At 73.4% G+C, this 56,365-nt stretch carries 51 protein-coding genes and 3 pseudogenes (1 of these 54 cut by a window edge); 25 read left to right on the top strand and 29 right to left on the bottom strand.

From position 1 onward, the window contains the following. The 5 genes in view from ACFYTT_RS26890 to ACFYTT_RS26870 are tightly spaced (at most 31 nt apart) and all read left to right on the top strand, a layout consistent with a single transcriptional unit that may run on beyond the window. Nucleotides 1–319, top strand: partial view of an ABC transporter substrate-binding protein gene (locus ACFYTT_RS26890; RefSeq protein WP_387263248.1) — the final stretch only. The gene continues 1,025 nt to the left of window position 1, outside the view; 319 of the gene's 1,344 nt are visible here — the last part of the coding sequence; the start codon falls outside the window, past its left edge; it ends in the stop codon at nt 317–319. Between the two features lie 31 nt (nt 320–350). Continuing rightward, nucleotides 351–1,334: a carbohydrate ABC transporter permease gene (locus ACFYTT_RS26885; RefSeq protein WP_131056866.1), complete on the top strand. Its 984-nt coding sequence runs from the start codon at nt 351–353 to the stop codon at nt 1,332–1,334. Continuing rightward, a complete protein-coding gene (locus ACFYTT_RS26880) occupies nt 1,334–2,218 on the top strand; it encodes a carbohydrate ABC transporter permease (protein ID WP_176094442.1) in 885 nt (294 codons plus the stop codon). The genes ACFYTT_RS26885 and ACFYTT_RS26880 overlap by 1 nt, the downstream gene beginning before the upstream one ends. Next, nucleotides 2,202–2,834, top strand: coding sequence for a hypothetical protein (locus tag ACFYTT_RS26875; protein ID WP_387263243.1), 633 nt, complete (start codon nt 2,202–2,204; stop codon nt 2,832–2,834). The genes ACFYTT_RS26880 and ACFYTT_RS26875 overlap by 17 nt, the downstream gene beginning before the upstream one ends. After that, nucleotides 2,831–3,742: a PmoA family protein gene (locus tag ACFYTT_RS26870; RefSeq protein ID WP_387263240.1), complete on the top strand. Its 912-nt coding sequence runs from the start codon at nt 2,831–2,833 to the stop codon at nt 3,740–3,742. Before ACFYTT_RS26875 ends, ACFYTT_RS26870 begins: the two co-directional genes overlap by 4 nt. Before the next feature lie 10 nt (nt 3,743–3,752). Here ACFYTT_RS26870 and ACFYTT_RS26865 read toward each other — a convergent pair whose 3' ends face one another. Continuing rightward, a complete protein-coding gene (locus ACFYTT_RS26865) occupies nt 3,753–6,374 on the bottom strand; it encodes a CHAT domain-containing protein (RefSeq protein WP_387263237.1) in 2,622 nt (873 codons plus the stop codon). 167 nt (nt 6,375–6,541) lie between these two features. Here ACFYTT_RS26865 and ACFYTT_RS26860 point away from each other — a divergent pair, with 167 nt between their 5' ends. From ACFYTT_RS26860 to ACFYTT_RS26850, 3 genes are read left to right on the top strand one after another with little or no spacing between them, the layout of a single operon-like run. After that, entirely contained in the window at nt 6,542–7,864 is a 1,323-nt protein-coding gene (locus ACFYTT_RS26860; protein ID WP_387263235.1) for a S8 family serine peptidase, read from the top strand. Nucleotides 7,865–7,880: 16 nt separating this feature from the next. Then, nucleotides 7,881–8,513 carry an RNA polymerase sigma factor gene (locus tag ACFYTT_RS26855; RefSeq protein WP_131056670.1) on the top strand — a complete coding sequence of 211 codons (633 nt, stop codon included), beginning with the start codon at nt 7,881–7,883 and terminating at the stop codon, nt 8,511–8,513. After that, the gene (locus ACFYTT_RS26850) at nt 8,488–8,952 is read left to right on the top strand and encodes a hypothetical protein (protein WP_387263231.1); all 465 of its coding nucleotides are present in this window, start codon (nt 8,488–8,490) and stop codon (nt 8,950–8,952) included. The genes ACFYTT_RS26855 and ACFYTT_RS26850 overlap by 26 nt, the downstream gene beginning before the upstream one ends. Nucleotides 8,953–9,005: 53 nt before the next feature. Here ACFYTT_RS26850 and ACFYTT_RS26845 read toward each other — a convergent pair whose 3' ends face one another. Together ACFYTT_RS26845 and ACFYTT_RS26840 are read right to left on the bottom strand one after the other, a co-directional pair. After that, nucleotides 9,006–10,031, bottom strand: coding sequence for a hypothetical protein (locus ACFYTT_RS26845; RefSeq protein ID WP_387263228.1), 1,026 nt, complete (start codon nt 10,029–10,031; stop codon nt 9,006–9,008). A gap of 150 nt (nt 10,032–10,181) precedes the next feature. Next, nucleotides 10,182–11,165 carry a LacI family DNA-binding transcriptional regulator gene (locus ACFYTT_RS26840; RefSeq protein WP_176095890.1) on the bottom strand — a complete coding sequence of 328 codons (984 nt, stop codon included), beginning with the start codon at nt 11,163–11,165 and terminating at the stop codon, nt 10,182–10,184. Nucleotides 11,166–11,328: 163 nt separating this feature from the next. Here ACFYTT_RS26840 and ACFYTT_RS26835 point away from each other — a divergent pair, with 163 nt between their 5' ends. The 4 genes from ACFYTT_RS26835 to ACFYTT_RS26820 are packed head-to-tail and all read left to right on the top strand — an operon-like array spanning nt 11,329 to nt 16,890. Next, a complete protein-coding gene (locus ACFYTT_RS26835; protein ID WP_387263225.1) occupies nt 11,329–12,636 on the top strand; it encodes an extracellular solute-binding protein in 1,308 nt (435 codons plus the stop codon). Continuing rightward, nucleotides 12,633–13,637 carry a carbohydrate ABC transporter permease gene (locus ACFYTT_RS26830; RefSeq protein WP_131054784.1) on the top strand — a complete coding sequence of 335 codons (1,005 nt, stop codon included), beginning with the start codon at nt 12,633–12,635 and terminating at the stop codon, nt 13,635–13,637. The genes ACFYTT_RS26835 and ACFYTT_RS26830 overlap by 4 nt, the downstream gene beginning before the upstream one ends. Nucleotide 13,638: 1 nt before the next feature. Further along, on the top strand, nt 13,639–14,499 hold the full coding sequence (locus ACFYTT_RS26825; protein ID WP_131054785.1) for a carbohydrate ABC transporter permease: 861 nt from the start codon (nt 13,639–13,641) through the stop codon (nt 14,497–14,499). A gap of 60 nt (nt 14,500–14,559) precedes the next feature. Further along, on the top strand, nt 14,560–16,890 hold the full coding sequence (locus ACFYTT_RS26820; protein WP_176094433.1) for a beta-glucosidase: 2,331 nt from the start codon (nt 14,560–14,562) through the stop codon (nt 16,888–16,890). Nucleotides 16,891–16,951: 61 nt separating this feature from the next. On the opposite strand, the gene yidC is transcribed toward ACFYTT_RS26820, so the two are convergent. From yidC to ACFYTT_RS26725, 19 genes are all read right to left on the bottom strand, one after another. Continuing rightward, on the bottom strand, nt 16,952–17,869 hold the full coding sequence (gene yidC, locus ACFYTT_RS26815) for a membrane protein insertase YidC (protein ID WP_387263398.1): 918 nt from the start codon (nt 17,867–17,869) through the stop codon (nt 16,952–16,954). Nucleotides 17,870–18,038: 169 nt separating this feature from the next. Further along, nucleotides 18,039–18,320, bottom strand: coding sequence for a DUF6412 domain-containing protein (locus ACFYTT_RS26810; protein ID WP_387263222.1), 282 nt, complete (start codon nt 18,318–18,320; stop codon nt 18,039–18,041). A 71-nt stretch (nt 18,321–18,391) separates the two neighbouring features. Beyond that, the gene (locus ACFYTT_RS26805; protein WP_387263221.1) at nt 18,392–19,162 is read right to left on the bottom strand and encodes a hypothetical protein; all 771 of its coding nucleotides are present in this window, start codon (nt 19,160–19,162) and stop codon (nt 18,392–18,394) included. Nucleotides 19,163–19,176: 14 nt separating this feature from the next. Continuing rightward, nucleotides 19,177–19,629, bottom strand: coding sequence for a hypothetical protein (locus tag ACFYTT_RS26800; RefSeq protein WP_387263218.1), 453 nt, complete (start codon nt 19,627–19,629; stop codon nt 19,177–19,179). 120 nt (nt 19,630–19,749) lie between these two features. After that, a complete protein-coding gene (locus tag ACFYTT_RS26795) occupies nt 19,750–20,667 on the bottom strand; it encodes a hypothetical protein (RefSeq protein ID WP_176094429.1) in 918 nt (305 codons plus the stop codon). After that, nucleotides 20,664–21,254: a phage tail protein gene (locus ACFYTT_RS26790; protein ID WP_131055574.1), complete on the bottom strand. Its 591-nt coding sequence runs from the start codon at nt 21,252–21,254 to the stop codon at nt 20,664–20,666. The genes ACFYTT_RS26795 and ACFYTT_RS26790 overlap by 4 nt, the downstream gene beginning before the upstream one ends. After that, on the bottom strand, nt 21,235–23,823 hold the full coding sequence (locus tag ACFYTT_RS26785) for a putative baseplate assembly protein (protein WP_387263215.1): 2,589 nt from the start codon (nt 23,821–23,823) through the stop codon (nt 21,235–21,237). Before ACFYTT_RS26785 ends, ACFYTT_RS26790 begins: the two co-directional genes overlap by 20 nt. Further along, entirely contained in the window at nt 23,820–24,278 is a 459-nt protein-coding gene (locus tag ACFYTT_RS26780) for a GPW/gp25 family protein (protein WP_176094426.1), read from the bottom strand. Before ACFYTT_RS26780 ends, ACFYTT_RS26785 begins: the two co-directional genes overlap by 4 nt. Next, the gene (locus ACFYTT_RS26775) at nt 24,275–24,613 is read right to left on the bottom strand and encodes a hypothetical protein (protein ID WP_131055568.1); all 339 of its coding nucleotides are present in this window, start codon (nt 24,611–24,613) and stop codon (nt 24,275–24,277) included. The genes ACFYTT_RS26780 and ACFYTT_RS26775 overlap by 4 nt, the downstream gene beginning before the upstream one ends. Further along, a complete protein-coding gene (locus ACFYTT_RS26770) occupies nt 24,613–26,208 on the bottom strand; it encodes a phage baseplate assembly protein V (protein ID WP_387263212.1) in 1,596 nt (531 codons plus the stop codon). Before ACFYTT_RS26770 ends, ACFYTT_RS26775 begins: the two co-directional genes overlap by 1 nt. Beyond that, nucleotides 26,205–26,948 carry a hypothetical protein gene (locus ACFYTT_RS26765; protein WP_176094424.1) on the bottom strand — a complete coding sequence of 248 codons (744 nt, stop codon included), beginning with the start codon at nt 26,946–26,948 and terminating at the stop codon, nt 26,205–26,207. The genes ACFYTT_RS26770 and ACFYTT_RS26765 overlap by 4 nt, the downstream gene beginning before the upstream one ends. Further along, nucleotides 26,948–27,751, bottom strand: coding sequence for a hypothetical protein (locus ACFYTT_RS26760; protein ID WP_387263210.1), 804 nt, complete (start codon nt 27,749–27,751; stop codon nt 26,948–26,950). The genes ACFYTT_RS26765 and ACFYTT_RS26760 overlap by 1 nt, the downstream gene beginning before the upstream one ends. A 901-nt stretch (nt 27,752–28,652) precedes the next feature. Further along, nucleotides 28,653–29,132, bottom strand: a complete 480-nt coding sequence (locus tag ACFYTT_RS26755; RefSeq protein WP_131054719.1) for a phage tail protein — start codon at nt 29,130–29,132, stop codon at nt 28,653–28,655. A gap of 1 nt (nt 29,133) precedes the next feature. Further along, entirely contained in the window at nt 29,134–30,405 is a 1,272-nt protein-coding gene (locus tag ACFYTT_RS26750) for a phage tail sheath family protein (protein ID WP_387263206.1), read from the bottom strand. A gap of 22 nt (nt 30,406–30,427) precedes the next feature. Continuing rightward, nucleotides 30,428–31,117: a carboxypeptidase-like regulatory domain-containing protein gene (locus ACFYTT_RS26745; protein ID WP_387263203.1), complete on the bottom strand. Its 690-nt coding sequence runs from the start codon at nt 31,115–31,117 to the stop codon at nt 30,428–30,430. Continuing rightward, the gene (locus ACFYTT_RS26740; RefSeq protein ID WP_131054722.1) at nt 31,114–31,725 is read right to left on the bottom strand and encodes a glycine zipper family protein; all 612 of its coding nucleotides are present in this window, start codon (nt 31,723–31,725) and stop codon (nt 31,114–31,116) included. The genes ACFYTT_RS26745 and ACFYTT_RS26740 overlap by 4 nt, the downstream gene beginning before the upstream one ends. 12 nt (nt 31,726–31,737) lie before the next feature. After that, nucleotides 31,738–32,073 (bottom strand): hypothetical protein, encoded by a 336-nt coding sequence (locus ACFYTT_RS26735; RefSeq protein ID WP_131054723.1) that lies wholly within the window; start codon nt 32,071–32,073, stop codon nt 31,738–31,740. A gap of 84 nt (nt 32,074–32,157) precedes the next feature. Continuing rightward, on the bottom strand, nt 32,158–32,910 hold the full coding sequence (locus tag ACFYTT_RS26730) for an LppM family (lipo)protein (RefSeq protein WP_387263199.1): 753 nt from the start codon (nt 32,908–32,910) through the stop codon (nt 32,158–32,160). Between the two features lie 213 nt (nt 32,911–33,123). Then, a complete protein-coding gene (locus ACFYTT_RS26725; protein WP_176094419.1) occupies nt 33,124–34,110 on the bottom strand; it encodes a LacI family DNA-binding transcriptional regulator in 987 nt (328 codons plus the stop codon). Between the two features lie 180 nt (nt 34,111–34,290). Between ACFYTT_RS26725 and ACFYTT_RS26720 the strand changes: the two genes are divergently transcribed. Then, entirely contained in the window at nt 34,291–35,568 is a 1,278-nt protein-coding gene (locus ACFYTT_RS26720; protein WP_387263395.1) for an MFS transporter, read from the top strand. Between the two features lie 86 nt (nt 35,569–35,654). Continuing rightward, entirely contained in the window at nt 35,655–35,990 is a 336-nt protein-coding gene (locus ACFYTT_RS26715) for a hypothetical protein (RefSeq protein WP_387263196.1), read from the top strand. Between the two features lie 31 nt (nt 35,991–36,021). Here the strand turns inward: ACFYTT_RS26715 and ACFYTT_RS26710 are convergent, their stop codons facing one another. Next, nucleotides 36,022–36,783: a class I SAM-dependent methyltransferase gene (locus ACFYTT_RS26710; protein WP_387263193.1), complete on the bottom strand. Its 762-nt coding sequence runs from the start codon at nt 36,781–36,783 to the stop codon at nt 36,022–36,024. Nucleotides 36,784–36,954: 171 nt separating this feature from the next. Between ACFYTT_RS26710 and paaI the strand changes: the two are divergent. Both paaI and ACFYTT_RS26700 read left to right on the top strand, forming a co-directional pair. Next, nucleotides 36,955–37,395 (top strand): annotated as a pseudogene (paaI, locus tag ACFYTT_RS26705) (hydroxyphenylacetyl-CoA thioesterase PaaI); the annotation flags it as partial. A gap of 166 nt (nt 37,396–37,561) precedes the next feature. Beyond that, entirely contained in the window at nt 37,562–38,128 is a 567-nt protein-coding gene (locus tag ACFYTT_RS26700; RefSeq protein ID WP_176095887.1) for a dienelactone hydrolase family protein, read from the top strand. A 636-nt stretch (nt 38,129–38,764) separates the two neighbouring features. Here ACFYTT_RS26700 and ACFYTT_RS26695 read toward each other — a convergent pair. Next, nucleotides 38,765–39,943: pseudogene (locus ACFYTT_RS26695) on the bottom strand (adenylate/guanylate cyclase domain-containing protein); the annotation flags it as partial. Between the two features lie 200 nt (nt 39,944–40,143). Here ACFYTT_RS26695 and ACFYTT_RS26690 point away from each other — a divergent pair. The 5 genes from ACFYTT_RS26690 (at nt 40,144) to ACFYTT_RS26670 (ending at nt 48,379) form a co-directional block, all read left to right on the top strand. Continuing rightward, nucleotides 40,144–43,029 carry a helix-turn-helix transcriptional regulator gene (locus ACFYTT_RS26690; protein ID WP_131056253.1) on the top strand — a complete coding sequence of 962 codons (2,886 nt, stop codon included), beginning with the start codon at nt 40,144–40,146 and terminating at the stop codon, nt 43,027–43,029. 84 nt (nt 43,030–43,113) lie between these two features. Further along, nucleotides 43,114–43,884, top strand: a complete 771-nt coding sequence (locus ACFYTT_RS26685) for a DUF5995 family protein (RefSeq protein ID WP_131056251.1) — start codon at nt 43,114–43,116, stop codon at nt 43,882–43,884. Between the two features lie 257 nt (nt 43,885–44,141). Next, nucleotides 44,142–44,537, top strand: a complete 396-nt coding sequence (locus tag ACFYTT_RS26680) for a hypothetical protein (protein WP_387263189.1) — start codon at nt 44,142–44,144, stop codon at nt 44,535–44,537. 5 nt (nt 44,538–44,542) lie between these two features. Then, nucleotides 44,543–46,633: an amino acid transporter gene (locus ACFYTT_RS26675; protein ID WP_387263186.1), complete on the top strand. Its 2,091-nt coding sequence runs from the start codon at nt 44,543–44,545 to the stop codon at nt 46,631–46,633. Nucleotides 46,634–46,807: 174 nt separating this feature from the next. Beyond that, nucleotides 46,808–48,379, top strand: a complete 1,572-nt coding sequence (locus tag ACFYTT_RS26670; RefSeq protein ID WP_176094414.1) for a right-handed parallel beta-helix repeat-containing protein — start codon at nt 46,808–46,810, stop codon at nt 48,377–48,379. A 260-nt stretch (nt 48,380–48,639) separates the two neighbouring features. On the opposite strand, the gene ACFYTT_RS26665 is transcribed toward ACFYTT_RS26670, so the two are convergent. The 5 genes from ACFYTT_RS26665 to ACFYTT_RS26645 form a co-directional block, all read right to left on the bottom strand. Then, the gene (locus ACFYTT_RS26665) at nt 48,640–48,846 is read right to left on the bottom strand and encodes a hypothetical protein (RefSeq protein ID WP_117228195.1); all 207 of its coding nucleotides are present in this window, start codon (nt 48,844–48,846) and stop codon (nt 48,640–48,642) included. Nucleotides 48,847–49,070: 224 nt separating this feature from the next. Then, nucleotides 49,071–50,168 (bottom strand): hypothetical protein, encoded by a 1,098-nt coding sequence (locus tag ACFYTT_RS26660; protein WP_387263183.1) that lies wholly within the window; start codon nt 50,166–50,168, stop codon nt 49,071–49,073. A gap of 221 nt (nt 50,169–50,389) precedes the next feature. Next, nucleotides 50,390–51,739: an NAD(P)/FAD-dependent oxidoreductase gene (locus ACFYTT_RS26655; protein WP_131056048.1), complete on the bottom strand. Its 1,350-nt coding sequence runs from the start codon at nt 51,737–51,739 to the stop codon at nt 50,390–50,392. Nucleotides 51,740–51,753: 14 nt separating this feature from the next. Then, the gene (locus ACFYTT_RS26650) at nt 51,754–52,101 is read right to left on the bottom strand and encodes a TcmI family type II polyketide cyclase (protein WP_131056046.1); all 348 of its coding nucleotides are present in this window, start codon (nt 52,099–52,101) and stop codon (nt 51,754–51,756) included. Nucleotides 52,102–52,245: 144 nt separating this feature from the next. Then, nucleotides 52,246–53,052 carry a BTAD domain-containing putative transcriptional regulator gene (locus ACFYTT_RS26645; RefSeq protein WP_176094411.1) on the bottom strand — a complete coding sequence of 269 codons (807 nt, stop codon included), beginning with the start codon at nt 53,050–53,052 and terminating at the stop codon, nt 52,246–52,248. Nucleotides 53,053–53,361: 309 nt separating this feature from the next. Here ACFYTT_RS26645 and ACFYTT_RS26640 point away from each other — a divergent pair, with 309 nt between their 5' ends. From ACFYTT_RS26640 to ACFYTT_RS26625, 4 genes and pseudogenes are all read left to right on the top strand, one after another. Further along, nucleotides 53,362–53,688, top strand: coding sequence for a TcmI family type II polyketide cyclase (locus tag ACFYTT_RS26640; protein ID WP_131056042.1), 327 nt, complete (start codon nt 53,362–53,364; stop codon nt 53,686–53,688). Then, a complete protein-coding gene (locus ACFYTT_RS26635) occupies nt 53,685–55,373 on the top strand; it encodes an acetyl-CoA carboxylase carboxyltransferase subunit alpha (RefSeq protein WP_387263180.1) in 1,689 nt (562 codons plus the stop codon). Before ACFYTT_RS26640 ends, ACFYTT_RS26635 begins: the two co-directional genes overlap by 4 nt. Beyond that, entirely contained in the window at nt 55,370–56,110 is a 741-nt protein-coding gene (accB, locus tag ACFYTT_RS26630) for an acetyl-CoA carboxylase biotin carboxyl carrier protein (RefSeq protein ID WP_387263177.1), read from the top strand. The genes ACFYTT_RS26635 and accB overlap by 4 nt, the downstream gene beginning before the upstream one ends. A gap of 11 nt (nt 56,111–56,121) precedes the next feature. Next, a pseudogene (locus tag ACFYTT_RS26625) lies at nt 56,122–56,247 on the top strand (biotin carboxylase N-terminal domain-containing protein); the annotation flags it as partial. Between the last annotated feature and the right edge of the window lie 118 nt (nt 56,248–56,365).

Genomic DNA, 56,365 nt, shown 5'->3' with positions numbered 1-56,365 from the left:
GGTGGATGTGATCAACTTCCTGGCCAACGACCCGGAGGCGGTCAAGCTGCTCGGCACCGACCGGGGTCTGCCCTCCAACATGGACCTGCGCCGCGTGGTCAGCGACGACACCACCGACCCGGCGATGAAGCAGTCCATCGAGGTCGAGAACACGCTGGCCGAGACGTTCGGCGAGGCGCCGCAGGTGCCGATCAAGGGCCACAGCAAGGTCCGCGCCGAACTGATCAAGGCCGCCGAGAACGCCCAGTACGGGCGGGCCACCCCCGCCGAGGCCGCGGCGCAGTTCGTCGAGGCCAGCAAGGCAGCGATCGCCTCCTGACGCCGCCGCGAAACCCGGAGAGGAGCAGTTCGTGGCCCTGACCACGGCGCCCGACCCGACCCGCCGCGGCACCGGATCCGTCCGGCCCGACGCCACCCGGCGCGGGACCGGACGGATCCGGCACGGGGAAGGTCTGGCCGGTTACGTCTTCCTGTCGCCCTGGCTCATCGGTCTGATGGCCATCACCGCGATGCCCATGCTGTTGTCGCTCTACCTCAGCTTCACCAACTACGACATCCTCACCCCCTGGTCCGAGGTGGAGTGGGTCGGGCTGGCCAACTACGAACGGATGTTCACCAGCGATCCGTCGTGGTGGCACTCGGTCCGGGTCACGCTCAGCTTCGCGCTCATCGCCGTACCGCTGAAACTGGCCGCCGCCCTCGGCGTGGCGCTGCTGCTCAACCGGGCCTGGCGCGGGGTCGGGCTGTTCCGGGGCCTGTTCTATCTGCCGTCGCTGCTCGGCGGCAGCGTGGCGCTGGCCATCGTCTGGGTGAACATGTTCAACCGGGAGGGCGCGTTCAACTCCTTCCTGGCGCTGTTCGGCATCGAGGGCAAGCCCTGGGTCAACGACCCGGACTGGGCCCTGGAGACCCTGATGGTGCTGGCCATCTGGCAGTTCGGCGCACCGATGGTGATCTTCCTGGCCGGGCTCAAGCAGGTGCCGACCGAGCTGTACGAGGCCGCGTCGGTGGACGGTGCCGGCGCGTTCCGGAAGTTCGTCAACGTGACGCTGCCGATGCTCTCCCCGGTGATCTTCTTCAACCTGGTGCTGGAGACCATCAACGGGTTCCAGGGCTTCACCGCCGCGTTCGTGCTCAGCAACGGCACCGGCGGCCCGGTCGACTCGACCCTGATGTACACGCTGAACCTCTACATCACCGGCTTCACCGACCTGGAGATGGGCTACGCCTCCGCGATGGCCTGGGTGTTCCTGATCGCCATCGCCCTCATCACGGTCGTCTTCTTCAGCACCGGCCGGTTCTGGGTGCACTACTCCGACGGGGAGGACCGCTGATGGTGGCGAGCACCGTGGCGCCACCCGTGGCGACCCGCCCGCAACGCCCGCGCAGCCGCTCCTGGCTGCGGCTGATCGTGCTGCTGGCCATCGTCGCGGTGGTGCTCTACCCGCTGATCTGGATGATCGGCACGTCGTTCAAGTCGCAGCAGGAGATCGTCAACAACATCGGGCTGCTGCCGGAGACGTTCACCCCCGGCAACTACACCAACGGGTGGACCAACTTCGACGTCGGCTTCGGCCGGTTCTTCTTCAACAGCGCCATGGTCAGCCTGCTGACCGTGGTCGGCAACGGGGTGAGCTGCCTGCTCGCCGCGTACGCCTTCGCCCGGCTGAAGTTCCGGCTGCGCGGGATGTGGTTCGCCGTCATGATCGGCACCCTGCTGCTACCGGGTCACGTGCTGATCGTGCCGCAGTACATCCTGTTCCGCAGCCTCGGCCTGGTCGGCGGCGACTGGCCGTACCTCCCACTGCTGATCCCGCAGTTCCTGGCCACCGAGGCGTTCTTCGTCTTCCTGATGGTGCAGTTCATGCGGAGCATCCCGCGTGAGCTGGACGAGGCCGCCCGGATCGACGGCGCCAACGCGTTCGGCATCTTCCGGCACGTCATCCTGCCGCTGAGCCGGCCCGCGCTGGTCACCACCGCGATCTTCTCGTTCATCTGGACCTGGAACGACTTCTTCCGGCAACTGGTCTTCCTGTCCAGCCTGAGCGACTACACGGTGCCGGTGGCGCTGACCCTGTTCATCGACTCCACCAGCCAGAGCGCGGTGGGACCGATGTTCGCCATGTCGGTGCTGTCCCTGCTGCCGGTCTTCGTGTTCTTCGTGGCCTTCCAACGGATGCTCGTCGAGGGGATCAACACCAGTGGACTCAAGGGCTGACGACGACCACCACCGGCGCCCGCCGCGCCGCGACTGGCGGGACACCGTCCGCGACGCCGCCGACCTGGCGCTGGTCGGCATCCTGACGGTGCTCGCCGCGCTCCCGGTGGTGACCGCCGGTGCCGCGGTCGGCACCGCCAGCGCGGCCGTGCACGACTGGCTGGCCACCGGCAGTTGGCCGACGGCCCGGCAGACGTTCTCCCGGTTCGGCCGGGGACTGCTGCCGGGACTGCCGGTGGCGCTGCTCGGGCTCGTCGCCGTGGGCCTGCTCGCCGCCGACCTGGTGGCGCTGGGCACCGGCCGGGTGCCCGGCGGGGCGCTGGCGTTGAGCGTCACCACCGTCGTCGCGGCGGGCCTGCTCGGGTACGCCGCCGCGGTCGTGGTCGAGGTGGGCCGCACCGGCGGCACCGGCTGGCGGTCGGCCGCCAGCCGGGCCGCCCGGATCTGCCTCGATCACCCCGCGCACGGGGCCGCGCTGGCCGGCACCAGCGTGGTCGCCGCGCTGCTCGGCGTGCTGGTCACCCCGGTCGCGGTGCCGATCCTCGCCGGGTACGCGCTGGCCGCCGTGCACGCCGTGGCCCGCCGCCGGTCGGTCGTCGAGGCGGAGCTGTCGTGACCACCGCCGACCCGGTCGCCGGTACGCCCACCGCCGACGACAATCCGCACCTGGTCGTCGCTGGCACGCCGGTCGCCCGGTACGTGCTCGCGCCCGACCTCGACGCCACGCACGGGCCCCGGCCCTACCTGCACCCGGTACGCACCCTGGCCGGCGTGCCGGTCACCGACGCGCTCCCGGCCGACCACGTCTGGCACCTCGGCGCCTCGCTGGCCGTGCAGGACGTCGACGGCACCAACCTCTGGGGTGGACGCACCTACGTCCGCGACGTCGGCTACACCTGGCGGGGCGACCACGGCCGGATCGTGCACGCCGGCTGGGCACACCGGGCGGCCGACCGCCTCGACCATCGGCTGCACTGGTGTGACCCGTCCGGTGCGGTGCTGCTCACCGAGCGGCGTACCCTCACCTCCTCGGCGCTGCCCGCCCCGGCGGACGGGATGTCCGACGCGGACCCCGAGGGTGCCTGGCGGCTGGAGGTGACCAGCACCCTCACCGCCCCCGCCGACCGGGACGTGACACTGGGCAGCCCGGCGACCAACGGCCGCCCCGGCGGGGCCGGCTACGGCGGCTTCTTCTGGCGTGCCGTGGCGGAGGGGGAGCCCGAGGTCTTCAGCGACTCGTCGACCGGCGAGGAACAGGTCAACGGCGGCGACGAACCGTGGGTGGCGATGCGGGCTCGGGCGCCGGGCGGGGCGGCGTACACCCTGGTCTTCAGCGGCCTCGGGCCCGGCGACCGGTGGTTCGTGCGGACCTCGATGTACCCGGGGGTTTGCGTGGCGTTCGCGTTCGAGGAGACCGTGACGATCCCGGCCGGCTCCAGCCGGCACGGCCGCTATCGGGTCGTCGTCGCCGACGGTGCGTTGGATCGCGCCACCGCTGCCGCGCTGATCGGCGGCGCGTCCTAGGGACGCCCGGTCATCCGGCGCCCAGGCAGACGAACGCGGCTGCGGTGGCGCGGGCGGCGCTGTCGCCGGAGGCGACGAACGCCTGCTGGGCGTCGGCGAGAGCCGACGCCGGGCGGGCGCCCGCCCACATCCGCCGGTGCAGGTCCACCATCAGCGCGGTGGTGGGTTCGGCGGGCACCGGCAGGACGGTGGCGACCAGGCATCGGGTGCCCAGCGCCAGCAGCACCGCGGCGAAACCCATGATCTCGTCGCCGGGACGCACGTCGGTCAGCCCCGACTCGCAGGCGGAGAGCACCACGCAGCCGGGTGGCCGGGCGACGCGCTCCCACTCGTAGGCGAACAGCGGCCCGTCGGCCAGCTCCAGCGTGGAGAACTGGGGATTGTCGGCGCGGAAGGTGCCGTGCGCCGCGATGTGCACCATGCCGGCACCGTCCAGCGCGGCGGTCAGCGCACCGGCGGTGGCGTCCGGCCCGACGAGCGACCGGGCTCCCGGCAGCACCTCGGCGAGCCGTCGCACCTCGGCCCGCCCGGCGGCCAGGCGCGGACCGCTGGCCAGCACGGGCGGACCCGCCCAGGTGGTACGCCGGTCCGCCTCGAGCCAGACCGTCGCCGAGGGGGCGACCGTGACGGCCCGGCCGGCGCAGGTGGGCAACCCGGCCCATCCCACCGAGTGCAGGACCCCGACCGGGACGATCACCAGGGGCCGGTCGGCGAGGTGTCGCCGCAACGGGTCGAAGAGTTGGCTGTCGAGTGCCGCCGCCGCGTGTGCGGCGCCGGCCCGTGCGGCGGAGGGATCGCCGCCGACGATCAGTCGCCGCAGCCCGAACCGGTGCCATCGGGCCAGTCTCGCCGCCTCGGCGAGCGAGCCGAGGTCGTGCAGGCTCGCCCGGCCGTCGCGGACCAGCACCGCCCCGAGCCGGTCGCCGTGCGCCACGAGTTCGACGAGTACCCGGGTGCCGAGCCGGTCGGCCAGCCGACGGACACCGGGCGGGGCGGTCACCCCGACTCCGCCGGGTACCCGCCGGGCGAGGTCCCGGATCCGCTGTTCGAGTCGGGTCTGCCGGCCGCGCAGGGCGCGTACCGGACGTCCGGCCAGGACCGCGTCCTCCAGGAGGCCGCTGACGAGCCGGAGTTCGGCGAGCGCCGCGACCAGGTCGGGATCGTCGGGTGGCAGCGCCGGCCGCATCCGCAGCGCGTTGGCCCGCCACCGTTCGGCCCAGGCGAGGACCTGCGCCGGCGCCCCGGCCCGGATCGCGATGTCCAGACCCTCGGCCGCCAGTTCCTGCCCGTACGCCCCGCTGCTGGCCCGCAGTTCGGTGGCGCCGAGCGACGTCCGGTGCCGGTCGAGCACACCCAGCCCGCGACGGAGCGCGCGGGCCGCACCCGCCTCGTCACCGCCCAGTCGGCGGGACAGGGCGAGGGCGTACCAGCCCTGGGCACGTCGCGGGGCGGTGCCCCGGACCCGCGCGCGGGCGGCGACGGTGAACAGGGCCCGGGCGCGGTCGGGGCGACCCGTCGCGGTGGCCAGCAGGCCGGCGTCGATGCGGGTACTCAGCGCGGGATCGGACCAGCCCGTGCCGTCGAGCTGGTCGGCGGTCCGCGTCATCGCCGTGAGCAGGGCCGTGGTCCGGGTCCCCCGGCGGGCCTCGGCACGCAGTTCGACGTGCCGGGCGAACGCGGCCCAGGTGCGGCGGCCCTGCCGTCGGAACCGGGTCCGGGCGGCGGCGGCGGCCTCGGTGGCGGTGGCCAGGTCACCGGCGAGCAGGGCGGCCCGCGCCTGCGCCAGCAGCGCCTCGGCCAGGTCGGAGGCCATGCCACGGCGGCGCAACTCCCGGATCGCGACGGCGGCGATCTCCACCGCCTCGTCCACCAGGGGCACCGACAGCAGCAACTCGAAGCGGTCCAGCAGCAGCGCGGGCCGGGGGACGCCGAGACGCCGGTACTCCTCGCCGACGGCGGCGAAACAGCGCAGCGCCGCCGCGATGTCGCCCCGTCGACCGGCCGCGATCCCGCTGTTCCACCGGGCGTCGGCCGCCGCGAGGTCCAGGCCGAGCCGGTCGAAGGCGGCTGCCGCCCGGGACAGGTCGTCGGCGCCGCCGGTGGTGCCCCGGTGGGCGTTGAGCAGGCCCCGGTTGTTGCGGGCCCGGGCCTCCAGCAGGAGGTCGCCCTCGCGCTGGGCGATGTCGATGGCGAGGCCGTAGTCCCGCACCGCCTCGTCGTACCGGCCGCGGTAGTGCAGCACCACGCCCCGCTGCATCCGGCCCCGACCGGCGTCGGCCCCGGTCAGTTCCGGCAGCGCGGCGGTCACCGCCCGCAGCGCCGCCGCGGTGTGCCCCGAACTGGCCAGGACGTACCCGAGGCTCATCCGGGCCAGCGCCCGGGTCCGGGCCGTGCCGGCGGTCCGCACGGCCCGACGGAGGTGGCGCCGGGCGCCGGAGAGGTCGTTGAGTTCGCGCAGTGCCAGACCGATGGCGCGGTCGGCGGTCGAGCGCTCGTCGGCGTCGGACCGGGCGGCGAGCACCCGCTCGGCGATGGTGATCGCCTGGCTGGGGGAGCGCTGGACGGTGTCGAGTGCCGCCTGGGCGGTCCCGGCGCCGTCAGCGGTGCGGTCCGGCACGGGCAGAGAGGTCACCACCCGCTGAGTATCGTCGATATCTCCCCGAGTGGTCGACGTGTGACGGTGAGTATGTCTTTGGCATTGACATGCGCCGATCGCTTGGAAGAATTGACCGGAGACCGGGAACCCGCCGCACCGGACCACCAGTGACGTGCCGCCTCCCGAGTCGCCTGGGAGGACCCGTGCTGCCCGACCGTCCCACCGTGCCACCCGTCACCACCCGGCTCTCCCGACGGCGCCTCCTGGCGGTGTCCGCACTGGCCACGGTGGCGGTGCCACTGGCGTCCACCGTACGGCCGGCGCCGGCCCTCGGCGACGACACCGTCGCCGACGACAAGGCCTACCAGCTCGCGTTCACCGCGATGCTCGACGCCGACCGCACCGTGCGGCGCCACGCCGCACCCGGCCGGGAGGTGCTGTACCGACCCCGGCAGGTGCTCACCGCCCCGGCCGACGCCCAGCGCGTCGCCGCCTGGCTCAGAGCCAGCGGCAACCCGGTGACGTTCGGCGTCGGCTTCGGCGGTGTCGCCCGGCTGGTCTTCGCCGCGGAGGCCGACATCCCCGCGCTCGTGACGAAGCTGCGCGACCCCCGACAGTGGCCCGGAGCGCCGGTGCCGCTGGTCCAACCGCACCACGTGCTGCTCGGCCTCGGCAACATCATGGGTAATCCGGGCGGGCCGCCCCGCGCTCTCGCCGCACTGCCACCGCCGGATCCGGGCCGGCAGTCCGAGGGGGCGGGGGTGACGGTCGGCATCTGCGACACCGGCATCTGCCGGCAGGCCGGCAACCGGCACCCGCAGTGGCTGGGCGGCGCGTACCTCCCGGAGGTCGACGACGAGGACCCGCTCTACGTGCACACCGACGTGCTCGCCCCGCAGGGCGGGCACGGCACGTTCGTCGCCGGGGTGGTGCGGCAGGCCGCGCCGGGCGTACGCCTCGATCCCGAGGCGGCGCTGGCGCCCACCGGAGTCGGGGACGAGTCGATGCTGGTGGCCGCCCTGAGCCGGCTCTCGGGCGAGGTGTCGGTGGTGAACCTCTCGCTGGGCGGCTTCACCCTCGACGACCAACCCTCGCTGCCGCTGGCCAACGCGGTGGCCGCGATGCCCCCGACGACGGCGGTGGTGGCGGCGGCGGGCAACGCCGGTGTCGACCGTCCGGTGTGGCCGGCCGCGCTGGACCGGGTCCTGGCGGTCGGGGCCGTCGAGACGGACACCGCGGGTGTGGTCGTCCCGGCGGACTACAGCGGCCGGGGGGCGTGGGTCGACGCCTGCGCCCTCGGCCGGCGGGACAGCACGTACGTCGAGGGGCGGCTGCCGCTGCCCGGACGACCGACCCGGCTGTTCCACAGGTACGCCACCTGGGCCGGTACGTCGTTCGCCACGGCACATGTCTCGGGTCGACTCGCCGCCCTGATGACCGGGGCGGGACTGAGCGCCGACGCGGCCCGGCTGGCCCTGCTCGCGGCGCCGCGTTGGCACCCCGACTACGGCGTGCTCGTCGGATGAGCGGCAGGGCGGCGTGGTGACCGATCGGAGCGTGCGGGCCCTGGTGTCCGCCGCGGCAGACGGGGACGAGTCGGCCTGGACCGAGCTGGTGCGCCGGTACACCCCGCTGGTGTACTCGGTGATCCGGTCGCACGACCTGAGCGGCGCCGACGCGGCCGATGTCAACCAGACCGTGTGGCTGCGCCTGGTGGAGCACCTGGAGCAGGTACGCGAGCCGCAGGCGCTGGCGGCCTGGTTGGCCGTCACGACCCGACGGGAGTGCTACCGGATGTCGCGTCTCGTCCGGCGGACCCAACCCGTCGACCCCTCCGACGGTTCGCTCGACGCCTACCACGGGACGTGGGCCGACGTCGCGCCGCCGGAGGAGGACCTGTTACGGGCGGAACGGCGGCAGGCGCTGCGGGAGGGTTTCGCCCAACTGCCCTCCCGGTGCCAGGAACTGCTCTCGCTGCTGATGGCCGAGCCGCCGCCGAGCTACCGGCAGGTCTCCGAGCGGTTGGGCGTACCGGTCGGCAGCATCGGACCGACCCAGGCCCGCTGCCTGCGGCGACTGCGCGACTGCGCGGTGCTGGCCCCGTACCTGGGACTGCGGCCGGACACCGGACGGCAGGGGGGTGACCGCGATGGAGCCGTGGCCGCCGGTCGATGACGGCAGGTTGGCGGCGGAACTGGTCGCCGCGCTCTGGGACTCCGAGGGAGTGCCCGAGGAGCATCTGACGGCGGCGCGGGCGGCGTTCGCCCGGCGGCGGACGGACGCCGAGGTGACCCTGGCCGAGCTGACCTTCGACTCGGTGCTCGAACCGGAGTCGGCCGGGCTCACCCGCTCCTCCGGTTCGGCGCGGAGCCTGTGCTTCCGGGGCGACGGGATCGTGCTGGAGATCGAGGTCAGCGACGCCGGCATCGTCGGTCAGGTCTCGCCGGCCGGTCGTGGTCGGGTCAGCGCCCGGACCGTGGGCGGAGTCTACGACGAGGCGACGGTCGACGCGGTGGGTCTCTTCTCGCTCGGGGTGCCGCCGACCGGGCCGGTGCAGCTGCGTGCGTACACCGGCGAACACGTGGTGGCGACCGACTGGGTCTGCCTGCGCTGACGCCACGAGGGTCGTGAGCCCCCTCCGACCCACGACCCTCGCTGCGGTGCGAGCTACCGCTTGACAGTGCTGATCAGATACTGCACACCACCGAGGTCGGTCGACCGGGCGCCGCTGCTGTCCGGGCCGAACTGGGTGACGGTGAAGGAGATCTCCCGCTGGCTGTCGGCCGTGGCCGAGAAGAGCAGCGAGAACTCCGCGCGCTCACCGGGGTTCAGCGCCAGGTTGCCCAGGCTGGCCCTGGTGGGCTCGACGATCTCCACCTGCGTCCGGCCGACGGCGCGGACACCCGTGCCGACCGCGCCCCCGGCCCGCCAGCGCTCGAAGAGTTCCGGGCCGAGATCGACGACGACCCGACCGCCGATCGCCTGGAGCGGCTCGGCCGCCGCGAAGACGACCTCGTTCCTGGACGGTACGGTCAGCGAGTTGCCGATGGCGAACGGCCGGACGGCCGGCGATCCGCCCACGGCGAGCTGGACCGAGTCGACGTTGCGCCACGCGATGTTGTTGTTGTGCCGGGTGTTCGTGCTGATGTCCGGGCCCTCGAAGGTCATCGGGTCGGTCGCGGACACCCAGCGGGCGAGCAGGCAGAAGTGCCCCGGCCCGGGGACTCCGGTCCAGGGGATGGTGACCGTGGTGACCCCGGCGAAGGAGACCACGTTGGCCGCGCCGATCTGGGTCCAGTGGGTCGGCCAGACCGCGCCGCCGCCCGGCGTGGTCCGATAGACGCGAAGCACGCCGTTGCTGGCGCCCGAGCCGTACGGGCCGGGGTTGCGCAGCTTGATGAAGAGGTAGTTGGTGACGCCGACGATCGGGTTCTGGCTGACGGCGCACTCGATCGCGGTGGGGCAGACCTTGATGTCGGGGCTGGCCCAGAGCGGGTTCAGCGCGTGCGGCTCGACTCCGACGTCGGCGGTGGTGTCCTTGATGTAGACGTCGGTCCGGGCGGCTGCGGCGGCGGCCGGGACCGCCTCGACCGGCACCGCGGCGGCGGCGGTGACGGCCAGCAGGCCGGTCAGCATCGCGGCGGTGAGCCCGACCACCGTGGCGCGGCGGACCCGTCTTCCTGCACTGCTCATGACAGGTTCTCCTATCGAAGGAGCGTGCGCCGGTCACGGTGGGTGTCCGTACCGTTTCGGCGCGATGACGTTCTTCAGGAGCCGGTAACCGAGCCGGTGATACCTGTCGTCAGATGGTGCGAGGACGGGCGAATGCCCCGCCGGGCGGCGTCAGGCGGGGAACGGGCGGCAGGAGGCGCGGACCACGAGTTCGGTGGGGAGTCGGATGTGGGAGTCGCGCTCCACACCGGCGATCAGGTCGACGAGCAGCCGCAGCGCCTCGGCGCCCATCCGCTGGATCGGTTGCATGATGGTGGTCAGGGGCGGGTTGGTCAGCGCCGACTCCGGGACGTTGTCGAAGCCGATCACGGAGACGTCGTCGGGTACCGACAGGCCCATGCTCTGCGCCACGTCGATGGTCGAGATGGCGGAGAGGTCGTTGCCGGCGAAGACCGCGGTCGGCCGGTCGGGGAGGGCGAGCAGTTCGGCGGCGGTGCCGGCGGCGCTCTCGATCCGGAACCCGCCGACGCGGACGAGCCGTTCGTCCACGGTCACGCCCGCGTCGGCCATGGCCTGCCGGAAGCCCGCCTCGCGCAGGCGGGACGACTCCAGGTCGGCGCGGCCGGAGATGTGCCCGATGCGGCGGTGGCCGAGCGAGAGCAGGTAGTTGGTGGCGAGCACGGCACCGGCGAAGTTGTCGGAGTCGACGGTGGGCAGGCCGGACGGCCCGGTGTGCGGGTCGACGGCCACCACGTGGAAGCCCTGCTTGGTCTCCACCACCGTGGGGGTGACGATCACGGCGCCGTCGATGAGCGTCCCGGAGAGCCGGGCCAGGGAGCGTCGTTCCCAGCCGACGGCGGCACCGGCCACGTCACCGCTGGAGTACGCCAGCAACTGGTAACCGGTGCCGGTGACCTCCGACGAGGCGCCCTTGAGCAACTCGGTGGAGAACGGTTCGAACTCGGCCACCAGAATCCCCAGCACGTTCGTACGGTGGCTGCGCAGGCTCTGCGCGCCGAGGCTGGCCTCGTAGCCGAGTTGGTGGATGACCTGCTGAACCCGCTCCACGGTCGCCTGCGCCACGCCGTACCGGCCATTCACCACCTTGGATACAGTCGCGACCGAGACGCCGGCCGCTCGGGCCACGTCCGACATGTTGACACGCTGCGGGAACGCCACGCCGACGATGATAGAGGGCTCGACGAGCGCTGCCGACGGCGAGTCGAAAACGTTATCGACACCGATTGACACTGAGTTACACGGCTGTAAAACTCGCCGGCAGGCCGAGCACCGCGACTGATACGTCGAGGAGATACCGATGGCTTTGAAGCGCCGCGTAACCACCGCCATAGCGCTGTCCATCACCACCGCACTGCTTGCCGCCGGATGTGGCGGCGGGGGTGAGTCCGAAGCTCCGGAGAGTGAGCTGTTCAAGAACCCGGTGACCCTGACCTGGTGGCACAACGCCTCCCAGGACGGGCCCGGCAAGACCTACTGGGAGAAGGTCGCCGCCGACTTCACCGCGCTCCACCCCACGGTCACGATCGAGATCGAGGGGATCGAGACCAACCAGCTCCAACGCACCCGGCTGCCCGCCGCGCTGCTGAGCAACGACCCGCCGGACATCTTCCAGGCGTGGGGCGGCGGCGAGATCCGCGAGCAGGTCGAGGCCGACTACCTCAAGGACATCACCGAGCAGGCGAAGTCCGAGGTCGACAACATCGGTAGCGCCGCCGAGATCTGGCAGGTGGACGGCAAGCAGTACGGTCTGCCGTACCGGATGGGCATCGAGGGCGTCTGGTACAACAAGGACATGTTCGAGCGGGCCGGCATCGCCGCCCCGCCGACCACGTTCGAGGAGCTCAACGACGCGGTCACCAAGCTCAAGGCGATCAACGTGATCCCGATCGCGCTGGGCGCCGGTGACAAGTGGCCCGCCGCGCACTGGTGGTACAACTTCGCCCTGCGCGCCTGCTCGGTGGACACGCTGAAGAAGGCCAGCGCCGAGACGGTCTTCGACGACCCGTGCTTCGTGAAGGCCGGCCAGGACCTCAAGGCCTTCATCGACACCACGCCGTTCCAGGACAACTTCATCGCCACCCCGGGTCAGAACGACCCGACCAGCGCCAACGGTCTGCTCGCCAACGGCAAGGCCGCCATGGAGCTGATGGGCGACTGGAACAAGGGCTCGCTGGAGACGGTGACCAACGACAAGGAGGCGCTCGACAAGTTCATCGGTTGGTTCCCGGTGCCGGCGATCTCCGGCTCCGCCGGTGACCCGAAGGCGGCGCTCGGCGGTGGCGACGGTTTCGCCTGCGCCAAGAACGCCCCGGGCGAGTGCGTCGAGTTCCTCAAGTACATCGTCAGCCCCGAGGTGCAGAAGGGCTACGCGCAGACCGGCACCGGCCTGCCCGTCGCCAAGGGTGCCGAGGACGGCGTCCAGGACCCGGCCCTGCGCTCCATCCTGGAGGCGACCACCGGTGCGACCTACGTGCAGCTCTGGCTGGACACCGCGTTCGGCAGCACCGTCGGTAACGCGATGAACGACGCGATCGTCGCCATCTTCGCCGGCAACGGGACTCCCGAGCAGGTCGTCGAGGCGATGAAGGCGGCCGCGCGCAAGTGACCGCCACCAACCCCACCACACTGGACCCTGCCGGCGGTGCCTCCGCGCCGCCGGCGGGGCTCCGGCCCGTCCGGCGCCCCTCGAAGGACCGGGCCGCCGAGACCCGACGCAAGTGGTACGAGATCATCGGTCTCACCACCCCGGCGATCGTCGTCTACGTGACGTTCGTCCTCGTACCGATGGGCTTCGCGCTCTACTACAGCCTCTTCCGCTGGCGTGGAGTCGGACCGCCCACCGAGTACATCGGGTTCGACAACTACGTCATGGCGTTCCAGGACCCGATCTTCCTCGACGCGTTGCGCAACAACGCCATCATCGTCTTCGGCTCGCTGCTGTTGCAGGGCCCGGTCGCCCTCGGCGTGGCCCTGCTGCTCAACCGGCACTTCCGGGGCCGCACCCTGTTCCGCCTGCTGGCCTTCGTGCCGTACGTGCTGGCCGAGGTCACGGTCGGCATCATGTGGAAGCTGATCCTGACCCCGAACGGCAGCCTGGACGCGCTGCTCCAGTCGATCGGGCTGGGCGGCCTGGTGCAGGCCTGGCTGGCCGACCTGGACATCGTCATCTGGACGCTGCTGTTCGTGCTCACCTGGAAGTACGTCGGCTTCGCCATCATCCTGCTGCTCGCCGGCCTGTCCAACGTGCCGCAGGAGTTGAACGAGGCCGCCGCCATCGACGGCGCGAGCTGGTGGCAGATCCAACGGCACGTCACCCTGCCGCTGCTCGGCCCCACCATCCGGATCTGGATGTTCCTGTCGATGATCGGCTCGTTGCAGGTCTTCGACGTGATCTGGGTGACCTCGGTGCCCGCCGTCCGCTCGCTCGGGGCCTCCGCCACCATGGCCACCTACATGGTGGACAACGGGTTCTTCGCCCGGCTGTGGGGGTACGGCAACGCGGTGGCGGTGATCCTCTTCGTCATCTCGTTCGTCGCGGCACTGCTGTTCCAGCGGTTCCTGCTGCGCCGTGACATCCAGGGTGCCACGACCGGAAGGGCGAACTGACGTGACCGCCAACGCCACCCTGTCCCCGTCCCGCCGGCGTCGCCCGGTGTCGTGGGGCAATCCCCTCACCTACGGGCTGGCCCTCGCGGTCGCGGCGGTGTCGATCGTCCCGGTGCTGTACGTCATCATCGGAGGCTTCCGCACCACCCCGCAGATCGTCGCGAACCCGGCCGGTCTGCCCGACCCGTGGGTCTTCGACAACTACGCCCGGGTGCTGACCCAGAGCGGCTTCTGGACGCAGGCGTTCAACAGCGCCGTGATCGCGCTGGGCACCACGCTCGGCGTCGTCCTGCTCGGGGTCTGCGCCGCGTTCGTGCTGGCCCGCTACACCTTCCGTGGCCGTGAGGTGCTCTACACCTTCTTCACGCTCGGCCTGCTCTTCCCGGCCGGCGCGGCGATCCTGCCGCTCTACCTCATGCTGCGGGACATGAACCTGATCAACTCCTACTTCGCGGTGATGCTGCCGCAGATCGCCTTCGCGCTACCGTTGACGATCGTGATCCTGCGGCCCTTCCTCTCCGCGATCCCGCGCGAACTGGAGGACGCCGCCGCGATCGACGGCACCGGCCGGCTCGGGTTCCTCTGGCGCATCATGCTCCCGCTGTCGCGGCCCGCCCTCGTCACCGTCGGGATCCTCGCGTTCGTGGCGAGCTGGAACGCCTTCCTCCTGCCGCTGCTCGTCCTCGGTGACGCCAGCCTGCACACCCTGCCGTTGGGCGTGCAGAACTTCTCCAGTCAGTACACCTCGGACACGGCCGGAATCCTCGCCTTCACCTCGCTGGCAATGCTGCCGGCACTACTTTTCTTCACGTTCGCCGAAAAGCAGATCGTCGGTGGCCTGCAGGGCGCGGTCAAGGGCTGAGCGGCGCGGCCGGACGAGAGCCGACGCGACGCCAGCACAACACAAAGGGGAAAGCACAGCATGACTGAGGTCCACGGCGTGGTCGGCGCACCGGTCCCGGCACAACCGGGTCCGGGCCACGACCGGCACGACCGGTCCGACCGGCCGGACGGCGAGGCACGGGTCCGTGAGCTGCTCGGGCGGATGACCATCGAGGAGAAGGTCGCCCAGCTCGTCGGCTTCTGGGAGAAGGAGGACGGCGAGACGGTCGCGCCCTTGCAGGGCGAGTTCGCCGACGTCGGCAAGCTGGAGACCTTCTCCCGGCACGGGCTCGGGCACCTCACCCGGGCGTACGGCACCCGGCCGGTCGACGCCGAGGCCCGCGCGTCCTGGTTGTGGAAGTTCCAGTCCGACCTGGTGACCGGCACCCGGCTCGGCATCCCGGCGATCGTCCACGAGGAGTGCCTCACCGGGCTCTCCGCGTGGAAGGCGGCGACCTACCCCACCCCGCTGGCGTGGGGTGCCGCCTGCGATCCGGAACTCGTCACCGAGATGGCCGAGGCGATCGGGGCGTCCATGCGGGCGCTCGGCATCCACCAGGGGCTCTCCCCGGTGCTCGACGTGATCCGTGACCCCCGCTGGGGGCGCGTCGACGAGTGCATCGCCGAGGACCCCTACCTCGTCGGCACGCTCGGCACGTCGTACGTGCGGGGACTCCAGGCACAGGGGGTGCTGGCCACGCTCAAGCACTTCGCCGGCTACTCGGCCTCCCGCGCCGGGCGCAACTTCGCCCCGGTGCACGCCGGTCCCCGGGAACTCGCCGACGTGCTGCTGCCGCCGTTCGAGATGGCGATCCTGGACGGCGACGCGCGGTCGGTCATGCACTCGTACGCGGAGATCGACGGCGTACCGGTGGCGGCCGACCCGACCATGCTGACCGGGATCCTGCGGGACCGGTGGGGCTTCGACGGGACGGTGGTCGCCGACTACTTCGGCGTGGCCTTCCTGAACCTGCTGCACCACGTCGCGGCCGACAACGCCGACGCGGCGGTGCAGGCGCTGACCGCCGGCGTCGACATCGAACTGCCGACCGGCGACGCCTACCTGACGGTGGCCGAGTCGGTGCGGTCGGGCCGGCTCGACGAGGCGGTCGTGGACCGGGCGGTGCTGCGGGTCCTGCGCCAGAAGGAGGCGCTCGGGCTGCTCGACGCCACCTTCGACGACGAGCCGCAGCCGGTCGACCTCGACTCGCCGGAGCACCGGTCCATCGCCCGCCGGCTCGCCGAGAAGTCCGTCGTCCTCGTCGCCAACCAGGGCGTACTCCCGCTGCCTGCCGGGCGGCGGGTGGCGGTGGTCGGGCCGAACGCGGACCGGGAGGGTGCGCTGTTCGGCTGCTATTCCTTCCTCAACCACGTGCTGGTCCAGCACCCCGACGTGGAGACCGGCATCGAGGTGCCGACGGTCCTCGCGGCGGCCCGGGCCGAGTTCGGCACCGACCTGGTGAGCTGGGCGCGGGGCTGCGACGTGGACTCCGAGGACCGGTCCGGCTTCGACGAGGCGGTGGCCACCGCCGCCGCGGCGGACGTGGCGGTCCTGGTGGTCGGCGACCACGCGGGACTGTTCGGGCGCGGCACCGTCGGCGAGGGGTGCGACCGGGAGGACCTGGAGCTGCCGGGTGTCCAGCGGGAGCTGGCCGAGGCGGTGCTGGCGACCGGTACGCCGGTGGTGCTGGTGCTGCTCACCGGTCGGCCGTACGTGCTCGGCTGGGCGATGGACCGCTGCGCGGCCGTGGTGCAGGCGTTCTTCCCCGGTGAGGAGGGGGCGGGCGCGATCGTCGGGGTGCTCTCCGGCCGGGTCAACCCGTCGGGGCGGCTGCCGGTCAGCCTGCCCGGATCGGCCGGGGCGCAGCCGTTCTCGTACCTGCACCCCACCCTCGGCGAGGGCAGCGAGGTGACCAACCTGCCGGCGACCCCGGTGGCCTCGTTCGGTCACGGCCTGTCCTACACCACCTTCGAGTACGCCGACCTGACCGTCCCCGCCACCGTGCCGACCGACGGGGCGCTGCCGGTGACCGTCCGGCTCACCAACACCGGTGCGGTGGCCGGCGACGAGGTGGTCCAGCTCTACGGTCGTGACCTGGTCGGCTCGGTGACGCGGCCGGTGGCCCAGTTGCTCGGCTACCGCCGGGTGCACCTGGAGCCGGGCCAGTCGGTCACGGTCGAGTTGACGGTGCCCACCACCCGCCTGGCCTTCTCCGACCGCAGCCTCACCCGCGTGGTGGAGCCCGGCGACGTCGACCTCTGGGTGGGCAGCAGTGTGCGCCGGGACGCCGAGGGGCGTACCACGCTCGTCGGTGACACCGCCGTGGTGACCAACGCGTCGCCGCGCTGGACCACCACCGACGTGCGCTGACGTCTGTCACCGGTGATCCCGGTACGCCGCCCGGCAAGGGGGCGTACCGGGATCTCGGCGTCTATCGGCCGCGTGTCGCGCCCCGGCGGGCGGTGGTCGGCTTCGCGCCCGGCCGGGGTGCGAGCGACCGGGCCGGGGGTGTGGCGCGGGCCGGGGTGGCCGTGGCTCCCGCCTTCGGCGTGCCGCTGGTCGGCGGCGGGTACTTCCGGAGGACCCAGGTCTGCTGGGCGAGGGAGAACAGGTTCGTGGTCACCCAGTAGATGATCACGCCGATCGGGAAGATCAGACCCGAGACGAGCAGCGAGAACGGGATGCCGTAGAGCATCAGCCGCTGCACCGTCCGCTGCTGCGGGTCCTCGGCCCAGCCGGTCCGCAGGATCATCTGCCGGCTGCTCAGATAGGTCGTGGCGATCATCGTGACGATCAGGATCGCGGCGACGATCCGGACGGTCGTGCCGTCCGCGCCGAGCAGCGACAGCTCCTGCGCACCGGACCGGAGGCTGGCCGCGATCGGCGCGCCGAACAACGTCGCCGACGAGGCGCTGTCGAACTGGGTGACCGTCCAGCCGTACAGCGTCTTCATGTGCTCCGGCATGGTCGGCTTGAGATGACGCAGCACGTGGAACAGGCCCAGGAAGACCGGGATCTGCACCAGCATCGGGAGGAAGGCCGTCAGCGGGTTGGCCTTCTCCGTGCGATAGAGCTCCAGCAGCTCCTTCTGCATGGTCTCGCGGTCGTCCTTGTGCCTCTCCTGGATCTCCTTGACGCGTGGCTGGAGCGCCTGCATCGCGCGCTGCGACTTGATCTGCCGGACGTAGACCGGGAACAGCACACCCCGGACGGTCAGCACCAGGAAGACGATGCCCAGCACCCAGGCCCAGTCGGTGCCGAGCGCGGCGGCGTCGCCGAAGAGCAGCTGCCAGGCGCCGTGCCAGAAGAGCAGGATGCCCGAGATGGCACCGTAGACGACGGCCATCATCGGGCTGAACAGGGCGCTCACCGGAGGGCTCCGGCAGCGTACGGTGAACGGAAAACAGATGAATCGGACATGCGGGTACCCCTCGGAACACGACGACGACTGGTGACGGGCGGAACGAGTCAGCAGCGGTCGCCGAGGAGCGGCAGGTGGAGCGAGCGACGGTGAGCGCTCAGGCGACCGCGAGGGTCGCGGTCGGTGCCCGGGGGCGGGCCCGGCCGGCGGCGTCCGGATCGCGGTGCCGGGGCACGCCCGTGCGCCCGGCCCGTTCCCGGAGCAACCGTCGGGTGATCCGCAGGTCGGGGACGGTGACCACCCGATGGACCAGGTTCGCGGCGGCGAGCACGGCGGCGACCAGCACACCGGTCGCCGCGGCCGTGCCGGACAGCATGCTGGAAGCACCCACGTCGGCGAGTACGCCGACGAGGTACCAGATCATGCCGAGCCCGATCACGGCACCACCATATCCGCCCCGCGCACCCAGGTCTGCGTCATCAGAATCGGCCGCCCCCGTGAAACCGGCACCTAGCGGTCGGGATCGGGCTCGGCGCGCAGTGCGGCGGTGGCCCGCAGCGCCTTCACGATCGCCGGGATCGCGCCGATCAGCAGCACCAGCGCCCAGACGATCCCGATGATCGCGAAGAGCAGCGCGCCCAGGTCGTCCAGGATGCTCACCAGGATCACCGGCACCAGATTGTGCAGGAACTCCAGCAGCACCGTGCAGAGCAGGCTGGTCAGGATCAGCAGCACCAGGCCCTTGTTCTGGAGGAACTTCGGCTGGGCCAGCACCAGCAGACCGGCCCAGGCGAGCTTGAGCAGCAGCACCAGGCCGAGCAGCACGGCCGCGTCGCCGACCGGGAAGAATCCCCACAACGCCAGGTACGCCAGCGTGCCGAACGGCGGAGCCAGGAACAACGACACCATGACCATCAGCTCGACGAAGGCGACGATCAGCGCCACGAACGCCACGATGATCAGGACGATCGAGAAGATCAGGGTGGCGACGCCCTGCACCCGACCGTGGATCCGTTCGGGCAGCACCAACCCCAGACAGAACAGCCCGGTGGTCCAGAGCGCCGCCGCGTCGACGAGCACCAGATAGCCGGTGCCCCGGCCGGACGGCTCGCCGACCCCGCTCACGTCACCGACCTCGACCCCGAGGTCACCGGCGCTGTCGGTCAGCGCCGCACCGGCGTCGCCGCCGCCCAGCAGCAGCCCGGCACCCAGCTCGACGCCCACCGCCAGCACCAGCGCCAGCATCGCCAACAGCAGGAACGGCTTGCGCAGCGCGCCCATCCCGGCCTCCCGCCTCAGTCCCGCGCGATCGTGACCGGACAGCCGCCGGAGCAGCTCACCCGTACCGTGGTGGCCCGGTCCACGGCGATCCGGGCCACCGCGCCGGTGCCGTCGTCGGCCGGCGTGACGTCGTCCTCGACGGTGAACTCGGCGTCCCCCGGGGCCGGCGCCTCGACGGTGAACGCCTCCGGGCTGCGCAGGATCAGCGTGCGCAACCCACCCGGGTCGGCCACCCGCAGCGCACAGTCGCCGGTGACGGCCAGCACCCCGGGCGCCTCGGCACAGTCCGCGTCGACGGTGGTCGGGTCCACCGCCGACGTCCCGCCGGCCCGCCCCAGCAGGTCGACCAACCCACTGCGCGCCGACGGATCCCCCCGCCCCCCGCCCCCCACTCCCACCGCCACCACGAACAACACCACCAGCAGCACCCCGAGCGCCCCCAACAACACCTTCTGCCGTCCCGTCACCACTGCACCTCGCTCTCGTCGCACGTCGTCTCGTCGCGTTGATCAAGAGGTTTGCGTCGGGAAGAGGCAATGAGACGACGCAAACCTCTTGATCAACCGGGTTCAGGGGGGTCAGGGGGGTCAGGGGGTGGGGGGGAGTTCGGTGAAGCGGATCGCGTCCACCCCGGCGAAGTAGCGGTCGGTGCTCTGCGTCTTGCCGATCGCCACCAGGGTGATCTGGTGCGGGCCCGCCGCCAGCGGCACCCGGGCCACGTCGATCCAGTCGGTGACCCGCACCGTGGGGGAGAAGCCGATGAAGGGATCACCGACCTGCCGCCCGTCGATCAGGAACACCGTGTTGGCGTAGTCGGGAGCCGTGGTCCGCACGGTGGAGAACTGCCAGACGGCCTGGGCCGGCACCTCCACCGTCACGGTCACCCGGTCGTTGATCGCCCGGCCCAGGAAGAACAGCTGGTTCTCCTGCGACCAGGTCACCTCGCAACAGTTCGGCTGCACCGCCACGGCCGCCGCCGAGCCGGTCGGCGACTCGACCCGGGCACCGGTCACCAACGTCTCCGCCTCGACGGTCACCACCCGGGCCTGCGGCGGCGGATCGTCCTCGCGCGCCACCAGGAACACCACCACCGCCGAGACCACCAGCACCAGCGCCGCCGCGGCGGCGATCCACGGCCAGGGCGTACGCTTCGGCGGCGCCACGGCCCGCACCTCGTAGGTGACCCGGCCACTGGACCGGGAACTCTCCTCCGGCGCGGTGTTCGCCGAGTACGCGAAGCCGGTCATGTCGTAGCGACGCGGCGGCGTCCCCGCCGGCACGGCCAGCCGGACCAGGAACGACACCGAGCCCTGCCCGGGCACCACCCGCTGCGGTTCGGTGACGGTGAACCAGGAACGCTGCGTACCCTCGCCGGGCGCCACGTCGAACACCACCGTGTCCGGCGCGAGCCCCGGGTTGGAGACGGTGAAGGTCAGCTCCCCGGCGTTCCGGACGTCCAGGGTGAACTGCTCGGCTGCGGCGACGACGGTCCATTCGGTGGTCATGACGGCTCCTCCGGAGCGGGATCGGGCGGGGTGGGAACGGGGGAGGGCGACGGCACACTGGCCCGGCCGACCGCCGGTGCGCCCGCCACGACGGTGATCTCGGCGGTCACGGCGGCCGGCTTCTCCGCCGCGACGATCCGGCTGACCAGGTCGAGCTGGTCGGCGGCGGTCGGCGGCACCCGGACGACCAGGTGGAACGGCCGGTCGGCCGGCTCGTCGAGGACGAAACCGGTGACCCCGGTGGCCAGTTCCAGGGCGGTCCGCAGCCCGTCCGGGGTGCCCCGCCAGGTCGCCAGCGCCGCCCCGTGCGCGACCAGGTCACGCAGCCGGCTCAGCGGCAACGGCAGTGGGGCGTCCCGCCGGGGCGCGGCGACCACATGGTCCATCGCCACCCACCCGGCCAGGTACGCCACCATCCCGCCCGGTGCCCGGTACGGCGCGAACAGCGCGTCGACGTCGGCCAGCACCGCCTCGTCCGGCGCGTGCAGCGCCTCCATCACGTCCAGCAGCGCCCACAGCACGCTGCCCGGCACGCAGGCGCGCTGGTAGGCGGCGGGCAGCAGCCGCTCAATGGCCGGTCGACGCATCGTGCCGCACCACCTCGATGTCGTGCTCGCCGGAGCAGAGCAGCCAGGTGTCCGGGACGGTGACCACGTCGGCGGTGGCCTGGTTGGCGCTGGCCGACCAGTCGACCGCGTCGCCGCTGCGGTGCACGCCGCGTTCCCCACCGGCCAGCACCAGCCGGTCCGTTCCGGCGGTGGCGGCGATCGCGTCCACCGGCACGAACCGGGTGCGGTCGCGCAGCGGCAGCCCGCAGTTGACCGACACCGACGACCACTGCGGCTGTGCCGCGACCGTGTCCAGCCGCAACACCCCGCCGCTCTGCGTGGCGGCCAGCGCCTGGGTGCCGCTGAAGGTCAGGTCCCGGCAGGTGCCGCCGATCCAGCCGGACTGCATCGCCTGCCACTTCACGTCGGACTCGAACAGCCGGGCCCGGAAGCACCCCTGCCCGGGCCGCTTCGGGTCCGGCTCGCCGGCACCGCTCCACAGCAGCGTGGCCGGGCCGTCGTACTGCACGGCGAGCAGCCGGTTGTCCACGTTGGCCAACCCGACGTGGGAGAAGCTGCCGGGTCGGCCCGCGTTACCGGAGAGGTAGACCCCGAATCCGGCCTGTGCGGCCACCGCCACCCCGGGTACGCCGCGCTCGGAGACGAACGCCCGCACCGCGTAGAAGCCCCGGTCGGCGTCGGCCGGGTCGACCAGGATCTGCAACGGCACCGCACCGGGCAGCAGCGACACCTCGTACAGGCCGGTGTCGGTGGCGACCAGCAACGCGCCCGCGCCGTCCCGGTCGATCCAGGCCAGGTCACTGATCCGCGAGTCCAGGTCGGCCAGCAGCGACCAGGTCTCGCCCAGGTCGGCGCTCAGGTGCACCCGGGAGCCGCCGCCGGACCGGACCGTGGCCACCGCCACCGACCCGGGCCGGGGCACGATGCCGGGCCGCACCGGGGCGGGTGCGGGCGCCACCCGCTGCACGGTCTCCCCGTCGAACCGGCCCGCCGGCTCCCATCCGGCACCGGCGTTGGTGGAGCGGAACAGCACCGGGCCGCTGCCCGCGTACCAGGTGCGGGGTTGGTACTGGTCCGCGGCGAGCGTGCGGACCTGCTGGTCGGGGGCCTCGTCGACGACGAACCGCACCGACTCGACGTAGCGCACCCCGGGCTCGGCGTGCTCCAGCAACCGGTACACGTTGGACGCGCGCAGCGGCTCACCGAACGCCCAACCGGCCGGGTTCAGCGGTGTGGGCAGCGGACTCAGCGTCTGGTGCAGCCGGTCGTGGATGCGCCGCCGGACCGCCTCCGCGTCCTCCTCCCGGCGCACCACCACCCGGGCCCGGATCGACACCGCCTTGTACCGCGCCCAGCTCGCCCGGCAGGTGGTGCCGAGCGACCGGCGACGTTCCAGGTCCGCCTCGACCCGCAGCCGCGCCTCCTCCACCTCGTGCCCGCGCAGCACCTCCACCGGCAGCCGGCCGCCGGGCCGGGCGTCGTCCGGCACGTACGGCACCAGCACCACCTCCACCTCGCCGGGTCGGGCGAAGCTGTAGACGGCGGCCCGGGTGAAGGCGCGGGCCCGGCTCACCCCGCCGGAACCGGTGGCCAGCACCTCGAAGTCGCGGGCGGTCACCGCGCGCTGCTGGGCGAAGAAGGCGTACGGGCCGCGCAGCAGCACCGACTCCATCGCCTCCATCTCCCGGCCGCCGGCCGCCGGTGCCGGGTTGACCACCTTCACCCCGGGCAGCGGGTCCCGCAGGCTGGTCAACGTCCCGGCCGCCACGTTGCCGGCGGTGCCGCCACCGGCGCGGTACCAGAGCCGCACCTGCCGTCCGGCCGGCGGTACGGCCGTGACCGGGGCGTCGTCACCGGCGGAGTCCGGCCCGCGCAGGTCCAGCGCCGGGGCGAAGGTCACCGTGCCCGAGCAGCGGTCCACCAGGTACGCCTTGTCCTGCGCTCCGAGGCCGGCGAAACTGTCCACCGCCCGCCAGATCTCGAAGGTCCGCCCCTCGTGCTCGCGGGCCGCCGCGCCCAACTCCACCGAGCCGGTCGGCACCTCGACGCCGAGCAGCAGGTCCAACGGTTCGGCGGTCCGGGCCAGCGGGGCCCGCCCGGCCCGCAGCACCTGCCCCGGCGCGCCGGTGCCGACGCCGAGCAGTTCCGCCTCGACCGGCTCGCAGTGGTGCATCCGGACGGTCACCTCACGCTGGCCGGCGGCGAGCAGCGCCGGCTCGCAGGTGACGAAGACGACCGGTCGCGGGTCCGCGCCACGCGCCGCCGCGACCCGGGTACCGGCCGGGATCCGCAGCGCCTCGTCGTCGGCGCCGGTCCGGGTGAACCGCACCTCCGCCCAGGCCGCCGAGGGGGCGTGCCGGGTCACACCGAGCAGGTTGAGGAAGGAGACGTACGCCTTCTCCGGCAACTGGTTCAGCCGATAGATCATCACCTCGGTGAGGTGCGCGAACGCCTCCAACAGGGCGATGCCCGGATCGTGCGCGGACAGGTCGGTCCAGCCGGGGCAGGACTGCCGGATCCGCTCCCGGGCCTCGGTCACCAGGTCGAGGAAGGTCCGGTCGTCCAGGTGCGGCACGGGCAGGGTCATCGCCCCTCCTCAGCGTCGGGGTCGAGGGTCGGCCCCGACGGGTCGTCGTCGGTGGGCAGCAGGTCCACGGAGAAGACCAGTTGCCCGGGGGTGAGGCTGGCCCGGATCCGGTAGTCCAGCCGGATCACCAGCCGCCACGGGTCGTCCGGGTCCGGACCGGCGTCCACGTCGAGCACGTCGATGCGGGGCTCCCAGCGGGTGACCGCCGCGCGGACGTAGTGGATGGCCAGCCCGGCGGTGGTGTCGTCGTTCGGGGCGAAGACCAACCGGTGCAGCCGGGAGCCGTACCCGGGGCGCATCAGCCGCTCGCCCGGCGTGGTGGACAGCAGCAGGAACAGCGCCTGGCGTACGGTCTCGTCGCCGTCGGTCATGGCCAGCCCGCCGGCCGCGGTCAGTCCGAGCCCCCCACCGCGCCCGGCGTCGAAACCCGCGCCGAGGAACCGGATCGCCCTCACCGGTCGGCCCCCAGGAACGCCTGCCGGGGATCGCGTACCCGGTACCGGAACTGGCCCGGCGGGCTGCCGTCGGTGAAGCCCTCCAGGTGCGACAGCACCACCCGGTGACCGTCCACGCGGACGAAGTCGCTGTAACCGACGCGCACCGGCTCGGTCTTCGTACACGGCTTGACCGTCGCGCCGTAGTTCGGGCAGGCGACGATCTTCCGGCCCTTCGGGTCGTCGGCCACCAGCACCGGTACGCCGACCACCCGCACCCACCCCTGCGACTCCTCGTTGCGGATCCGGCCGTCGTGGTCACACCTGATCACCGAGTCGCGATGGATCCAGCGCATCAGCCACCTCCTCCGTGATGGGTGCGGGCCAGGCTGCGGGCCCGCTCGGCGGCGGTGCCCGGGTCCTCGCTCGCCTCGGCGTGCAGGAAGTCGACGCTGCGGGCGCGCACCACCATCGCCCGGCCCGGGGCGGAGAGCACCAGGTCGGCGGCGGCGTGCAGGGTGACCAGGTCCGGGGTCAGCTCCAGCCAGCTACCCGTGTCGGTGCTCAACCGCAGGCTGCGGGCCACGTCGTCGACCACCACCTGCTGCCCGCCCGAGGTCCGCAGCGACCAGCGCCGGGCCCGCCCGTCGTCCACCCCGGTGTCGTACGGCGTGACGGCGCCGAACAGCGCACCGAGCACCACACCCGAGGCGGGTTCCCCACCGGGCAGCGCCACCAGCACGGTGTCCTGCGGATCGGGCAGCGCCACCAGTCCCTTGCCCCGGCCGGCACCCGGGCAGAGCACCGCCAGCCAACCCGCGTCCGCCCCGCCGTACGCGGGCAGTTCCACCCGCACCCGCCCCAGCCCGTCCGGGTCCGCCACGTCGGTGACGGTGCCCAGGGTGACCACCGCCGGAGCGGGTGACCCGGCCGGCGGCGCCGGAGGCGGCACGGTGGAGAAACGACTCAGGTACCCGTCGGCGTCGACGGTGTGCACCACCTCGGTCAGCACGTACGTGCCGGCCATCGACTCGGCGACCCCGGTCAACCGGATCCGCCGACCGGGACGCAACGCGGGATCACCCTCGGCGGTGCCCTCGGCGGTGACCAGCGCCGCAGCGCGTACGTCCAGCCGGGCCTGAGCCAGCGCGGCGATCTCGTCGTCGCTGCGGCCCGGCTGGTCCAGCGCGGTCCGGGTGCCGTCCGCGCCCACGTCGGCGGGATCCGGGTCCACCGGGGTGTCCCGCCCGCACCGGGGCACGGCGGCCTGCGAGGTGAACGCTTCGGCCCGCTGCGGGTGCCAGCCGAGCGCGGCGCTCTCGCCCACGGCGGCGTCCGCGTTGACCGCCAGCCGCAGGCCGTGCACGTCGCGGCCGAGCGCGAGCGGGATCGGCGCGCCGTACCCGTCGAGCGTCAGCAGACGCAGCACGTCGTCGTCGACACTCAGGTGCAGCCCGGCCCGGCCGGTCACCTCCACCAGCAGGTCGAGGTCGCTCGGGCGGTGGTGCGGCAGCCGGTCCAGCCGTGGCCCGTCGACCTCGGCGTCGACCCGCAGTCCCAGGTCGGCGCAGAGGTCGGCGGCCAGCTCGGCGGCGGTCACCGACTCGAACACCCGCAACCGCTGCCGCTTGCGCAACCGGTGCAGCGCGTCGTACGCCCGGATCCGCAGGATCGCCGCGCCGTCGGCGGCGTACTCGACCTCGACGGCGGTGACCTCGCCGCCGAAGAGCGCCGTCGGGTACCCGTCGAGGCGGACCTCCAGGCGCGCGCCGACCCGCGCCGTGGCGACCGGCGGCGCGTCGCCCGGCCCGGTGGTCAACGCCACCTCGCACTGCGTCGGTCGGTTCAGCCGGGCGGCCACCCGCACCGAGAGCACCCGTCCGGTGCCCCGGCCGGCCAACGGGCCGCCGTCGAGCAGCACCGTCAGCGCCCGGGGCGCGCCGCCGCTCATGTCCCGTCACCCGTCGCGGCGACGGTGCCCGGCAGCGGCGGTACGGCCAGCGCGGTGCCGGCGGGCACGGCGAGCGGGTCGGTGATCCGGTTGTGTTCGGCAAGCAGCCGCCAGCGCAGCGGCGAGCCGAGCGCGTCGTGGGCGAGCAGGTCGAAACGTACGCCGGTGGAATCGGCAGTGGCGGTGCCGTCCCCGGCGGCGACCAGGGCCGTGCCCGGCGCGACGGCCGGCGTCTGTGCCTCGGCCAGTTCCTCGGCGAAACCCTCCTCGGCCCGGGTGGTGTCCTCGGCGACCCGCACCAGCTTGAGTCGCAGCCAGGACCGGCGCGGCGACCCCGTGGCGGTGAACGCGTCGAACCGTTCCGCCACCGCCACGATCACCCCCGGCACGTTCCAGGTCTTGCCCCAGACCAGCCGCACCAGCGGCGGCCGGACCCAGCCGTGCTCGACCGCGGAGTTCTCCGCCAGCATCCAGAGCGGACGGGTCAGCGCACGCACGTCAGTCGGTCGGACCTGCCCCTCCGCGAAGTCGGTGTCGAAGAGCAGGTCGAGAACGAGTTCGGTACGCCCACCACCGGTGAACACCAGCGGGTCGTCGGCGAGCCCGGCGCCGGTGAGCTGACTGCCGGTGCTGCCCCGTCGGCGTACTCCGGCCAGCCGACTGACCTGCACGGTCTCCGGGTTGAGCAGGCAGTCCACCCGCTCGCCGGTGGCGTCGACGAGGAACGCGACCCGTTCCATCAGCCGCCCGCCTGTTCCCGGTCGAGTCGGCGCAGGTGGGCCGCGGCGGCGTCCTCCGGCTCGGGGACCGCCCAGAGTGCCCGGTCGTCGGGCAGGGCGGGCCACGGGTCGGACGCGTCCCGCCCGCCACCCGTCCGGACGTCGGTGGTCCCGTCCGGGCCCAGTTCCGGCCAGGGCCCGCGCGCCGGTGCCGGCCGCTGACCGGTGCCGGCCGGCAGCCCCGCACCGGGCCACAGCCCGTCCCCGTACGCACCGTCCGCGCGCCGCCGTCCGACCTCGCCGCCCCTCCCGGACGGACCGTCCCCACCCGCCGCTCCCCACCGCTCCGGGTACCGCGTCCCGTCGGGCCCGTCCCCACCCGACCACGCCGGATGCCGATCCCCGTCGCGTCCGCTGCCGGGTGATCGCGCCGGACGCCGCTCCCCGTCGGACTCCCGCCCCGATACCTGTGACGGCGAGGTGTCCGGGTCGGAGTTGACCAGGCGTAGCACCGCCCGATTCCGGCCCGGCACCGATCGCGGTGCTTCGGGCGGATCCGTCACCGACCGTGAGTGCCCCGCCGTCGACCCGGAGCCGGACGACGATCCGGCGGACGCCACCGGAACGTCGGTCTGTCGGTCGGCACCCGAGCCCCGCCGTGGTCGGCCCGACACGTCCGCCACACCGGTGCCGGTCACGCCGGTCGCCGGGTCCGTCCCCTCGCGGGGCGGATCCGCGCGACGCCCGCGTCCGCCCGCCCACGGCATCGTCGCGTCGCCCACCGCCGGACCCACACCCTCCCCACCGGACGCCACCCCGCTCACGCCCTCACCTGCCTTCGGTGTGTTCGGTCCGCTGATCTTCGGTGTGTTGGGTCCGCCGACGCCCGCCGCTGCTCCCGGTGCGCGTGCCCCGCTGACGCCTGGGGCTGCTTCCGCCGTGCCCACACCACTCACCGAGGGCGTGCCGCCCGTGGACGGCCGCGGCGCACCCTCCATCCCGGCTCCTGTATCGGCTCCGCTTCCCGTACGTCGACCTCCCGGTACGCCGTGGTCACTCGACGCCGGGCTGCCCCCGCGTACCACCGCCGGACCGGTCGCCGCGCCGGTCGCCGGTCCGGTCGTCGCGCCGGTCGTGGGGCCGGACGTAGGGCTGGTCGTGGGGCCGGCACCTGTCCCTGCTCTGCCCCTTTGCTCTGCTTCACTCCACGCAACGGCCGTCGTGCGGTATCCCGGGCGTTGCGTCGGTTGAAGCAGAGCAAAGGGGCCGGGGGAGGACCTGTCGCTCCCCGGTGACGCGACGTGAGCCGACGAGACCCCGTCGCCCCAGCCGCCGCCGGGCGGCCGTCGCCCGGCCCACGGATCGGTCACGTCCACCGGTCCCTCCGCCGCACCAGGCGGCAGAGCAGCAGGCGGCAGATCACCAGGCGGCAGCTCGGCCGCGAGGTCGCGGAGCAGCCCCGGGGCATGGGCGGCGATCAGCCGCAGCCAGTGCTCCGGGGGGCGGTCCGGATGCCGGTACGCGACCGCCTCCCACACGTCCGACGGCGCTGCGGCGTCAGTCCCGTGGTCCGCGCCGCCGACCGCGTCGCCACGCGGGCCCCCGGTCGCGCTGGCGCGGATGCCACCACGCAGGTCGTCGTCCCTCTCGTCGTCGGTGGTGTCGACCAGACCGGCGAACCGGTCCACGGCACGCGCGGCGGACCGGAGCCGACCGGCGACCCAGCTACGCGGGCGTGGGCGCGGCACCGCCGGTCTCCAGTTCCAGGCTCTCGTAGCGCAGCGTCAGCGCCGCGATGGCGATCTCCTGGCCGAGCGTGTTGAGGTGTGCGCCGCGCCATCGGGTGGGCCAGGCGTTGAGCAGGTTCCAGCGCAGCACCTCGGCCGTGCCGACGGAGTCGAGCAGCACCACCGAGACGTTGCGGCGGTCGCTGGTGCCCCGGGCGATCGTGTGCACCCAGTCCCACAGCTCCCGGGACGCGGTCAGGCCGAAGTGCAGCGTGACCGGGCCGTACTCGACCTGTCCGGGGATCATCCGGATCCGGTCGTTGCCCTGCTCCCGGTACGGCTGGGCGGGGATGTTCACGTCCAGGCCGCTGACCTCGGTGAAGTGGCCGTTGGTGACCCCGTTGACCAGCAGCTTGAAGTTGTACGCCCGGTACGGGTCGACCGGGGCGCCCGGCTGCGGAGTGGCCGTGGTCGGCATGTCAGCCTCCAATCGTCTCGGTCTCGGTGCCGCCGGCCCACTGGCTCAGCTTGAACACCACGAACTCGGCGGGCTTGACCACCGCGATGCCGATGTGCGCGACCACCATCCCGGCGTCCCGGGCGTCGGCCGGGTTGGTCTCCTCGTCACACTTGACGAAGAACGCCTCCTCGGGCGTACGACCCAGCAGCGCGCCGTCGCGCCACACCCGGGTCAGGAAGGCGCCGATGTCCCGGCGGATGGAGCGCCACAGCGTGTAGTCGTTCGGCTCGAACACCATCCACCGGGTGCCGTTGGCGATGGCCTGCTCGATGGCGATGGAGAGCCGCCGGACGTTGAGGTACCGCCACTCGCTGGCCTCGGCGGCGAGTGTCCGCGCGCCCCAGACGCGGATGCCCTCGCCGGGGAAGTACCGGATCACGTTGACGCCCTTGGGGTTGAGCACGTCGTGCTCGGATCGGGTGACCAGGTGACCCAGGTCGACGGCACCGCGCACCGGCTCGTTGGCGGGAGCCTTGTGCACGCCGCGCAGGGCGTCCGTGCGGGCCCAGATACCGGCCAGGTGCCCGCTCGGCGGGGTGAGCACCAGGTCGCCGCTGAGCGGGTCGCGGACCCGCAGCCAGGGGAAGTACAGCGCGCCGAAGTCGGACTGCCGGGGCCGGTGCGCCTGCGGGCCGCCGCTCGACCCGGTCGTACCCCCGCCCGCGCCGCCCGCGCCGCCTGAGCCACCCGAGCTGGCGGGGCTGTCGCCGCCCTCGGTGGGCTTCGCCGCCCGACCGGAGCCGGCCGTGGCCACCCGGGTCAGCGTCGAGATGTCGTCGATGTCGGGAGCGGGATCGCAGATGGCGACCATCGTGCGGGTGCGCTCGGCCAGGCTCAGCAGCGCCTCGTGCGCGACCGCGTCGTGGAAGCCGGGCGCGGCCACGATGGAGATCTCGTCGATAGCCTCCAGCAGGTCCAGTCCGCCGCGCTGGCGTCCGCTGCCGGTGAGCGCGCCGCCCTCGCCGACGTTGACCACCCAGCAGCGGGTGCCCCCGTTGTCGAGGAAACCGAAGACCGCGCGGGCCAACGGGGTGCTCTCGAACTCGTCACCGTCGGCGTAGAGGCGGAGGAACTCGGTCCAGTTGTTCACGGCGAGGGCCTCGCCGAGACGGGCCGTGCGGTCCGGAGCGACGCCGACGAAGGCCGCCGTGCTGGTGCCGACCGGTCCGATCGGCCGGGCACCGGCAGGCACCTCCTCGACATAGATCCCGGGTGAGAAGTAGCTGGGCATCGGTCCTCCCGTACGGGTCGGGTCAGCGGGTCGGTGGCGCGCAGACGATGACGATGTCGGTGTCGGTCGGGTCCACCTCGGCGGTGAGCACCTGACCCCGACCGGTGAGCCGGAGCCGGACCGTTCCGGGCTGCTGCGGGTCGTGCGGCACGCCGACGACCCGGAACCGTCCCGCCGGATCGGTCCGGGTCGCGTACGGCTGACCGACGACCTCCACCCGCATCGCGGCGAGCGGCTGGTCGGCGGGACCGACGACGCGGCCGTCGAAGGTGAGCATCTCCAGTTGCCGCAGCCGCAGCGGACGCAGCACCGGCGGTGCCGGCTCGTGCGGGTGGGTGACCTGCACCGGTACGTCGATCAGCAGGGCCGGCCGGGGCGGGACGCCGAGGGCCACCCACAGCGCCGGGTCACCGGCCTCCAGCACGAGCGTGTGTCCGCTTCCTCCGGTCGCCGCGACGAGCACCCGGTCCAACGTCGCCAGCGCCTCCGGCCCGCCTGCGGCGAGCAGGTAGCGGGCGACGAGCCGGTACGGCTCGGGGCCGCCGCTGCCCCGGGTCTGCCGGGCCGGGCGCAACTCCAGCGGCCACAGTGTCAGCCCGCCCGCCGCCGGACCGGACCCGGGCGGACCGACCGGGACGGCGTCTCCCGCCGCCCCGGCCAGCCACTCCGCCAGCTCGGCGGTGGCCGTCTCTATCGGGCCGCCTCCGGTCATCGCGGCGGCGTCCCCTGGATGCGGTACGCGATCGCCTCGTTCCACACGTGCGGGTAGACGCCGATCTCGAAGTACCGGGTGAAGCGGTTGATCGGGGCGCCGGTGTGGTCGTGGTAGAGCAGCCACACCGGCGCGATGGTGAACAGCACGTAGTTGGCCAGGACCAGCGGGATGTAGAGCGGTCCGAGCAGTCGGGCCTGGAAGATGTGCACGTCCTCGTGGCGCTGGATGCCCGGCCCGGAGCCGGCGCAGACCGTGCCCAGCGTGGTGGCGTAGCGCGGCGAGACGCCCTCCACCACGTTGACCCGGCAGCTGTGCTGCGAGGTGGCCCGGTCCAGCGAGTGGCCGAAGACCAGGTGCACCGCGAGGTAGGTCGCGCCCACCACCGTGTTCAGCAGGCTCCACGTGTGGTCGACGACGAACAGGAAGATCCCTCGGGCGTCGGCCCCGTAGACCCGGGCCGAGGTGATCGACCATCCGAAGACGATGCCGACGACCAGCCCGACGCCCGCCCCGACGAGCAGCCCGACGGGTCCGCCCAGCAGCCCGCCGAGGACCGTGCCCGCCGCGACGTGGACGGCGGCGCTGATGACTCCGAAGACGGCCATGACGGTTCCCCTCTAGGCCCAGGAGCGGATGAAGCGGGGCTCGTTGCCCTGCGCGAGCCGGGTCGGGGTCGCCTGCCGGTTGCCGGGAGGCAGTTGGTTGACGCCGAGGGCGGCGGAGAAGATGACCAGGCCGTTGAAGAAGGCGATGATCCACTTCTCGGCGCCCGCGTCGGTGGCGAAGGCCGCGGTGAGGTACGACAGCAGCAGGGCGATACCCAGCGCGATCCACTTGCGTGCCGTGTCGGCACTCGGGCCGATCAGCCCGCCGATGACGTTCGTGGCCAGCAGCGTCGCGGCGCTCGCGCCGGTCAGACTGCCCAGCGCCGCCCAGGTGAAGAGATCGTTCATCGCCGATCTCCCTTCGGTTTCGCGTGGTGCGAGGTGGGATGTGGTGCCGCCCGCCGGGCGGGCGACGGTGCCGGCTGACCTGCGTCAGCCGGAGCCCGGCACACCGCCGGTCGTGGTGTGCTGTGCCGGACCGATGGTGCCCGGACCACCGGAGGTGCCCGGTCCGCCGGGCGTCGGTGCGCCGCCGTCCGCCGGGCCCGTGCCGGGCCGACGCAGCAGCAGTACGACGAGCGCCGCGACCAGCAGCAGGATCACCGCACCGGCACCGACCAGCAGCCACGGGAAACTCCCGCCGCTCTCCTCGTCGTCCGCCGGGGCGGACGGTCGGGGTGGTGCCTCGGCGACGGCCCGCAGCTCCGGTGGCTTCGGCTGGTTGCGGGCGACCCGCCAGGTGACCGTCCGGTCGTTGACCTGACCGCCCGCGCTGACGTCCAGCACGCGTCCGGGAAACGTCACCGAGATCTCGAACGACATCAGCGTCATGAAGTGCGCCTGATTGGCCGGATTCTGTTCGGCCACTTTTCCGCCGTACTTCTTCGGATCGAGCGGAAGAGTGAACACGTACCGGTCGTCGCCCTGTCGGACGATGCTCAGACTTTCGCTGTCGAATTGATCGAGCGGGACATTCCGGTAGTTGATCTGAGAGCCGTAGTGGGTGGCGTCCTCGTACCGGCTCTCGGTGCCTTCGGGCAGGGCTGGGATGTTCTGCCGAAGCTCGGCGAAGCCGGCCTCGACCGTCTTGTTGTTCGTGGTCAGCACGGTGCGTTCGGCGGTCAGCAGGAGTTGTCCGCTGACCGTGTCGTCGGCGTTGACGGTCAGCCCGGCGTTCAGTTGCATACAGCCGGAAAGAACCGCCAGAAGGACGAGACACGCCGCGCCGCGGAGTATCCTGGTGCGCCCGGGCCCCGATTTCATGGGCTCAGTCTGTGCGTTCGCCGCCCGAGCCATCAGTCAGCGATCAGTCAGATGGCAGTCGCCGATCTTACCGATTTCCGGTCACATTCGGCCGAGTCCCCGTACCGCTGAATTGGATATCCTGAAAGATTGTGGTCAGGCGCTGTCGCGGCGCACCAGTGCGGACGGGAAGCGGGTGCGCATCGGGGCGTGCCGGTGCTCCAGCACCATGGTGGCGGCGGCGCTGGCGATCTGGCGTACCGGGTGACTGGCGGTGGTCAGGGCCGGAGCCGTCACGGCGGCCAGCGGGATGTCGTCGAAGCCGGTCACCGCGACGTCGCCGGGCACCTGTACGCCGTCGGCGCGGAGCCGACCGATCACGCCCAGCGCGGTCGCGTCGCTGATCCCGACGATCGCGTCCGTGTCCGGCCAGCGGCGCAGCACCTCGCGGGCGGCGGAGCGGCCCCGCTCCACGGAGAAGTCGCCGACCACCTCGCGCGTCGGCAGGCCCGCGTCGCGCAGCAACCCCCGGTACGCGTCCACCGAGCGGTTCGCGCAGGTCAACCACGGGGGGCCGGTGACCATCGCGATCCGACGGCGACCGCCGGAGTAGAGGTGACGGACGATGGCCTCGGTGGCGCCGCCGTTGTCGATGTCCACCGACGGCACGGTGGCCGAACCGACCCCGATCGACACCGCTCGCCCCCGCAGCCGGCGCGGCACCAGTTCCAGCAGAGCCGGGGTCGTGTTGACCAGGATCAACCCGGTCACGCCCCGGTCGTCGGTCAGCCGGACCAGCCGCTCCGGGGCGTGCAACGGCACCCAGTCGACGGTGACGCCCAGGCCGTGTGGTGCGCAGACCCGCGCGGTGGCGCCGAGCACCTGGTCGACGTAGCTGTCGTCGAGCACGGCCGGGTCGGTGCCGGCCACCGCCACCAGCAGCCGTACGCCGGTGCCGTGCACCAGCGCCCGGGCGGCCGGGTTGGGTACGTAGCCGAGCTCGTCCACAGCGGTGCGTACCCGCTCCCGCGCGGTCGGTGACGCGAACCCGTTGCCCGCGATGACCCGTGACGCCGTGGAGCGGGAGACTCCGGCGGCTCGGGCGACGTCGTCCAGGGTTGCCGGCCGGCGTGCCGTGGTCATTGGTGTCTCCCTGTTGCCCTCGGCCCGCCTGGTACGCGGGCTCCCACCCGCATCATGCCTCGCCGGACGCCCGGGGGTAAGGACCGGAGATGGATTGTGGTGGTAGCGCTCCCAGGTGTGTGATCGTTGCCTGCGCCCCCACCGCCGTCGAGAGGACCGGGAAGTTCCATGGATCCCGTCATCAGCACGCCCGCGACACCGCCGGTCACCTCGGGTCCGCCCCGGGCGGTGCTGGCCGCCCGCAACGGCGTGGCGGTGGTGTTCGCGCTCAACGGGTTGGCCGTCGCGACCTGGTTCTCCCGGGTGCCGGCGGTCCGCGACGGGCTGGAACTCAGCCCCGGTCGTCTCGGCCTGCTCCTGCTCGCCATGTCCATCGGCGCGATCGTCGCGATGCCCACCGCCGGTCTGCTCACCCAGCGTCTCGGCGCGGCCCGCGCGGTGGTGTTCTCCACCACCGTGGTCGCCCTCGGCCTCACCGTGGCCGGGGTGTCGGCGGTGGCCGGCTCGTTGCCCGGGGTGGCGGTGGGCCTGTTCGCGCTCGGGTACGGCTCCGGCAGTTGCGACGTGGCGATGAACATCGAGGGCGCGATCGTCGAACGCCGCCTGGGCTGGACGGTGATGCCCCGGTTCCACGCGGCGTGGAGTCTCGGTTCGGTGGCCGGTGCCGGTCTGGGCGCCGGGGCCGCCCGGCTCGGCCTGCCGGTCGCCGTCCACCTCGGGGTCCTTGCGGCGGTGGTGCTCGTCGGCACGCTGCTGGGCGCCCGCGCGTTCCTGCCCGCCGCACCCGGTGCGGAGAGCGAGGGCGCCGGTGGCGGTCGAAAGTCCCTGCTCGCCGCCTGGCGGGAGCCGCGCACCCTGCTCATCGGTCTGGTGGTGCTGGCGGCGGCGTTCGCCGAGGGCAGCGCCAACGACTGGATCGCGGTCGCCTTCATCGACGGGTACGGCTTCAGCGAGGCAGCCGGCGCGGCGGTCTTCGCCGTCTTCGTGACCGGCATGACCGTGGGTCGGACGCTCGGCACGGTGGCCCTGGACCGGTGGGGGCGGGTGCCGGTGCTGACCGTGACCATCCTGCTCGCCATCGTCGGCGCCGGTGTGGCGATCCTGGCCGGCTCCGGCCCGGTCGCGGTGGTCGGCGTGGTGCTGTGGGGGATCGGCGCCTCGCTCGGTTTCCCGGTCGGGATGAGCGCCGCCGCCGACGAGGAGGAGCACGCCCACGTCCGGGTCAGCGTGGTCGCGGTGATCGGGTACACCGCGTTCCTGGCCGGACCGCCGTTGCTGGGGCTGCTCGGTGACCGGATCGGCACGCTGCACGCGTTGCTGGTGGTGCCGTTGCTGCTGCTGCCGACCCTGCTGCTGGTGCGGGTCACCCGTCCGCCCGTCTCCGGCGCCACGGGGGAGCCGGAGCGGGCGGGCGCCCCGGAGCCGGAGCGGACGGGTTCTCCCCGTCCGGAGGCGTAGCGACCAGGGCCCGTACATCGGCCGTCCAGGGAACTGCCAGGTCCGGGTGCTGCACTGGGAGGCACGCCGAGGAGAGGAGCCGGGCAATGGGCTGGTTCAGCCGGCGGCCCCGGGCCGCAGAGGGCACCCCGACGAAACTGGACCGCGAGGCGACCCCGGAGGACCTCGCCTCCCTGGAGGAGTTCGCGACCAGCCGGCAGGGGGTGGAGTTCTATCTCGAACCGGAGACCACCGCCACCGACACCACCGTGGTCGCCATCGCGCACGACGGTGAGTGGATCCGGCGGCGTACCGGGACGCCCCGGGCCGCCGGGAGGATGGCCCGCAAGCACGCCATCCCGCTGTACGAGGCGACCAAGGTCGGGTACCCGGAACGGATGCGGGCCTGGAACCGGGCGCACCCGGAACGCCGGGCCCGCTGACGGGTCCGTCCGGTGGCCGCCGCGCGGGCGGTCACCGGACGGCGACGACCGCCGCGTCCGCGCCGCCGCGCCAGAGCGTGCCGACCTCGGTGAAACCGGCCTCGGAGAGCGCGCCGAGGTGCCAGGAGACCGGCGGGTTCCACTCCTGGCTGTGTCCCGTCGGATAGATGGCGTGGCGACGCTCGACGAGGGGCCGCAGCTCCGGGTCCTGCGCGGCGTGCTCCCACCACTGCGCCCAGTTGGGCACCGCGCCCGCCGCGTAGCGCGCCGCCCGGCGCGCCTCGGCCCGGGCGAGCAGGCGTGTGGTCAGCTCGGGCAGGGTGTCGTCGGGCATGTGGTCGGCGTTGACCAGCAGGCCGCCGGGGCGCAGCACCTCGCGGACCTCGGCGTAGAGCCCGGTCAGCCGGTCGGCGGGCAGCCAGTGCAGCGCGGTGGCGGTGAGCACCGCGTCGTAGTCACGGTGCGGCAGGGCGTCCACCCAGTCCGGCCGGTTGAGGTCGGCGGTGACGATGGTGGCCCGGTCGCCGAGCGAGGCGGTGGCGAGGGCGAGCAGGGCCGGATCGAGGTCGACCAGGGTCACCTCGGCGTCGGGGAAGCGGCGCAGCGCGCGCAGCGAGATGGTGCCGGTGCCGCCGGCCAGGTCCAGCAGTCGTGGTGCAGCGGTGGTGTCGCGGACCGCGTCGACCGCGTCGAGCATGGTGGTGAAGCGGTGCTCCCGGTCCGGCAGGTACGCCTCCTGTTGCCGGTCCCAGCTCTCCTGCCACGCGGCGGCATCGGTCATGTAAGGACTCATGGCGAGCAGGCTAGTTACATCGGCGGGTCGGTGTCCAGTCTTGTTGCCAACAATGTGCAACTGCGAGACAATGGCGGGGCGATGATCAGTGCCGGGCCGGATCGGGGACACCGATCCGGCCCGGTCGTCGTCACGGGACCCGCCGCGCCGGGCGCACCGGGCGGCGGTGGCATGATGGCGGTCCCCGGGGCGCAGGGCCCCGCCGACCACGCCGGGAGCCAGGTGGACCCGCGCACCGCCGCGCACGAGATGTTCGAGGCCGACGTCGCGTCGAACCGACTCGGCATCGAGTTGGTCAGCGCCGCGGGCGGCGCCGCGGTGGCCCGGATGCGGGTCACCGACAGCATGGTCAACGGCCACCGCATCGCCCACGGCGGCTTCGTCTTCCTGCTCGCCGACACCGCCTTCGCGCTGGCGTGCAACAGTCACGGCCCGGCCACCGTCGCGGCCGGCGGCGAGATCACCTTCGTCCGCCCGGCTCGCGAGGGGGACGTGCTGTCCGCCCGGGCCACGGAACGGACCCGGTACGGCCGCAGCGGAATCTACGACGTCACGGTGAGCCGCGCGGACGGACAGGTAATCGCCGAGTTCCGGGGTCACAGCCGGGTCCTCCGGCCGGACGCCGGTGCTGGGGACGGCGTAGCGGCTCCGGCGCGGCCGGACGGCGCACCGGAGTCGGCGTCACCGGACGGCGGACGGGCCGGGGTCGACCGAGACTGACCGCGCCATCCGCGCGCGGCGGTCCGACGGTGTCGGTGCCGTCCGGCACGATGAGCGGATGGCACATGTCGCACTCTTCCACTCCGTGTACGGGCTGCGGCCCGCGGTGCGGGACGCGGCCGACCGGCTGCGCGCCGCCGGACACCAGGTGCACGCGCCCGACCTGTACGAGGTGCCTGCCGTGGACACCGTCGAGGAGGGGTTCGCCCTGCTGAGCCGGATCGGGCAGGAGACGGTGCTGGACCGCGCCCGGGCCTCGCTCGACGGACTGCCGCCCGACACCGTGCTCGCCGGGTTCTCGATGGGCGCCGGGGTGGCCGGCGCGATGCTGGCCGAACGCCCCGACAGCGGCGGCCTGCTGCTGTGGCACGGCACCGGTGGCGCCCCCGCCGACGTCCGAGCCGGGCTGGCCGTCGAGTTGCACCTGGCCGATCCGGACCCCTACGACCCGCCGGGCGAGGTCGACCAGTGGCGGCAGGAGATGACCGCCGTCGGTGCCGACGTCACCGTCTACGGCTACCCGGGGGCGGGCCACCTGTTCACCGATCCGGCCGTGTCCGACCACGACCCGGCCGCCGCCGCGCTCGCCTGGGAGCGCGCGCTGGCCTTCCTGGCCGATCGCTGACCCCGACCACGCCGATCCCGGCGCCGCCGTGCCTGCCGCCGGTCGCGCCGCCGATGCCGGCCGCGTCGAGCCTTCCGCCAGTGCCGGCTCGGCGTCGGCGTCGGAGGTCGGGACACCGGCCCGGCGGGTGAAGGTGGCCAGCGTCGCCCGGGGGAGCCGGGCGACGGCGACCTCCCGCAGCGCCGGATCGACGAAAGCGTGCCCGCCGGTGGGCAGCCGGACGAGCAGGCCCGCCCCGGTCAGGGCACGCAGGGCCGCCTCCACCTGCGCCGCCGCCCAGCCGAGTGCCCGGGCCAGGTTGGCGACCGGGCAGCCGGGCGGCAGGGCGGCGACCGCCATCAGGGCCGCTCGCCGGGTGCCGTCGAGCCGGTCCAGCCGGGCTTCGGCGGCCCGCCGGATGCTCTCCGGCACCGGCAGCCGCGCCGGGTCGGCCCCGGCGAGCGACCGCACGTACGCCACCGCGCGTCCGGGGTTGCCGCCGACCAGCGGGATCAGCCGACCCACCAGACCGCCCGGCTGACCGGCCCGGCGCAGCAGCCGGCGTAGCAGCCGGCCGACGGTCACCGCGTCGAGTGGACGCAGCCGGACCCGGGCCGTCGGCCGGGCGGAGTCGACACCCGCCCCGGTGCCGACCAGCACCAGCGGCAGGCCGTCCGCGGTGGCCAGGTCGACCAGCGCGTCCAGGTGACGGCGCAGTGCCGGGGCGGCCCGGTCCAGGTCGTCCACGGCCACCACCACCGGCTGACGACGGGCCAGCCCGAGCAGGACGTCCCGCCAGCGCACCGCCGCCCGGGCCCCGGCGGCGCCACCGACGCCGGCCACCAGATCGTCCACTGTGTCCAGCGCCGCCGCCAGGTGGTCGCCCGACACCGACCCGCCGAGTGCGGCGGCCAGGCGGTCGCGGAGCACACCGGCGCTTGCGGCGGGGGTACGGCTGCCGGCCAGCGTCCGCACCAGACCCACGACGGGCGCCAACGGCCCGTCCGGGTACGGCGGGCAGGCGGTCAGGCACCACCGCACCGGCATCCCGTCCACCGTCGGCGTGCTGCGGGCCAGCTCGCGCAGCAACCGGCTCCGCCCGCTGCCCGACGGACCGGTCAGCACCAGCCGCCGGACGCCGCGTCCGCGTACCGCCTCGGCGAGCTGTTCCCGGACGGCGGCCAGCTCCCGGTGCCGGCCGACCAGCGGCGTGTCGTGACGTGGAGGCCGGGGCGGCAGCGTGCCCACGGCGTGCCAGACGCCGACCGGCAGCGTCTTGCCGCTGACCGTCACCGCCGGCACCGGGCGCAGCGCGATCAGGCCGGCGACGGCCCGGTGCGTGGTCTCGCAGACCGCGACACCGCCGTGCGGCGCGTGTTCCTGCAGGCGGGCGGCGAGCGTGATCACCGCGCCGCTGGCCATGCCGTGCCCGCCGTCGCGCCCGGCGGCCAGGTCCACCACGGCCTCGCCGGTGGCCACCCCGACACGGACCCGCAGCCCGGGCGCGGTCGCTAGTGGCCGGCGGTCCAGGGCCCGCTGGACCTCCAGCCCGGCCCGCACCGCCCGGTACGCCTCGAAGCCGTCCCCGGCCCGCGCGCCGAACAACGCCATCACCGCGTCGCCCACGTACTTCTCCACCACGCCGTCCCAGCGCCGCAGCACCCGGGCGACCGTGCGGAAGTAGACCCGTTGCAGTGTGCGGACGTCCTCCGGGTCGAGCCGGTCGACCAGACGTGTCGACCCGACGATGTCGACGAAGAGGACAGTCAACGTCCGTCGTTCCTCAGCTACCGGCCAGCGCCCCCGCTGAGCCGGCTGACCTGCGACAACCGACATGGGCATCGAGATCGCACCCGCCTCTCCCCCCGTGCGTGCCAACGATGTCCCGGAGACTGTCATCCCCGGTCCGACGGCGGATCTGCCGAACGACGTATGTCGGCCGAGCGCAACCTTCGGTCGCAATGTCGACGCGAGTGGGGGAGGGGCGGCGCGGCGGCGGTAGAACGGGGGCGGCGGCTGTGACTAGGCTGCGAGCCATGGCCAGCGACGTGGACACCACACCGCTCGTCGGTCGGGCCGACCTGGTGGCGACGGTACGCGCCGCGTTGCTCGACGACGTGGCGCCGGGAAACACGGCCGGGGTCTTCCTCACCGGCGAGAGCGGCGTGGGCAAGACCCGGCTGCTGCACGAGGTGGGCGGGCAGTTGAGCGCGGGCGGTGCGCTGGTGCTCACCGGTTCCTGTCTGGACATCGGCGACGCCTCACCGCTGCACCCGTTGCGGCAGGCGTTGCGGCGTCTCGACGCGGACCTCCCGCCGGCCGCGACCGCGTCGGTGCGCGCGTTGCTCGGGGTGTTCGCCGAGGACGCCACCGGGCCGGACGGCGCGGGGGCGCTGCTGGAGCGGGTGTCCCGGGGACTGGGCGTCATCGCCGGTGGCCGTCCGCTGGTGCTGGTGCTGGACGACCTCCAGTGGGTCGACCGGACCACCCGACAGTTGCTGCTCTATCTGCTCGCCGGTCTGGGCGACCTGCAACTGTCGGTGCTGGCGGCGGTGCGGTCCGAGTCGTTGCAGGGCGCGCACCCGCTGCGTCGCGTGTTGACCGAGTTGCGCCGGCTGCGGTCGGTGCGGGTGCTGGACCTGGCGCCGCTGGACCGCGCCGCCACGGAGGAACTCGCCGCCGCGATCGTCCGGGCCCCGGTCGCGCCCGAGGCGGCCGACCGGCTGTGGCAACGCAGCGGGGGCAACCCGTTCGTGGTGGAGGAGTTGTCCCGGGACCTGCGCGACGGCCGCGACGACCTGTCCGACACGTTGCGCGAGGTGTTCCTGGCCCGGGTGGACGCGTTGCCGCAGCCGGCGCACCAGGCCGTGCACGCGGTCGCCGCCGGGGTGGAACCGGTCGAGCACCGGCTGCTCACCGAGGTGGTCGGGCTGCCCGAGCAGGACCTGCTCACCGCCGTCAAGGCCGCCGTCGCGCACCGGCTGCTGGTCGGCTCCGAGGACGGTTACCGGCTGCGGCACCGGCTCGTCGCCGAGGTGCTGGAGGACGAGCTGCTGCCCGCCGAACGCGCCCTGCTGCACCGGCGTTACGCCGAGGCGCTGACCTCGGCGCCGGGTGAGCTGCACCAGGCCCGGCTGGCGCACCACTGGCGGTTGGCCGGTGAGCCGGATCGGGCGTTGCCGGCGGCGGTGGCCGCCGCCGAGGAGGCCGAGCGGCTGTACGGCTACGCCGAGGCACACCGCCACTGGTCGGTGGCGGTGGATCTGAGCCAGGGCCGGGCCGGGGTCGACCGGGCGGTGCTGCTGGGCCAGGCCGCCGAAGCCGCACACAAGAGCGGCGAGTACGCGCGGGCGCTGACGCTGCTGGAGGAGTTGGCCGCCACCGACACCGGCCCGCCCGCCTGCGAGCTGCACATCCGGCGGGCACGATATCTGGCCGCCGCCGGACGGTCGGCGTTGGCCGAGGTGGAGTACCAGCAGGCGCTGGACGCCGCCGACTGCACGCCCCGGCAGCGGGCCGCCGCCGCCGCACACCTGGCGGAGCTGCTGGTGCACCTCGGCCGGTACGCCGACGCGGGCCGGCGGGCGCGGGAGGCGCTGGCCCTCGCGGAGCAGGTCGAGGGCGCCACCACCGAGGTGGTGCTGGCCAGCGCGGCGTTGGGCTTCTCCGAGGCGTACCTGGAGGATCCGGATGCCGGGCTGGCGGTGCTGCGGCGGGCGCTGGACACCGCCGAGCGGGCCGGCCGTCCGGAGGACGTGGCGCGGGCCTACCTGCACCTGGCGGAGCTGCTCACCGGGCCGCTGAACATCCTCGAAGAGGGGGTGGTGGTGGCCCGACGGGGTGCCGAGCGGGTGGCCGAGCTGGGATTGGGTCGTGCCTACGCGACCCGGCTGCTGGCCGTCGCCACCAACGGGCTGTTCCGGGTGGGGCAGTGGGCCGAGGCGGAGAAGGTCGTCGCGGCGGCGCTGCGGCACCGCCCGTCCGGCGCGGACGCGGTGGAGATGCTGCTGGCCCGCTGCCGGCTCTCGGTCGGGTACGGCGACGTCGAGGCCGCCGACCGGGACCTGGACGCGGCGGCCACCATGCTGGCCGGTGGCGGTGCCCGGCACGTCATCCCGCTGCTCACCCTGCGCGCCGGCCTGGCGATGTGGCAGGGGCGGCACGACGTGGCCCGGCACGCGGTGCAGCGCGGCCTGACCGAGAGCCGCTCCGACGATCTGGTGATCCTCGCCGTGCTGGTCTGGCACGGGCTGCGCGCGGAGGCCGAGGCGCACGCCAGCCGCACCGTCGCGGTGGACCAGAACGCGGTACGCCGGTTGCGCGAGATCGCCGACCGGGTGGCCGGGCGCAGCGTGCCCGCGGCCCGGCCGGTACGCGACGTGGTCGACGGATATCTGGCGCTCTGTGCCGCCGAGGTGAGCCGCCTCGACGACAGCGACCCGGACCTGTGGGGCCGCGCGGCGGCCGAGTGGGACCGCCGCAACCACCCCTACCCGGCGGCCTACGCGCGGCTGCGTCAGGCCGAGGCGCTGCTGGCCCGCCGTCGCCGTACGGCGACCGCCGGTCGGCTGCTCCGGGAGGCGTACCAGATGGCGCAGGGACTCGGTGCGGTGCCGTTCACCGAGGAGATCCGTACCCTCGCCGGTCGGGCGCGGGTGGAGTTGGAGGAACGCCCCTCCGGGCGGGTCGAGCCGCCACCGGGTGCCGGTGACGAGCTGGCCGCGCTGACCGCGCGCGAGCGCGAGGTGCTCGCCGCGGTGGCCGAGGGGCTGACCAACAAGGAGATCGGCCAGCGCCTGTTCATCAGCGAGCGGACCATCGGCGTGCACGTCTCGCACATCTTCGACAAGCTCCACGTCCGTACCCGGGTCCAGGCGAGCGCCATCTTCCTGCGTAGTCGGGTGTCGGTGTCGGATACGTAGTTCTACTGATGTCGGCGGTGTCCCCGCCTGAAAGGCTGTGCCCGGCGTCGGGGAGACCGGGGCCGGGAGCAGCGAGGGGGCAGCGTGAGTGAACCGGTCTGGGGGCCAGTGCACCGGGACATCGTGGACCTGCTCGCCGATCACCCGGCCGACGTGCCCGCCGTCGTCGACCACCTGACCAAGCTCCAGGACATGCTGGTCCGGCTGCCACCGCTGCTGGACAGCTGCCCGCTGGCCGACTTCAACAAGCTCTACCTCACCATCACCACGAGCGTGTTGGACGGCCTCTACGCCGACCGGTTCGTCGACCCGGTCTTCCTGTCCCGGCTGGACGTCGAGTTCGCCGCCCGCTACTTCGACGCGCTGCGGATGTGGAGCGACTCCAGCCCCAATACGCCCAAGGCGTGGGCCTGCCTCTTCGACCGGATGCGCGGCCCGGACGCCCGGCCGTTGCCGTCGGCGGCTGCCGGCGTCAATGCGCACATCAACTTCGACCTGCCGTTCGCGCTGGTCACCACGTTCGACTACCTGGAGTCGGAGCCGGTCGAGGGCAGCGACCAGCACCGCGACTACCTGGAGATCAACAAGATCTTCGCCGACAAGATCCCCGGTCTGCGTCGGGGCTACCTGGAGCAGTGGCAACTGCTCATCGACATGGTCAACGGCGACATCGACGACTGGTACCAGGGTGAGCTGGTCGAGTACACCCGGGATGTCGCCTGGCGCAACGCACAACGAATCTGGCGATGCCGGCACGACCCGCATCGACACGAGCGCGAGCGCGCGCGGCTGGACCAGACGGCCGCCGCGCTCGGTCGGTTGCTGCTGTCGCCTCTCGGGGCATTCCTGCAGTAGCCGGGACGGGGGGTCCCCGCGCCTCGCCCGACGGCGAGGCACGGGGGCATCCGACCCGCCCGGGCGCCGTCGCCCGGTGGTGAGCACGGGGGGAAACAGGAGGCCGGCCGGCCTGGGGGGTGTCGGCCGGCCTTCGCGGGGTACGCGGCGCCCATGACCGCTGCCTTCCGGCGTCCCGCCGCACGGCCCCGCCCGCGTCCCGCCGCACCGCCTCGTCCGAGTCGGCCGGGGGACCGGGTCGGCCGACGGGTCCGGGGATGACCACGCACCTCTTCCCGTTCCGGTTCGACCCGGTGCTGCGCCCGCTCCTGGCCCTGCTCGGGGTACGGCCCTCCACCGCCTGGGTACGGGTCGACGGCGACGCACTGACGGTGCGGTTCGGCCCCTGGCGGCTGCGCACCCAACGGGCGAACGTCGTGGACACCGAGACCACCGGCCCGTACCGCTGGTGGCGGGTGGTCGGCCCGCGCCTGTCCGCCGCCGACCTCGGAGTCACCTTCGGCAGCTCCACCGCCACCGGGCTCTGCGTCCGCTTCGCGCGACCGGTGCCGGCGCTGCTGCCGGGCGGCCGTCCGCGCCATCCCGGGCTGACGGTGACCGTCGACGACCCCGCCGCCCTGGCCCGCGCACTGGCCGTACCGCCCGGCGGCTGACCGCGATGGGGGACGGGACCAGAGCGCGACGGGGCCGGGACCGGCGCCGCCCGGCGTCCGGGACACCGGAGCCGTCGCTGCGGGCGGCGCGGGACCCGACCCGCCCCGGGGAACGGGCCGGCCGACGGGTCACCGTGCCCGACCGGGTCGCGGTACCGGCCGGACCGGCCCGGCCGGAGAGCCGGCTGCGCCGGTGGCTCTTCGTGCACCAGGTGCAGCCGGTCGGCCCGGAGACGGCCGAGGGGCAGACGAAAGCACACGCCTGGTGGCGGGTGATGTGCCTGACCGGTGTCGACTACTTCTCCACCCTGTCGTACCTGCCGGGCATCGCCGCGCTGGCCGCCGGGGCGCTCTCGCCGCTGGCGACTCTGCTGATCGTGGCGCTGACCCTGTTCGGCATGCTGCCGATGTACCGCCGGGTGGCCGGGGAGAGCCCGCACGGCCAGGGTTCGGTGGCGATGCTGGAACGGTTGCTGCCGTTCTGGCGGGGCAAGGTCTTCGTACTGGTGCTGCTCGGATTCGTCGCCACCTCGTGGATCGTGACGATCACGCTCTCCTCCGCCGACGCCACGGTGCACATGTTGCAGAACCCGTACCTGCCGGACGCGTTCGGCGGGACCGCGGTGGCGGTCACGGTCACCGTGGTGCTGCTGCTGATCCTCGGCGGGGTGTTCCTGCTCGGCTTCCGGGAGGCGGTGGCGGTGGCGGTGCCGCTGGTCGCCGTCTTCCTGGTGTTGAACGCGGTGATCGTGGTGGTGTCGCTGACCGACCTGGCCGCGGATCCGGCCCCGCTGGCGGACTGGACGGCGGCACTGACCACGGACGGCGGCGGCCCGGGTGGCGTGGCGCTGACCGCGGCGCTGGCGTTCCCGCTGCTGGTGCTGGGGCTCTCCGGCTTCGAGACCGGGGTGAGCATGATGCCGCTGGTCGCCGGGGAGGGCCGGGACGCCGAGGCCCGGCTCGCCGCGCGCATCCGCAACACCCGGCGCCTGCTCACCGCCGCCGCGTTGATCATGTCGGTCTACCTGCTCTCCACCACGTTCGTCACCACGCTGCTCATCCCGCCGGAGCAGTTCGCGCCGGGCGGTGCGGCCAACGGTCGGGCGCTGGCCTACCTCGCGCACGAGCACGTCGGTGAGGCGTTCGGCACCGTCTACGACCTGAGCAGCGTGCTCATCCTCTGGTTCGCCGGTGCCTCGGCGATGGCCGGGTTGATCAACATCGTGCCGCGCTACCTGCCGTCGTACGGCATGGCGCCGGAGTGGGCCCGTGCGGTGCGACCCGTGGTGATCGTCTACACGTTGGTCTGCATCGTGCTGACCGTCGTCTTCCGCGCCGACGTCGACGCGCAGGCCGGCGCGTACGCGACCGGGATCCTGGCGATGATGGTCTCGGCGTCGGTGGCGGTGACCATCGCCGCAGTCGCCCGGCGCCAGCGCGCCGCCTCCGTCGGCTTCACCGTGCTCACCCTGGTGCTGGTGTACGCCCTGGTGGAGAACGTGATCGAGAAGCCGGACGGGATCGCCATCTCCGGCCTGTTCATCCTCGGCATCATCGCCGTGTCGCTGGTCTCCCGGGTCAGCCGGACCACCGAGCTGCGGGCGGAGCGGGTCGAGTTCGACGAGGTGGCGCGGCGGTTCGTGGCCGATTCGGTGGCGCACGACGGCCGGTTGCACGTGATCGCCCACAAGCGGCGCAGTGGCGCGGTCAAGGAGTACACCATCAAGGAGCGCGCTCAGCGGGGGCTGAATCCGGTGCCGGGCGCCACCGACGTGCTGTTCCTGGAGATCGACGTGGTGGACCCGTCCGGGTTCCGCCACGTGCTGCGGGTCTGCGGCGTCGAGGTAGGCGGGTACCGGGTGCTGCGGGCCAGCAGCCCGGCCGTGCCCAACGCCATCGCGGCGATCCTGCTGGCGCTGCGCGACGCCACCGGCGTACGCCCGCACGCGCACTTCGAGTGGTCCGAGGGCAACCCGATCGCGCACCTGCTGCGGTACCTGATCCTGGGGCGGGGCGACACGCCGCCGGTGGTCCGGGAGATCCTGCGCAAGTCCGAGCCGGACCCGGCCCGGCGGCCGGGCATCCACGTCGGCTGACGAGCCGAGTCCCCTCTGATGCAATATGAACGCGAGTGGCTTACTTATTCACGTATGCCGGATTTGGGTTCTTGATCCTCGTACGGTGACCTCTGGTGGCGGAGGCGACGTCCGCCACCCCGCGCCCGCTTCGGCGCGGCCGTGTCTTCGCATGCACGAGAGGCAGGAACCTTGATGTCCACCTACCGAGGCAGCCCTGGGTCGGGTCGACCCGGACGGCGGTCCCGTTGGCTGTTGGCCGGCGGCCTGATGGCGGGAACTCTGGTGGTCGGGGCGGCGGGCGTGACCGCCGTCGCCTCGGCCACCGAGAGCCGGACACCGGCCCCGAGCCCGGGTCGGGCCGCCGCGATGTACTCCGACGTTCCCGGTGTCCCGGACGCCAGTCCCGGTGCGAACCGGCAGCGGCCGGATCAGCAGGGCCCGGACCGCCAGCGCCCGGAGTGGCGGCACGACGGCGGCGACGCGTCCGCCGACCGGCTGCCGACCCGCAACGGTCGCCCGCCGCAGGGCGAGGCGATCCGGGTGCCGTGCGACTCCGCCCGACTCGTCGCGGCGCTGGTCCGCGCCAACGCCGAGGGCGGCGCGACACTGCACCTGGCCGAGAAGTGCACCTACACGCTGACCCACGCCTTCGTGCAGGTCGACGAGTACGACGGCGGCATCCGCGACGCGCGGGATGCCGCGGACGCCGCCGAGACCCCGGGCGACGCCGAGGCGCCGCCGCGCAACCCGGCGGACGACACGGCCGGACTGCCGGTCATCTATCACGGGATCACCATCGAGGGCTCCGGCGCCTCCATCGTGCGCGCCGCCGACGCCGAGGAGTTCCGGTTCTTCACCGTGCGGGACGGCGGTGAGCTGACCCTGCGGGACGTGACCCTGCGCAACGGCCGGTCGAAGGTGGAGGGCGGCAGCCTCTTCGTCGTGCACGGCGCTACCGCGGTGGTCGAGGGCGTGACCGTGGTGAACAGCACCTCGCTGTCCGCCGAGGGTGGCGGCGGGGGCATCTTCAACGACGGCAACCTCCAGATCAGCGACAGCCGACTGATCGGCAACCGTGCCGCCGGTGCCCAGGGCAAGGGCGGGGGCCTGCTCAACGGTGGTGTGATGACCATGCACCGCACCGAGTTCCGGCACAACAGCGCGGTCAGCTACGGCGGTGGCCTGGCCAACTTCCGGGCCGCCGGTGACGTGTACTCCTCCACCTTCGTGCAGAACAACGCCGGGCAGGGCGGTGGAATGGCCAGCTTCTCCGCGCGTACCAAGGTGTTCGACAGCGCGGTGATCGGCAACAGCGCCCAGACCGGCGGCGGCCTGGCCAACTCGGACGCGGTGCTGATCCTGCGCCAGATGACGATCCGGGACAACCTGGCCGCCGTGGCCGGTGGCGGCATCTCCACCGTCCAGGGCCTGCTGCCGCTGGACGACAGCGTGATCCAGGACAACACCACCCGGGGCAACGGTGGTGGCATCTACGCCGAGAAGTCCAACCTGCTGGTGCGCGGCAGCGACGTGCAGGACAACGCGGCGGTCGGACCACGGTCTCGGGGTGCCGGGCTGTTCGTCACCGCCGGCACCGCCTCGCTCTACCGCAGCCAGGTGACCGGCAACCGGGCGACCGTGAAGGCCGGTGGCGCACAGGTCGAGCGGGCTCAGCTCAAGATCGACGATGACACCGTCGTGATCGAGAACAGCCCCACCAACTGCGAGGGGAGCCGTCCGCCGGTGGCGCACTGCTTCCGCTGATCCACCCGTACGTCCGGCCCTCCGCCACCCGGTCCCGGTGACCACGGCGGAGGGCCGGATCTGTCCTGGACCGTCCTGGTCGCCGGGCACCTCCCGTCGCCCAAACCCCAAAGATCACGCTCGATCCGGGATCGAGTGGCCTCGTGGCACGACGGAAGCCACTCGATCCCGGATCGAGTGGCTTCCGCATTACACCGACAGGTGATGTCGGGTGCGCGTCGGCGCGGCGCTCAGCGTCACCCGACGTCACCCGGGAAGCGTCACTGCGAGGGCTGCGGCAGTTCGCACTCGACCTGCGGGTTGGCGCCGACGTAGTTCAGCGGCCCGGCGACGATGGTCACCAGTATGGTGCCCAACTCGGCGCAGTTGGTCTCCTCGTTGTCGTAGTAGCCGCGCTGGCCGGCGGCAACCGCGCCGATGATGAGCCAGATCACGACCAGGACTCCGAATATCGACGTGCCACGCATGGCTTCCTCCACGGTCCGGTGGGTTGCACGGTGCCGGGCCTTGTACCCAGACGGACCGAACGGCCAAACGGAGGTCGGCGTGGCCCCGGCGACGAGCAGAGCGGCGGCGACTCCGACCCGCAGCAGGGCCACGGGGCGTAGCCGCCATGACGACAACGAGACGGGCCGCCGACCCGGGACGGTCCGAAGACCCGTCCGCGTCGGCGGCCCGTGGGGGCGATCGGTCAGTCGGTGCCGCCGGCCGCCAGCACCTTCGCCTGCTGCGGCCAGGTGACCAGGCTCGCGGTGGCGCGCAGTCCGGCACCCTTGATGACCTCCCGCAGCGCGGCCTCGTCCAGCTCGGCCAACTGCCGGTACGTGACGATGCCCGCACCCTGCAGCGCGGCGGCCATCTTCGGCCCGACCCCCTGGATGCGCCGGAAGTCGTCGGCAGCCCCGGCGGCAGCGGGTGCGGCCACTACGGACGCGGCGGTCACCGGCTCGACAGGGGCCGGCTCGGTGGCGACTGCCTCCGTAGCGACCGGCTCGGCGGTCACCGGCTCGGCAGGGGCCGGCTCGGTGGCGGGCGCGGTGGCGTCGGGCGACGCGGTGGCCTCGGTGGTGACCGGTGCGGTGGTGGCCGCCGTGGGGTCGGCGGCCGGGGTGGGCCGTACCGGCGGGGTGGCGACGGTGGGCCGTTCGGCGGAGTCGGTCTCGGCAGGTCCGTCGAGGGCGGACACCGGCTCCGGCGCAGTGCTGTCGGCGGGCGCGACCACCGGGTCCGGGGTGACCGGCTCGGTGGTGATCGGTTCGGTGGTCACCGGAGCGTCGACTGCCGGCTGTGCGGCGACCGGCTCGGAGTCCACCGCAGGCGCGGTCTCGACCAGCGCCGGGGTCGGCTCGGCCTGGACGGCGGCGGAGGGCTCGCCAACGGTGTTGGTATCCGCAGCGGCGGTGGGTTCGGTAGCGGCGGTGGTCTCGGCGGCGGGCGCGGTCTCGACCAGCGCCGGGGTCGGCTCGGTCTCGACGGCGGAGGTCTCGGCGGCGGAGGTGTCGGCGGCGGTCGGGACCGTCTCGGTCTCGACGGCGGTCGGGGCCGGTTCCGCGATGGTGGCGGCGGGGGCCGGTGCGGTCTCGACGGCGGCGGGGGTCGGCTCGGTCTCGACGGCGGCCGGGATCGGCTCGCTGACGGTGGCGGCCGGGGTCGGCTCGCTGGTGGTGGCGCTCGCGGTGGTCGACGCGGGAGGTTCGCCCCGTCGGCCGCGCAGCAGCACCCAGCCCACCGCCAGACCCGCCAGCAGCGCCACGAGCAGTATCAGCCAGCTCCCGAAGGAGTCGCCCACGGTAAACCTCCCTGAAGTCCTACGTCCGAATCGTCGCGAAAAAAGCTCGCCGCAGCTTCGCACACGTGGGGCCGGGGCAACAGGCAGGCCATGTAACAGTCCGTACTCGCGGGACGGGGTTCACCGCAGGTGTCCGGCGCGGAACGGACGGTGTGGACACGGTGGGTACACCGCGACCCCGGCACGGGGTCGGGTCGGGACGGATCAGTCCTCCTCGCCGCTCAGTCCTCCTCGCCGCGATAGGTGTAGAAGTCGTCGACGAACTTGCGCCGCAGCGGCGGTACCCGGCTGGTGACCCGGAAGTACCCGCGCGCGCCGAGCAGTGCGAGTCGGCCGAACACCGGCTTGTACATCCGGTCGTCCCCGCTGGTGCCGCTGCGGTTCAACGAGTCGGCCACCCGGGCGAAGCCGTACGGCAGCATCGTCGCCTCGTAGTCGGCCACCGCCTGGACCAGCGTCTTCTCGCCGGCCACGGCGCTGACCAGGTGTCGCCGCAGCAGGTTGGCGTCGCGCAACGCGGTGTTGGCGCCGACGCCCCGGCCCGGCGTCATGGTGTGGATCGCGTCACCGAGTAGCGTCACGGTGCTGCTCTTCCAGGGCGGCACCGGCTCCGACGTGGACACCCGGATCGGCAGCGCGCTCTCCGGGTCGGCGCGACTGAGCAGTTCCCGCAGCGTCGGATGCCAGTTGGCGGTCAACTCCAGCGCCACCTGGATCAGTTCCCCGCCCCGGCGGCGCAGGACGTCCGCCGGGAAGCGCCGCGCAGTGCTCCACACCACCAGGTTGATGTTGTCGCGGGTCGGGTCGTGCCGCAGCCCCGGCCAGTCGGCCAGCAGGGCCGCGTCGGCGGGTGGGACGTCCGGCTTGAGTCGCCCGTCGCCGTCCCACTTGAACTCCATCACGTGCAGGACGCCCATCACCCCACCGGTCCCGAAGATCAGCGAGATGCCGCGCCGGACGGTCTCCGGCAGCAGTCCCCGGGTGTGTGCGGTGAGCGGGATCCGGGTGGCGATGTTCACGGTGCCGGCGTCCCGGACGGTGGCGTGCGGCAGGTACTGCCGGCGGACCGCGGAGTGCGTGCCGTCCGCCGCCACCAGCAGGTCGCCGACGGCGCTGGTGCCGTCGGCGAAGTACGCGGTGACCGTGCCGTCGTCGTGCTGGTCGTAGTGGGTGAAGGTGCGGTCGAAGTGCACCACGTCCTCCATCCCGGTCAACAGCACCTGACGCAGTGTCATCCGGGCCACCGAGCGTTCGGTGTCCACCGGGTCGGTGTCCGGCCGCAACGGGAACGACGCGGTGTGCCGCATCCGCTGGGTGAGCACGTTGAAGTAGCGGGGTGAGCGGGCACAGGTGGCCAGGTAGATCCGGAACAGCTCCGGCGGCAGGCAGTCGCGCAACGCCCGGCTGCCGGTGGGCCCGATGCCCACCCGGTAGCCGAGCAGCCCGTCGGCCCGGGTCCGGTGCCGCTCGTACACGGCGACGCTGATCCCGGCCCGGCGCAGCCCGTGTGCCAGACAGAGACCGCCGGTGCCCGCGCCGATGACCAGGACGTGCGGTGTGCGGGTGGACATCAGCCGACCGCCGGTCAGCCGGCCACGCGGGGTGCCGGGACGTCGGCGGCGTCCCAGCGGTAGAAGCAGCTGGCGATCGCGTCACGGGGGGAGCGCCAGGTCGGCAGGTACGGCGAGGTGTGCGCGGAGAGCCGCTCGTTGACCTCGCGGTACAGCGGGTGGTTGCGGGCCGCCGCGAGGGCGTCCGTGCCGACGTCGTCGGTCTCCATCAGGTGTACGCACAGGTCGTGCAGGCAGTACAGGGACCGGTGGCGTACCCCGGTCAGGCTGGGCAGTTCGGTCGCGTCGGACTCGGCGAATATCTGCGCCACCCGTCCCTCCGCGCCCGGGATGATCCTGTTCACGATCACTAGACGGCTCATCGGACCCCTCTCACCGGTGTTCCCGCCCGGACGTCTCGCGCCGGGCCACGGACGGCTGTCCGATGTCACCCTCTCCGGTGGACTGTCACCTGCCCGTCAACGCGACCGGTCGGGCCGGTGACGCGACCCGCGCGGTCCGGCGGATCAGCGGGTCCGGAACCGGGCACGGCCGCCGGGGTGGCTGGTTTCGGCGGGTACCCGGGTGGCCCGGCGGATCGGTTCCAGTGTCTCGTCGAGTAGCGCGCTCATCGCCGGGGACGGTTCCAGGCGCAGCTCCCGCAGCAGCAGGTCGCGGTAGACGTAGAAGGCGTGTACCGCCTCGAAGGCGTTGCCCTCGGCGAGGTGGATGCGGACCACCAGCCGGTGCGGCGTCTCGCGTAGCGGTTCGGCGGCCATCGCCTCCAGCGCCGCCTCCAGCGCCTCGCCGTGCCGCCCGGCGGCGAGGTGCTGGGCGGCGACCTGTTCCAGCATGTGCAGCCGGAGCTGGCGCAGCCGTTCCCGGTCGGTCAGCACCCAGTCCTCGTACCAGCCGGGCAGCAGGTCGTGCCGTCCGGCGGCGAGCGCCTCGGCGGCGTCCTCGGGTGCCTGGCCGTCGCGTACCCGGGCGGCGGTCTCGACCAGCCGGTCGACGTCCACGGTGACCGTCGGGTCGAGGCGGATGGTGTCGGCGGTGGTGGTCAACGGGCAGTACGGGTCCTGCCGCAGTCGCCACAGCGCGGTGCGCAGTGAGGAGAGCGCGCGGTCCTCGCCGGCCTCCGGCCAGAGCAGACCGGCCAGGTGGGCGCGGGTCGCGTCGGGTCGCAGCCCGATCAGCGCGATGATCCGTTGCAGTCCCCGGGGCACCACCACCGGAGCGGTGTCGTGGGTGAGCCGGAAACCGCCCAGCAGGTGCAGGCGTACCTCGGCGGTCCGGTGTTCGCCGGTGGTCGGCGCGGGTGGTTCGGCGGCCACGGCGGTACCCCCTGCGGGACGGGTCGGTTCCGTCGTGAAGATTATCAATAGCGGTTACTCTGAGTCAACGCTGATGTCAGCTTAGTAACTTAAGCCTCTTCATGAACCTGGCTCTGAACTGCGAACATGTGATGATCATGGCGTTCGCCGGCACACAGGTGGGGCACAGCATGCGTCAACGGAACGTCACCAACCGTCCTCGGAGGCGAGGGTTCCGGTGACGCTCGGGTGACGCGTGGCGGCGCATCGTGGCCGCAGTCGTCCGGGCAGCCGGTGGTGTCACCACCGGCCCATGGGGGGAGGTCCAGCATGGACCGCACGCTGATCGTCGCGAAGGTGGACCCGACCGCCGAGGCCACCGTCGCCGAGATCTTCGCCGAGTCCGACACCACCGAGCTGCCCCGGCTGGTCGGTGTCCGGCACCGGTCGCTGTACCGGCTCGGTGACCTGTACGTGCACCTGCTGGAGACCGAGTCGCCCGGCGACGAGGCGGTCGCCGCCGTCCGGGACCACCCCGAGTTCCAGCGGGTCAGCGCCCGGCTGAGCCCGTACGTCTCGCCGTACCTGCCGACCTGGCGGTCCCCGCGCGACGCGATGGCCCGCTGCTTCTACCACTTCGACGGGCCACGGTCGTGACCGCCACCGCGCCGGCCGACGGCACGCTCTGGTCGCGCTGCGGCGGCTGCGCCACCCTGCTCTACCGCAAGCGGCTGCGGCGCAACCTCGACGTCTGCCCCGAGTGCGGTCGGCACGCACGGCTCGCCGCGCCCGAGCGGGTAGGCCAACTGGTCGACCCGGCGTCCTTCCAGCCGCTGTCGGACCGCGCGGCCGAGGTGGACCCGATCGGGTTCGTCGACGTGCTGCCGTACCCGCACCGGCTCACCGCCGCCCGCGCCGACACCGGGCTTCCCGAGGCCGTGCTCTGCGGCACCGCCACCGTCGGCCGGTACCGCTGCGCGCTCGCCGTGATGGACTTCCGCTTCCTCGGCGGCAGCCTCGGCTGCGCGGTCGGCGAACTGATCACCCGGACCGCCGAGGAGGCGTTGGCGGCCGGCGTCCCGCTGGTCCTGGTCACCGCCTCCGGAGGCGCCCGGATGCAGGAGGGCGCCCTGTCCCTGATGCAGATGGCCACCGTCAGCCAGGCGATCGCCGCGCTGCGGGAGGCCGGGCTGCTCACCGTCAGCGTGCTCACCGACCCGACGTACGGGGGAGTGGCCGCCTCGTTCGCCACCTGCACGGACCTGGTGATCGCCGAGAGCGGCGCCCGGATGGGCTTCGCCGGCCCCCGGGTGATCCGGCAGGTCACCGGACGGGACCTGCCGGAGGGCTTCCAGACCGCCGAGTTCCTGCTGCGGCACGGCCAGGTCGACATGGTGGTGCCCCGGCACGCGCTGCGCGCCCGGCTGACGACGCTGCTCGCCGCCGCGTCCGGCGGTCGTCGACCGGGCGTGGCGTCCCCGTCGTCGCGCCCCGCCGATCCGGGGCCGGACCCGGAGCCGGTGACCCGGGACGCCTGGGCGACGGTCCGGCTGGCCCGGCACCCCGCCCGCCCGACCACGCTCGACTATCTGGAGAGCGCCTTCGACGGCTTCACCGAACTGCACGGCGACCGGCTCGGCGGCGACTGCCCGGCGGTGGTCGGCGGACTGGCCCGGCTCGACGGCCGGCACCTGATGGTGATCGGGCACCAGAAGGGACACACCAGCGCCGAGCTGGTGGCCCGCAACTTCGGCATGGCCAGCCCGGCCGGGCACCGCAAGGCGCTGCGGCTGATGCGGCTCGCCGCGCGGCTCGGTCTGCCGGTGGTGACCCTGGTGGACACCCCGGGCGCCGATCCCGGTGTCGCCGCCGAGGAGCACGGCCAGGCCGCCGCCATCGCGGAGAACATCCTGACGATGAGCGTGCTGCCCACCCCGGTCGTCACGGTGGTCACCGGCGAGGGCGGCAGCGGTGGCGCGCTCGCCCTCGCGGTCGCCGACCGGGTGCTGATGCTCCAGCACGCGGTCTACTCGGTGATCAGTCCGGAGGGCTGCGCGGCGATCCTCTGGCCGGGCCGGACCGCCGCGCCGCAGGCGGCCCGGGCGCTGAAGCTGACCGCCCCGGACCTGGTCCGGCTCGGCATCGTCGACGAGGTGGTGCCGGAACCACCCGGCTCGGCCGCCGACGACCCGGAGGCGACGGCCCACGCGGTCCGCGAGGCAGTGCTGGCGAGCCTGCTGCCGCTGCTGGAGGTGCCGGTCGCCACGCTGGTGCAGCGCCGCCGACGCCGGTTCCGCCGGTTCGGCGCCGCCCGGAGCAGCCTGCGGGCGGGTGCCCGGTGAGCGCCACGGGCGGCACCGCGCCCACCGTCGCCGGTGCCCCGACCGTACGGCCGCCGGTGCCGGGTGTGCCGTCGCCCGGTGTCGCGACACCGACCGGGCCACCGCCGGCGCCCGCCCCGACGGACCGTGTCCCGGCGCCCACCTGCCCACCACCCGCGACGCACGCGTCCGGCGCGACGGACCCGGACCGGCCGGACGGGGGTGCGACGGTCCCGGATGGACCGGAGACGCGGGACGGGGCGGTCACCGAGGCGGCGCTCACCGACCTGCGGCGTCACGTCGTCGGGCTCGTCGCCGAGCTGCCCGGTCCGCTACGCCGGCTGCGGGTGTGCGCCGGCGGGGCCGAGTTGGAGGTGGAGTGGCGGCACGAGGCCGGATCCAATCCGCTCGCCCCGGTGCCCGCCCCGCGAACCGCATCCGCCGCTCCGGCCGTACCCCTCGCGTCGTCCGCACCCACCGGGCCGCCCGAGCCGGTCGGAGCCGCTGCACCGGTCTCTCGGAGCGCGGTGCGCTCGCCGATGGTCGGCACCTTCTATCGCGCGCCGGAGCCCGGCACCGCGCCCTTCGTGGCCGTCGGTGACCTGGTCCGGCCCGGGCAGGTGGTCGGCATCGTCGAGGCGATGAAGCTGATGAACGAGATCACCGCCGACCGGGCCGGCCGGGTGACCGAGGTGCTGGTCGCCGACGGCCAGCCGGTGGAGTACGACCAGCCGCTGGTCGCCCTGGACCCGGCCTGAGGTGGTGGACCGTGTTCGAGAAGGTGCTCATCGCCAACCGGGGCGAGATCGCGCTGCGCATCCTGCGGGCCTGCCGTGAACTGGGCATCCGTACCGCCGTGGTCTATTCCACGGCGGACGCCGACTCGGCGGCGGTGGGGGGGGGGGGCCCCCGCGGGGGGGGGGGGGGCGGGGGCCCCCCCCCCCGCCCCCGCGCCCCCCCCCCCCCGGGGGGGGGGGGGGCCCCCGCCGGGGGGGCCGCCGGGGCGGCCCCCC

The organism is Micromonospora sp. NPDC003816, assembly GCF_042874705.1.
Lineage (GTDB): Bacteria > Actinomycetota > Actinomycetes > Mycobacteriales > Micromonosporaceae > Micromonospora.
Note: the sequence above shows the minus strand (reverse complement) of the source record. Positions and strands in the feature narration are given on the sequence as shown.

What these genes read in the sequence shown, in the direction of transcription:
- ACFYTT_RS26670 (WP_176094414.1), top strand. Translation starts at nt 46,808, where the DNA reads ATGTCCACCTACCGAGGCAGCCCTGGGTCGGGTCGACCCGGACGGCGG.
- ACFYTT_RS26785 (WP_387263215.1), bottom strand. Translation starts at nt 23,823, where the DNA reads ATGACCCTGCCCGTGCCGCACCTGGACGACCGGACCTTCCTCGACCTG.
- ACFYTT_RS26740 (WP_131054722.1), bottom strand. Translation starts at nt 31,725, where the DNA reads ATGGCCGTCTTCGGAGTCATCAGCGCCGCCGTCCACGTCGCGGCGGGC.
- ACFYTT_RS26775 (WP_131055568.1), bottom strand. Translation starts at nt 24,613, where the DNA reads ATGCGCTGGATCCATCGCGACTCGGTGATCAGGTGTGACCACGACGGC.
- ACFYTT_RS26750 (WP_387263206.1), bottom strand. Translation starts at nt 30,405, where the DNA reads ATGCCCAGCTACTTCTCACCCGGGATCTATGTCGAGGAGGTGCCTGCC.
- ACFYTT_RS26845 (WP_387263228.1), bottom strand. Translation starts at nt 10,031, where the DNA reads ATGAGCAGTGCAGGAAGACGGGTCCGCCGCGCCACGGTGGTCGGGCTC.
- ACFYTT_RS26835 (WP_387263225.1), top strand. Translation starts at nt 11,329, where the DNA reads ATGGCTTTGAAGCGCCGCGTAACCACCGCCATAGCGCTGTCCATCACC.
- ACFYTT_RS26790 (WP_131055574.1), bottom strand. Translation starts at nt 21,254, where the DNA reads ATGCGTCGACCGGCCATTGAGCGGCTGCTGCCCGCCGCCTACCAGCGC.
- ACFYTT_RS26755 (WP_131054719.1), bottom strand. Translation starts at nt 29,132, where the DNA reads ATGCCGACCACGGCCACTCCGCAGCCGGGCGCCCCGGTCGACCCGTAC.
- ACFYTT_RS26640 (WP_131056042.1), top strand. Translation starts at nt 53,362, where the DNA reads ATGGACCGCACGCTGATCGTCGCGAAGGTGGACCCGACCGCCGAGGCC.
- ACFYTT_RS26680 (WP_387263189.1), top strand. Translation starts at nt 44,142, where the DNA reads ATGACCACGCACCTCTTCCCGTTCCGGTTCGACCCGGTGCTGCGCCCG.
- ACFYTT_RS26765 (WP_176094424.1), bottom strand. Translation starts at nt 26,948, where the DNA reads ATGGAACGGGTCGCGTTCCTCGTCGACGCCACCGGCGAGCGGGTGGAC.
- ACFYTT_RS26715 (WP_387263196.1), top strand. Translation starts at nt 35,655, where the DNA reads ATGGGCTGGTTCAGCCGGCGGCCCCGGGCCGCAGAGGGCACCCCGACG.
- ACFYTT_RS26735 (WP_131054723.1), bottom strand. Translation starts at nt 32,073, where the DNA reads ATGAACGATCTCTTCACCTGGGCGGCGCTGGGCAGTCTGACCGGCGCG.
- ACFYTT_RS26730 (WP_387263199.1), bottom strand. Translation starts at nt 32,910, where the DNA reads ATGCAACTGAACGCCGGGCTGACCGTCAACGCCGACGACACGGTCAGC.
- ACFYTT_RS26690 (WP_131056253.1), top strand. Translation starts at nt 40,144, where the DNA reads ATGGCCAGCGACGTGGACACCACACCGCTCGTCGGTCGGGCCGACCTG.
- yidC (WP_387263398.1), bottom strand. Translation starts at nt 17,869, where the DNA reads ATGATGGCCGTCGTCTACGGTGCCATCTCGGGCATCCTGCTCTTCTGG.
- ACFYTT_RS26710 (WP_387263193.1), bottom strand. Translation starts at nt 36,783, where the DNA reads ATGAGTCCTTACATGACCGATGCCGCCGCGTGGCAGGAGAGCTGGGAC.
- ACFYTT_RS26850 (WP_387263231.1), top strand. Translation starts at nt 8,488, where the DNA reads ATGGAGCCGTGGCCGCCGGTCGATGACGGCAGGTTGGCGGCGGAACTG.
- ACFYTT_RS26725 (WP_176094419.1), bottom strand. Translation starts at nt 34,110, where the DNA reads ATGACCACGGCACGCCGGCCGGCAACCCTGGACGACGTCGCCCGAGCC.
- ACFYTT_RS26665 (WP_117228195.1), bottom strand. Translation starts at nt 48,846, where the DNA reads ATGCGTGGCACGTCGATATTCGGAGTCCTGGTCGTGATCTGGCTCATC.
- ACFYTT_RS26820 (WP_176094433.1), top strand. Translation starts at nt 14,560, where the DNA reads ATGACTGAGGTCCACGGCGTGGTCGGCGCACCGGTCCCGGCACAACCG.
- ACFYTT_RS26745 (WP_387263203.1), bottom strand. Translation starts at nt 31,117, where the DNA reads ATGACCGGAGGCGGCCCGATAGAGACGGCCACCGCCGAGCTGGCGGAG.
- ACFYTT_RS26795 (WP_176094429.1), bottom strand. Translation starts at nt 20,667, where the DNA reads ATGACCACCGAATGGACCGTCGTCGCCGCAGCCGAGCAGTTCACCCTG.
- ACFYTT_RS26700 (WP_176095887.1), top strand. Translation starts at nt 37,562, where the DNA reads ATGGCACATGTCGCACTCTTCCACTCCGTGTACGGGCTGCGGCCCGCG.
- ACFYTT_RS26840 (WP_176095890.1), bottom strand. Translation starts at nt 11,165, where the DNA reads ATGTCGGACGTGGCCCGAGCGGCCGGCGTCTCGGTCGCGACTGTATCC.
- ACFYTT_RS26880 (WP_176094442.1), top strand. Translation starts at nt 1,334, where the DNA reads ATGGTGGCGAGCACCGTGGCGCCACCCGTGGCGACCCGCCCGCAACGC.
- ACFYTT_RS26805 (WP_387263221.1), bottom strand. Translation starts at nt 19,162, where the DNA reads ATGGGCGCGCTGCGCAAGCCGTTCCTGCTGTTGGCGATGCTGGCGCTG.
- ACFYTT_RS26650 (WP_131056046.1), bottom strand. Translation starts at nt 52,101, where the DNA reads ATGAGCCGTCTAGTGATCGTGAACAGGATCATCCCGGGCGCGGAGGGA.
- ACFYTT_RS26770 (WP_387263212.1), bottom strand. Translation starts at nt 26,208, where the DNA reads ATGAGCGGCGGCGCGCCCCGGGCGCTGACGGTGCTGCTCGACGGCGGC.
- ACFYTT_RS26675 (WP_387263186.1), top strand. Translation starts at nt 44,543, where the DNA reads ATGGGGGACGGGACCAGAGCGCGACGGGGCCGGGACCGGCGCCGCCCG.
- ACFYTT_RS26655 (WP_131056048.1), bottom strand. Translation starts at nt 51,739, where the DNA reads ATGTCCACCCGCACACCGCACGTCCTGGTCATCGGCGCGGGCACCGGC.